Here is a 57671-nt window from a genome sequence, read left to right as displayed (position 1 = left end):
GCGATATCGAAGGCCGTCGCGATCTTGCCGGAGGCGCCAATCTTGATGCGGTCACGCGCGCCGATGCCGATCAGCGCATTGTGCACGAAGTTGACGCCCTCGCGCATCGGCATGCCCAGATGATCCATGAACTCCAGCGGCGCCGCGCCCGTGCCGCCTTCATTGCCATCGACCACAATGAAATCCGGATAGATGCCGGTCTGCAGCATCGCCTTGCAGATCGCGAGGAATTCCCAGGGATGGCCGATGCACAGCTTGAAGCCGGCGGGCTTACCGCCGGACAGACGGCGCATCTTGTCGATGAACTCCATCATCTCGATCGGTGTTGAAAACGCCTTGTGATAGGCCGGCGAGATGCAGTCCTCACCCATGGCGACGCCGCGGATGCGCGAGATCTCTTCCGACACTTTTGCCGCCGGCAACACGCCGCCGTGGCCCGGCTTTGCGCCCTGGCTGATCTTGAGCTCGACCATCTTGATCTGATCGTTGACGGCAAGCTTCGCGAAAGCGTCGGGATCGAAGTTGCCATCACGCGTGCGGCAACCAAAATAGCCGGAGCCGACCTCCCAGATCAGGTCGCCGCCGTTCTCCTGATGATACGGACTGACGCCGCCTTCTCCAGTGTCATGCGCGAATTCACCACGCTTGGCGCCAGCATTCAGCGCGCGGATCGCATTGGGGCTGAGTGCGCCAAAGCTCATAGCCGAGATGTTCAGTACCGAGGCCGAATAGGGCTTAAGGCAATCCGGACCGCCGATGGTGATGCGGAATTGCTCAGTCGCATGCGGCCGCGGCGCGACCGAATGGTGCATCCACTCATAGCCCTCTTCGTAGACGTTCTTCTGGGTACCGAAGGGACGCTTGTCGAGCACCATCTTGGCGCGCTGATAGACCACCGCGCGCGTGTCGCGGCTGAACGGCATGCCATCCTTTTCGCTCTCGAAGAAATACTGCCGCATCTCCGGACGGATTTCTTCGAGCAGGAAGCGGATATGCGCCGAGATCGGATAGTTGCGCAGAACCGCATGGTCCTTCTGGAGCACGTCGTGAATGCCAAGCACGGTCAGGCCGCCGAAGACGATGACCGGGATGACAACGAGAGGGATGACCTTGGGATCGTGAATGCCGATGCCGACCAGCAGCAAGGTGGCGGCGCCGCAGATCGTCAAAACGATGAAGCGCGGCGAGAGGGGAAGCATCAACGTTTCCATAAAATCCTGCCTGACATGAATGGCGCTAGCGTTACACAGACCCGATGACGCAAACATCACAGGCGCGTTGCCGCAGAGCATCGCGCCAGAGTGCCCAATCTATCGCGCCACGCTCAATGAATCGTTGCAAAAAGCGAGGGCCCCAGACGACAAAACCCGCGCCGGAGCGCGGGTTTTGAAGTGCAGTGAATTTTGATGGTCTCGGGCTGCCTTAGCGCTCGACGAACGCCTTCTCGATCACGAAGTGGCCCGGCTTTGAGCCGCTGCCTTCGATGAAATCGCGCTCTTCGAACATGATCTTGAGATCTTCGAGCATGCTCGGGCTGCCGCACAGCATGATGCGGTCGGTCTCGATCGAAAGCGGGCCCTGGCCGATGTCATTGAACAGCTGCGACGACGCGATCAGGTCCGTGATCCGGCCGCGGTTGCGGAACGGCTCGCGAGTGACCGTCGGGTAATAGGTGAACTTGTCCTTCATCAGTTCGCCGAACAGCTCGTCCTCGGCCAGCTTGGCGACCAGGCGCTCGCCATAAGCGAGTTCGGAAACCTGACGGCAGCCATGCACGAGCACCACATGCTCGTAGCGCTCATAGACGTCCGGGTCCTTGATCAGGCTGGCGAACGGCGCGAGGCCGGTGCCGGTGGAGAGCATCAGCAGGCGCTTGCCGGGCAAAAGATTGTCGGTGATCAGCGTGCCGACGGCCTTACGGCCGACCAGGATGGTGTCGCCTTCCTTGATCTTCTGCAGGCGCGAGGTCAGCGGACCATCCGGCACCTTGATGCTGAAGAATTCCAGCTCTTCTTCGTGGTTCGCGCTGGCCATCGAATAGGCGCGCAACAGCGGCTTGCCATCGACTTCCAGGCCGATCATGGCGAACTGGCCGTTCTGGAACCGGAACGAGGTGTCGCGGGTAGCTTTGAAGCTGAAAAGTGTATCGGTCCAATGCTGGACGGAAAGAACTTTCTCTCTGTGAAAGGCGCTCATGAGATCTGATTTTCCAGTGCGGGCTTTTTTAGAACAAGTCCATTGTTTGCCGCGTCACGATGCCGAGAAACCATTGCGGCTATTGGCTAATTTTGGTTCTCGCAGCTGCGAATGACAATTAGTCAAAGTAGCCATGAAGTGCAATTGCGGACTGAGGGAGGCGGACGATTAATTTCCAAAGCAGGTTACCCATGCAGCAGGAGCCCATCTGGCCGCGACATTAAATTACCCGATATGGGAGGTTTCGTTCAGTTTCTTGCCGGACACCGTTAATGGTATCCGGCTGGATCGCGTGATCCCGATCCGGTAGTTTCCGGCCACCTCGTTAAAGTCGTCGCAGGCGGCTTTTCGTTCAATCGTCGGCCTGGTCCTTGATGACATCCCTTCGCGACATCCGGGCTGGAAAGCCCCCATCCTATCCCGACCAGTCGATCTATGCCGAATACGCTTGCCGCCAGTTCGGGCTGGATTTCGCCGACGTCGATGGCGGAACGGGCCTGATCTTCACTGTCGGCCGCAACGGCAGAAGCGCATCCTTCGGCGCCGGACGCGGCTCGTTCTTTCCGCAGAACAATGCCACGGCTGCGACGCTGGCGAATGACAAGTATTTCGCCAATGTGCTGATGGAGCGTGCCGGCGTCCCGACTTTGGGCGGGAAATACTTCTTCCTGCATGAGCGTTATCGCGCCCATCGCCCGCCCGGTCACGAACATGCCGACGCCGTCTGGCATTTCGCCGAACTCGGCGACCGGGCCTTCATCAAACCGCTGATGGGATCGCGCGGCGACTTTGCGGAGATCGTCGTGGGCGGCGACGCGCTCATGGCTTATCTCAGGCAGGTCGCGCAGTATTATGACGCGATCCTGATGCAGCGCATCTATTCCGGCCAGGAATATCGCGTGTTCATCCTCGACGACGAGGTCGTGTATTGCGCGCAGAAGACGTCGCCCTTTGTGACCGGCGACGGCAAGGCGACGCTCAGGCAATTGATCGCCGCGGAGACGTCCGCGCTGGACCGCCACGGGATTTCGTCGGCCGCCACAGGCCTCGATGATACCTCCCTCGATCGCGTGCTGCCATACGGTGAGCGGCGCGCGATTCCCGGCCGGATGAATCGCAGCGCAGGCGGCAGCATGAGCTTTGCGGCGCCGGGCAACGAAACTGTTGCCTTTGCGATGGCGCTGCAGGCCGCCAAGGCGCTCGGCCTGCGCGCTGGCGCGGTCGACCTGTTTACGGATATTGACGGAGATGCTGCGGCCATGCGCGTGATCGAGGTCAATGCCAATCCCTCGATCCGCTTTCTCGAAGACAGCGGCCGCGAGGATCTGATCCTGCGCATCTGGCAGCATACATTCATGGCGATCGGCCTGCTCGATGTTTAACCTGCCCAAATATGGCGACGGCCTATGCCTCGCCCGGCTGTCCCTGCTGCTCGATGCGCTGTCGATCGACCGTGTCAGGCTGCGCAAACATTCCGTCGTTGTCACCGGCTCCAACGGCAAGGGCTCGACCGCGGCATTCTGCGCCAGCATCGGACGCGCTTTCGGCCTGCGGACAGGCTTGTTCACGTCACCGCACCTCTATCGCTTCAATGAGCGCTTCCAGATTGACGGCGTACCCGTCGATGACGAGTTGCTGGAAGCCGTCGTCCTGCGCGTGGCCACTGCCATCGCAGATCTCAAGCAGCACACGCTGCATGAGACTTTCGGTGCCTTCGAGGCTCAGTTCGCGCTGGCCTGCCTGTATTTCCAGGAGACCGAATGCGAATTCGCCGTGTTCGAGGCGGGCATCGGCGGACGCTACGATCCGGTTCGACTGGTCGGCGCCGACATCACCTGCGTCACCTCGGTCGATCTCGAACACGTCAACCTGCTCGGCAACTCGCTGGAGCTGATCGCCTGCGACAAGAGCGATGCATGTATCTCGGGCGGCACCGTCGTCTATGGCGAGAACTGCCTGCCCATGCGCGGCAATCTCGCCGAGTACAATCGCAACCGCAACGTCACCGGCCTGCATATCGGCGACGAGATCACGATCAGCAACGTCTTTGCATCATCCAAGGCCCAGGCCTTCAACTGCCGGCTGGGCGCATTCGATCTGCGCGCGCTCGAACTCATGCTGGCCGGCGAGTTCCAGCTCAACAATGCTGCCATTGCAGCTGCGCTGTTCATTCTCTGGATGCAGCGCATGCATCCGGATGCGACCACCAGCGCCATCGATCTCGCGGTCCGGACCGGGCTGCGCGATACCAGATGGCCAGGACGGCTCGAGATCGTTCAGCGCGATCCCCTGACCGTCATCGATGTCGGCCATACGCCCGATGGCGTGGCGCAGGCCCTGAAGAGCCTTCGCGCCATCCACGGCGACGACAACTGGTTGCTCGTGCTCGGCGTCTCCGGCGACAAGAATGTCGACGATATCGCCAAGCATCTCGCGCCCGTCTTCGATACGATCGTGTGCACCCGCGCCTATCACAAGGGCGCCGACGCGCGCGTGGTCGGCGCTGCAGCGCGCAAGGCTCATCCGGCGGCGCGCATTCATGTGGCCAATGCCATGGAAGACGCGGTGCGCCTCAGCCAGCAACTGGCTCGCGCCGTGCCGCGCAAGATCTATGTGGCGGGTGGACTGTTCGCGGCGATCGAATATGCCACGGTGCTGCGAGGCGGCAAGGCGCAGGATCTGGTGTTTTTTTGAGAGATTGAGCGGCCTCTCAGCCGTCGTCCCCGCGAAGGCGGGGACCCATACACGCCGATTAAAAGATTTGGCACGGTGGCTACGGCAGTTTCTAACCTCAGCCTCGGAGGTTATGGGTCCCCGCCTTCGCGGGGACGACATTTGATAGTACCGCGGACCTAATGAAGCACGCTAAGCCTCAATTCGTCCCGCCCGCTGAATCGTCCAGCACCTTGAAGCTCTCCTCCAACTGCGGCGAGATCGAAACGCCCATGCGCTCGCCGGTCGGCAAGCGCGCGACGAACCATTTGTTATAGAGCGGGATCAGATCGCGGTTTGAGCCGAGGCGCCGGAAGGTGCGCTCGACGACGTCACTCAACTGCTTCTCGCCCTTGCGGAACATGATGCCGTAGGGATCATAGGACAGGTAATCGCCGACCACGCGGAATTTGTCCTGCGACTTGTGCCGCGCGATCAGGCCCGACAGCAGGATATCGTCGGTCGCGAAGGCATCGGCCTTGCCGTCAACCAGCATCTGGTAGCTCTGCTCATGATCGGGCGAGACCACGATGTTGAGGCCGAGATTGAACTTCTTATCGACCGCATGCATCGCCTGTTCGTTGGTGGTGCCTTTGGTGACGACGATGGTCTTGCCCTTGAAGTCGGTCGGCGCGGTACCCGTGGTGGTTTTCGGCACCATCAGCTTGGTGCCGGCGACGAACATCAGCGGCGAGAACGCAACCTGCTTGCGCCGTTCGGCATTGGCCGTGGTCGAGCCGCATTCGAGATCGATCTTGCCGTCGACCACCGCGGGAATGCGATCGTCCGACGTCACTTTTACATATTCGATCTTGAGCTGGGGATCGTCGACCTCGATGCCGATATCCTCGACGATGGCCTCGCAGAGTTCGAGACTGTAGCCGATCGGCCGGCCGGCCTGGTCGAGAAACGAGAATGGCGGCGAGCTCTCGCGGTAGCCGAGCTTGACCACATGCGCCTTCTTGATCGCCGCCAGCGTCGGGCTAAGCCCTTCCGCAGGAGCTTGCGCCTGCGTAGTCGTCGCCAGCAGCAAAGCTGCCAGAAGCCCGGTGATCGAACCGGTCAGATAGTAGCGCATCACGCACCTCAACCATGTCCGAGGGCGGGGATTTCTCCGGGGATCATGTCGCCAGGCACCACATCGTCGGGGCCGAGCTCATGTTCGGGCGCGAGTTCGCCCTCCCATTTCGCGACCACCGCCGTGGCCAGCGAATTGCCGATCACATTGGTGGCGCTGCGGCCCATGTCCAAGAAAGTGTCGATGCCCATGATCATCAACAAGCCCGCTTCGGGAATGTTGAACTGGCTGAGCGTCGACGCGATCACCACCAGCGAGGCCCGCGGCACGCCGGCCACGCCCTTCGAGGTGATCATCAATGTCGCTAGCATCGCGAGCTGCGTGCCGAGCGACATTTCGATGTGATAGGTCTGCGCGATGAAGATACTGGCGAAGGTGCAGTACATCATCGTGCCGTCGAGATTGAACGAATAGCCCAGCGGCAGCACGAAACTGGAGATGCGCGACGAGGCACCGAAGCGGTTAAGACCTTCCAGCGTCTTCGGATAGGCAGCTTCCGAACTTGCCGTGGAAAACGCAATCATCAAGGGTTCGCGGATCAGCCGCAGCAGATGGCTGTAGCGCGGCCCGATGACGATGAAGCCGACCACCACGAGAATGCCCCACAGGATCGCCAGCGACAGATAGAAGCCGCCCATGAAGACGATCAGCTTCCACAACACACCGAGGCCATTCTTCGACACGGTCGCCATGATCGCCGCCCACACCGCGAGCGGCGCGAACAGCATCACATAGCCCGTCACTTTCAGCATGATGTGACCGAGATCATCGATCAGTTGCAGCATCGGCTTGGAGCGTTCCGGCATGGCGCCCATCGCAACTGCGAAGAACACGGCAAAGATGACGATCTGCAGGATTTCGTTCTGCGCCATCGCGTCTGCGATAGAGGTCGGGATCAAATGGGTGAGGAATTTTTCAATGGAGAAAGCCGACACCGGCAAGCCCGTCGATTGCCCCGCAGCCGGTAGCGTTCCCGGGAAATTCGCGCCGGGCTGCAACAGGTTGACCATCACGAGGCCGAGCAGCAGCGAGATGAAGGACGCGCTGACGAACCAGCCCATGGTCTTGGCGAAGATGCGGCCGAGCTTGGAGCCCGAGCCCATATGGGCGATGCCGCCGACCAGCGTGGCAAAGACCAGGGGCGCGATGATCATCTTGATCAGGCGCAAAAACAACATGGCGATCAGATTGACGTCGGCCGCGATCTCGCCGCGACTATCGGGCAAATAGTTGAAAACCAGCGAGCCCATCACGATGCCCAGCGCCATCGCGATCAGAATGTATTGCGTAAACCTGTTCGACATACCGACCCCCGTTACACATTCCCAACTGCGACAGTCTGTCATATTGATCAGAGCGCGCAACAAGCTTCGTCAGCCGCGTACCGTTTCGGTATCATCAGGCGGCAAATAGCCGTTGTGGAATGCCGCGCTGCCGCATAGCGTCATCGCCAACTACAAAAACTGTGCAGCCTGATTGTTTTGTACGCGGCGACTGCAACAAGTTTCGACAAAGGAAGAAACAGGGAGACAACGGCCATGACCGACACCGTCAATCATCAGGTGCTGCTCGTCGAAAAGCCCACAGGAAAATTGGGGCCCGAGCATTTCAAACTATCAAAGGGTCCGATTCCCGAGCCGAAGGACGGCGAGGCGCTGCTGCGCGTGCGATACATCTCGCTCGATGCGGCCAATCGCGCGTGGATGCACGGCGCGACCTATCGCGCTGCCGTCGAGGCCAATACGGTGATGGCGGGCGGCGGCATTGCCGAAGTCGTGTCGTCGAAGTCGCCTGCGCTGAAGCCGGGTGACATCGTGTTCGGCGACACCGGCTGGCAGAATTACGCGGCGGTGCCGGCCAAGCATCTCAACAAGATGCCATCAATGGAGCCGATGACGCATCTGCTCAGCGTCTATGGCATCGCCGGACTTACAGCCTATTTCGGCCTGCTGGACGTCGGCAAGCCCAAGGCGGGCGAGACCGTCGTCGTCTCGGCGGCGGCCGGTTCGGTCGGCTCCATCGTCGGCCAGATTGCCAAGATCAAGGGCTGCCGGGTGATCGGCATCGCCGGCGGCAAGGACAAATGCGACTGGCTGACCAAAGAACTCGGCTTCGATGCCGCGGTGGACTACAAGGACGGCGCGGTGTTCAAGGCGCTGAAGGCGGCTGCGCCGGGTGGCATCGACGTCTATTTCGACAATGTCGGCGGTGACATTCTCGAGGCTTGTCTCGCACAAATGAATCTCAACGGCCGCATCGCCTGCTGCGGCGCCATCTCGCAATATGACGGCGCGCCCTCGGCGACCGGCCCACGCGGCGTGCCCGGTCTGATCGTAGTGAAACGCCTGATCATGCAGGGCTTCATCGTGATGGACTATATGAACCAGCGCGAAAAGGCTTTGACCGATCTGCAGTCCTGGGTCGCCGCCGGCAAGCTCAAGGTGCAGGAAGACGTCATCGACGGGCTGGAGAACACGCCGCAGGCCCTGATCGGTTTGCTGGCCGGTGAGAACCGGGGCAAGCGGATGGTGAAGGTGTAGGACTTCCTTTCCCCTCCCCCGAGCGTAGCGAGCGGGGAGGGTGGCGCGTTTGAGAGCGAAGCGAACAAACGTGACGGGTGGGGTGCCCCACGTGAGGGCGTCGCTTGTGGCACCCCCACCCCGGCCTATCGGCCGACCCTCCCCGCAAAGGGAGAGGGATATTTCTGGCGCCGTCGCGCCATCGCAAACCCAGAATGTCAAACAGCCACTGCTCTTCAGACATGCGTCATCGCCCCCATTGTTTGCGGCGCGGGGGCGCCGTCGTCTCTTGCATTCCCCCCCTCTTGTGAGAGGGCGTGCGGAACGCCGGGTGCCCGTTGCACCCTTGGGCCTGATGCGAATGCGGTCTTCCGCAATTGAGAGTGCATCAGGACTTTCGGAGGCGCCGAGCGATTGCCCGACGTTCCGCATGCGGTGTTTTTTCGGTTGCTTGCACTTTGCCTCGACGAACGCTCCGATCGCGAATTAAAGTCCCAAGGCGATGGGAAGGGAGCCTCAAGCGACTAGGCCGAACGCGTTTTGACTTGGTCGTCCGTCACACTGTCCAGGATTCTTTCCATCCGAAGGCCGGCCGTCTCCTTGCCAGTGGCAGTGCTGGCGCAGATCCGTCCTGCCCGAAGACAGACGTTCCCCCATGAACCGCGTGACGCCGCATCTCCGGCGTCCACCGCATCCCACCCCGCGAACGTGACGATCGCGATCGCCCCTCTCGGTGGGGCAGGACGAAGGGGAATATAAACCTGGCTGGGATATTGTCAACAGAGTATAGGAAAAAATGTTTAGGCGCTGTCATGCCGCCCCAAGCTCGTCATTCCCCGGCAAACCAATTGGTTTGCCTGAGAGCGGGACCGGCGCCGGAGGCGACGGGACCGAACCCGGAAGCCCAGCATGGGAATCTCCAGACAGCGCAAAACACTCTGGGATTCCGGGTTCGCGTCCGGCAAGTGCCGGCCGGCCCCGGAATGACAATGGGGGAGGACAGCGCCCCGGAACAACGAGCGACGAGCCATGCAGATTGCGACGCGCGCCCTCGCCGCGACGTCCTATCCACCCGCTCCCCGCTTTTGTATGACCTAGCCCTCACTCCCTCCAGCCCACCGATATCTCGGAAGAAGGAAAATCCATGACTGATGTGGCGACTGACGCGGCCTATGCTGAACTCGAAGCGGCCGGCTGGAGCATCATGGACGATGACGGGTTCATCCATTTCGTCGGCCCGATGTGGCACCGGATCGTCGATGGCATCAATGAATTCGCCATTCTCGGCCAGGACAAGCACCGCAACCGCCGCGGCGTGGTTCAGGGCGGGGCGGTGATGACGCTGGCCGACCGGAGCTGCGGCATGGCGGCGCGCGAGGCTGCGGGGGTCGAGGCGCTCGCCACGGTCCAGATGGATACTTATTTCGTCGATGCCGCACGGATCGGCGACCTGATGATCTCCCGGCCGAAGGTCGTGCGTGCCACCAAGAGCCTGATCTTCATGAGCACCGAGGTCAGTGTGAACGATCACGTGGTCGCCACGGCACATGGTGTGTTCAAGACGGTCCGCGACCGCACCGACGCCGGGCGCAAGAACGACTGACCTGACGGCCGCCGCGGATTTTCGTCATCTTCACGGATTTTTTTTCGCACGCGGCGGAACGAAAGCGCGATCACCTCGCTTAGCAAAGACATGCGAACCAAAACAGTTTTTACGCGACCTATATTCGTATTCGATTGATCACGTTTAGACTGACCGATGCTTTCGACCCGAACCATCCCGGCCCTGTGGCCCATGGAACCGGCGATCAAGGTTCAAATCCCATGGCCCAAGACGCTGCCGTAAACGACACCGCCCTCCCCGCCACCGTCCTGGTCGTCGAGGACGATGTACTGCTGCGCATGTTTGCGGTCGAGATGATCGAGGACGCCGGTTTCCGGGTGATCGAGGCGCAGGATGCTGACGCTGCGATCCGCGTGCTCGAAGCGCGCAACGATATCCGCATCATCTTTACCGATATCGACATGCCCGGCTCGATGAACGGGCTCAAGCTCGCCCATGCGGTCGCCAATCGCTGGCCGCCCATTCGCATCATCGCAACATCAGGCCACTTCAGGATAGGCGAACGCGACCTGCCGGATGGCGGTCGCTTCATTCCCAAACCCTATCGGCAGCACCAGATCATCGGCGCCCTCACCGAATTCGCCAATCCTCGCAGCGCATTCGGCATCTGATAAGCCGCGTTCGCAATTGCGCTCACGCTTGACGCCTCCACACCGCCCGGTCACCCTCGGTTGCTAGATACCAGCTATCGGCGGGGGCAGGCGATGTGGGCATCACTCCAGAACTTTCTCGATAGTTCCATGTTTGCGCCGCACGGCATTTGTCTGCTGTGGGACCCCGGCCTGATCTGGCTTCATGTCGGCTCGGATGCGCTGATCGCCGCGGCCTATTTCTCGATCCCCGTCGTACTCACGATCTTCGTCTGGAAGCGCCGCGATGTGGAGTTCGGCTGGATCTTCTGGGCCTTCGCGCTCTTCATCATGGCCTGCGGCCTGACCCATGTGATGTCGATCTACACGCTGTGGGTTCCGGCCTATGGCGCCGAAGGAATCCTCAAGGCGATCACGGCCGTCGCTTCGGTCGTCACCGCAGCGATTCTCTGGCCACTGCTACCGCGGCTACTGGCGATCCCCTCGCCCGCACAGTTGCGCGAAACCGAACTGGCGCTGATCGAGGAGGGCCGGCACCGGCGCGAAGCCGAGGACATGCTGCGCCATACGCAGAAGATGGAAGCGATCGGCCATCTCACCGGCGGTGTCGCCCATGACTTCAACAATCTGCTGACCATCATCATCGGCAATCTCGAAATCGCCGAGCACAGCATCTCGACCTGGACGGAATCGTCACGTGATCGCCTCAGGCGCGTCATTGCCAGCGCGGCCGGCGGCGCGCAACGCGCCGTGGTGCTGACCCAGCGCCTGCTCGCCTTCGCACGCAAGCAGCCGCTCGACCCGAAGACCATCAATGTCAACGGATTGCTCCACGGCATGTCGGATTTCTTCCAGCGCACATTGAGCGAGAATATCGATCTCGAAATCGTCGGCGGCGCCGGGCTGTGGCAGGTCGAGGTCGATCCGAGCCAGATGGAAGCCGCCATCCTCAATCTCGTGGTCAATGCACGCGACGCCATGGCCGGCCAAGACCATCTGAAGATCGGCAAGCTGACGATCGAAACCAGCAACGCTTTCATCGACGAGATCTACGCCCTGCAGCATTCGGATGTCGTCATCGGGCAGTATGTCCTGATCTCGGTGACGGATACCGGACCGGGCATGCCCAAGGACGTGCAGGAGCGCGCGTTCGACCCGTTCTTCACCACCAAGGAGCCCGGACAGGGCACCGGCCTCGGCCTGAGCCAGGTCTACGGCTTCGTCAAGCAATCCGGCGGCCATGTGAAGATCTATAGCGAGGTCGGCGAAGGCACGACCATCAAGGTCTATCTGCCGCGCAGCAGGCAGCATACGGAGCAGGCAAGCGAGATCGAGAGGCGCATCGTCGGCAGCAAGGGCAACGAGACTGTGATGATCGTGGAGGACGATCCGGATGTGCGGTCCTACCTGGTCGAGACGCTGGAAGGTCTCAACTATCAGGTCCGCGAAGCCGGCAATGCCGACGCAGCGCTGGCCGACTTCACCGAAGATCCCGAACCGTTCGACCTGCTGCTGACCGATATCGTGATGCCCGGCATGAACGGGCGACTGCTGGCCGACGAGATGCAGAAGCGGCAGCCGAAGCTGAAAGTGCTGTTCATGACCGGCTATTCGCGCAACGCCATCGTGCATCAGGGCCGGCTCGATCCCGGCGTCTCCTTGCTGCAGAAGCCGATTACACAAGCGGCCCTCGGCAACAAGGTGCGCGAGATGCTCGACAAGAGATAGCGACTACGGGATCCGTCTGACGGACGGGACGACGCCCAGCGTCCGCTCCGGATGCGCCTGACGCCGCATCTCACTCAGGGCAATGGCGGCACGCGACGTTTCGTGACCAGCGAGCCAGAGTTCGAAATCCGGCACCGGCAGCGCAGGCGAATAGACGAAGCCCTGGATAACGTCGCAGCCGAGTTTGGTGAGAATCCGGCGCTGCCCGTCGGTCTCGACGCCTTCGGCGACCACGATCATGTCGAGGCTCTGGCCAACGCGTATGATGGCCCGCGTAATCGCCAGCGCGCTCGCCTCGCTTTCAAGGCCGCGCATGAAGCTGCGATCGATCTTCAATTCACGAATCGGCAGATGCGCGAGACGGCTGAGGCTGGAATAGCCGGTACCGAAATCATCCATCGACAGCTGCACGCCGGATTTGCGAATTTTCTCCATGGTCTCGACGGCGGTCGAATGCTCGCTCATCACCACGCCTTCGGTGACCTCCAGCATCAGCATGTCCGGCGACAGACCGTTTTCGGCGATCACTTCGCCGACCAGCGTGGCGAGATCGCCATTCTGGAAATTGATCGGCGACAGATTGACCGAGACGCTGGGCACGTCGACGCCATTTCTGCGCCAGGCCGCGACCTGCCGGCAGGCTTCGCGCAGCGACCATGTGCCGATCAGCTCGATCAGTCCGTATTCTTCCGCGAGCGGAATGAATTTCGATGGCGGCACTTCGCCGAGCACCGGATCTGACCAGCGAGCCAGCGCCTCGACACCGTAAAGGCGACCGTCAGCGCGAACCTGCGGCTGATAGTGAAGCCGCAGCGCATCCTGCACGATGGCATTGCGCAGCGCCGTACTGAAGGCGAGTCGCTCCTCGCTGACGCGGTTCATCTCCGCACTGAAGAAGCGATAGGTCGAGCGGCCGGCCTGCTTGGCCTGATACATCGCCGCATCGGCATGTTTGAGCAGACCATCGATATCGCCGGCATTGTCGGGATAGATGCTGACGCCGATGCTGGCCGATACCGGCACCAGCTTGGCGCCAAGCTGCATGGGCGGCAGCAGTGTCTCGAGCAGGCGGCTGGCGATCAAGGCGGCGCCTTCAACATCGCAATTCGGCAGCACAATGACGAATTCGTCGCCGCCCTGCCGGCTCAGCGTATCGGCCGGCCGGATTTGCCTGCACAGTCGTTGCGTGACCTTGACCAGCAACTCGTCGCCAATGGAATGACCGAGCGTGTCGTTGACGTCCTTGAAGTGATCGATATCGAGGAACATCACCGCAATGCGGTCCCTCGGCTTGCTCTTGTCGATCAGCCCCGTCAGGATCTGGCGCAGTTGCGCGCGGTTCGGCAGGCCGGTCAGCGCATCGAAATAGGCCAGACGCGCGATTTCGCTGCGGGCCTCGTGCCGTTCAATGGCCAGTGCGCACAGATGCACACAGGCATCGACGATGGTCTGGTGCCAGCGCGTCGGGCCCCGTGTCTCGCGGAAATAGAAGGCAAAGGCGCCGATGACGCGGCCGTCCCGCGCCTTGATCGGCGTCGACCAGCAGGCGCGCAGGCCGGCCTCCAACGGCAGGCTGCTATAAAGCTGCCACCGCGGATCGGTGGCGATATCGGTGGCCAGCACCGCGTGGCCGAGAAAGGCTGCCGCGCCGCAGGACCCGACATCGGGACCGATGGCAATACCGTCAATAATGGGCGCGAAGGCCGGCGGGAGACTGGGGCCGCCGAGTGGATGGAGCCGGCCGTCCGCGTCCACATGCAGAACCGACGGGACGATATCGGGCGCGATGGCTTCGACGCGGTGGCAGAGATCGCCGATCACATCCATGACCGGCATGTCATTGGCGAGATTTTCCAGCACATGATGCTGCAGCGAATGGATCTGCTTGCTCTCGGTGATGTCGTCGAGCACCGCGACCAGATGCTCGACCTCGCCGGCTTTGTTGCGGCCTGCGTTGACCGTGCTTGAGATCCAGATCTCGTGACCGTCCTTGTCATAGACAAGGATATCCTCTTGCCCGTGTCCTTCGGCATCGATCTGCGCGTGAAACCGCTCCAGCGTTTCGTTGTCGGTATATTCTCCGGTCAGCAAATCCCGCGGGTGTTTACCCATCGCTTCCGCAAGCGTGTATCCGAACAGCTCCGTGAAAGCGTCGTTGACATAGACGATGGTCATGTCGCGTTTGGAGACCATCACGACGCGGTCGGTCTTTTCGGCAACCAGTGCCATCAGCGCATTTTGTTCGCGGTCACGGACATCGTCCGTCACGTCGCGGATGAAGTTGATGTAGAGCGTCTTGCCGGCATAATCGACACGCGAGATCGAGAACGCGCCCCAGGCCTCGCTCCCGTCCTTGCGGCTGATCCTGAACTCGCGGCGGCCCTTGACCGCTACTTGCGGATCCATGGCAGACTTTGCCGCAATCACTCCATCGAGATGTTCGCGCACGTCGAGGGGAACGAGGAAGCTGACCTGCCGGCCGACAACTTCGTCGCGGTGATATCCCCACATCCGCTCGGCAGCAGCATTGAAATGCCTGATCTCGTTGTCGATCCCGGTGATCACGACAGCATCGACCGCCTGTTCGAATGCAGAGAACAGCGCCTTCGCCTCTTCGCTGGGCTGGCCGACAGGACTTGCAGACATGAAACGACCTTCGATCACAGGAGCCGCGGGAGCACGACGACAACTGTCTTCGTTACAGCGGCAATGTCATTCGCTGGTACGAGTGTATTCGAACTCCAGTAGCTAAGAAGTTCGTTCGATCTCATCTCGAAGGGCCGGAATACCGGATGTCGTTAACAACGCGTTAACGACGGTCGTCAATTTCTCGAGATTACATGGCCGCGAGCGCACCCGGCCACATTTCCTCTTGCGCAGCTTCGGCCCGGCGCTCGTCAACCAGCGCCGCCCAGCGTTCGGCATGGCGGGCCACCAGCCAGGCTTCGAGATCGAATGCGGACAGTGCAGGCGAATACAGGAACCCCTGAATGACGTCACAGCCCAGCCCGGCCAGAATCCTGCGCTGCTCTTCGGTCTCGACGCCTTCGGCCACGACCGTCATGTTGAGGCTCTGTCCGACGCACACGACGGCGGTGGCGATCGCCAGAGCACAGACCTCGGTCTCAATACCGCGCATGAAGCTGCGATCGATCTTCAGCTCGCGCACCGGCAAATGCGCCAGGCGACTCAAGCTCGAATAACCGGTGCCGAAATCATCCATCGATAATCCGATGCCCGCCGCGCGGATCTGCATCATGATCTCGATCGCGGTCGTGTGTTCGCTCATCACCGCGCCCTCGGTGACTTCGAGCATCAGCCTGTTAGGCGCCAGCCCGTTTTCCGCGATGATATCGGAGATCAATGCCGGCAATCCCGGATTCAGAAAATTGATCGGCGACAGGTTGACGGAGACGCAAGGCACATCGAGCCCTGCCTTTTGCCACGCCGCAATCTGCCTGCACGCCTCGCGCAGCGACCAGACACCAATCTGCTCGATGAGGCCGCATTCCTCCGCAAGTGGAATGAACTTCGCTGGTGACACATCGCCCAATACGGGATCATGCCAGCGCGCCAATGCCTCGACACCGTACAGATCGCCGCTGCCTGCGCGGATCTGCGGCTGGTAGTGCAACCGCAGGCCGCCTTGCGCAAGCGCGTGGCGCAAAGCGGTGCTGAGACGAAGGCGCTCCTCATTCACGCGGTCCATGTCGTTGCTGAAAAACCGATGCGTGGAGCGGCCGGCCTGCTTCGCCTTGTACATCGCCGCATCGGCATATTTCAGCAGACTATCGAGATCGCGGGCATTGTCCGGAAACATGCTGATGCCGGCGCTGGCAGAAATCGGCACCTGATGGCCGCCGAGCTGCAGCGGAACCGACAGCGCCTCGGTGAGACGGCCCGCGATGCGGGATGCATCTGCCGCGATACAGTTCGGCATCAGGATGATGAATTCATCGCCGCCCTGACGACTCAGGATATCGCCCGGTCGGATGTGCTGATGAAGCCGCTGTGTGACGGCGACCAGCAAGTCATCGCCGACAGCATGTCCCAGCGTATCGTTGACGTCCTTGAAGTGATCCAGGTCAAGAAATATCAGCGCCATCTGCGCATCTGCGGGGCATTCCGCGACGGCACGCTCCATCAACTGGCGCATATGGGTCCGGTTCGGCAGACCGGTGAGCGCATCGAAATAGGCAAGCCGCGAGATTTCGTTGCGCGCTTCTTCACGCTCGATGGCGACCGCGGCGAGATGAACACAGGCATCGACGATGCCGTGATGCAAGCGGCTGGGTCTGCGACATTCCCTGAAGTAGAATGCGAACGTGCCGATGACGCGCCCATCCCTGGTCTTGATCGGCATCGACCAACAGGCCTTCAGACCGGAAGCCAGCGGCGCGCTGTTGTATGGCAGCCAGAGAGGATCGTTTTCGATATCGGTGACCAGAACAGGCTCGCCGCGAAAGGCAGCGGTCCCGCAAGACCCGACATCCGGTCCGATGGCAATGCCGTCCAGCGCCTGCGCATAACCTGCGGGGAGGCTTGGCCCTCCCAAAGGATGCAGCAATCCCGCGGAATCGACATGTAGCACCGAACAGACGACATCGGGCGCGATCTGCTCCACCTTCCGGCAAAGATTGTCCATCACATCGAGCAGCGGCTGCTCATCGGCCAGCGCTTCGAGGATGTGATGCTGCAGCGACTGAAGCTGCTTGCTCTCGGTGATATCGGTCATCAATGCGACGAGGTGCTGGATTTTTCCATCCGCGCCATGAATCGCATTCAAGGCAACCGAGACCCAGACCTCGTTGCCGGCTTTGTCGTAAAGGAGAATTTCGTCTTCAGCAGAACCTTCCGTTCTGATCTGCTGGTCCAGATATGCGAGCGTCGCCTGGCTGGTATATGCGCCGACGAGGAATTCCTCCGGGATGAGTCCCGTCGCCTCATCCAGCGCGTAGCCGAACATGCCGGTGAAGGCGCCGTTGACATAGCAGATCCGTGCATCGCGACCCGCGATGTAGATAGCGCGTTTCGTCTTGTCGACCACGAGAGCCAGCGGGATAATTTCTTCCCTGCGCTTCACCTCCTCCGTCACATCGCGGACGAAGCCCATATAGGTGATCTCGCCATTCACCTCGACCCGCGACATCGACAACGATCCCCAGATCTCGCTGCCGTCCTTGCGTTCGATTTTCACCTCGCGGCTGTGACCGACAATGCGATTGACGCCGGTCGCGCGGTTCGCGGCGATATATCCGTCATGCTGCGACCTGATGGCCATCGGCACCAGAAAGCTGATATTTCGCCCGAGCACTTCATCGCGCTCATAGCCCCACAACCGTTCGGCGGCGGCGTTGAAATGGGTCACGCTATTCTTGCTGTCGATCATCACGACAGCATCGATCGCCTGCTCCAGCCCGGCGAGGAGCGTCCTGGCAGCATCACTCTGGTCGACATGCACCAACGTCATAAACGCAACTCGCAATTACTTTGCTCAAACCATCGGACCGTCGTTGAAATGACCCGATCACCGGCTTTCAGCCGCGGTGGTGCAATCGTATGTGCGAGACGTCGCCAAACTGTTTTGCGCGGCGCCCGAGTTCCAGGCGACCGCGAACGTACTTAAGGTCCGGCTAAAACCACGCAGCCAGAGCAGGACACGCAAGCACCGACGCAACCTTCGATAGTTGGCGCGTCGCTCAAGCGGTATCCTGACGCCGCTGATGCGGCCTGAGAATCTCAGTGGGCCTCAGCCGCGAGCACGGCCTCGACACGGATTTCTTCCGTGAGCCGCGCCTTGAGATCGGAAAAAGCCGGGCTGGTCTTGATTGTGTAGTGCCGCGGATGCGGTAGATCGACCGCGATATCGGCCTTGATGCGACCGGGACGCGCCGACATCACCACGGTGCGCGACGCGAGGAACACCGCTTCCTCGATATCGTGGGTGACGAAGATCACCGTCTTGCGCTCGCGCTCCCAGATGCCGAGCAGCAATTCCTGCATCAAGGCGCGGGTCTGGTTGTCGAGCGCGCCGAACGGCTCGTCGAGCAGCAGGATCTTCGGATCATTGGCGAGCGCACGCGCAATCGCGGTGCGCTGCTGCATGCCGCCCGAGAGCTGCTTCGGAAAATGATTGGCGAAGCTGGTGAGGCCCACCTTCTCCAGCCACTGTTTGGCGATGTCGTTGCGCTCACGCTCGGAAACACCGCGCTCGCGCAGACCGAAGGAAATATTCTCCGACACCGTGAGCCAGGGAAACAGCGTGTAGGACTGGAACACCATGCCACGATCGGCGCCGGGACCGGTGATCGCCTTGCCGTCGAGCAGGATGCGGCCCGTGGTCGGTGTGTCCAGCCCAGCGACCATGCGCAGCAGCGTGGACTTGCCGCAGCCGGATGGGCCTAGGATGGTGACGAAGTCGTTGTCCGCGACCGAAAGATTGGTCGGCTCCAGCGCACGCGTCGGCGTGCCACTGCGCACGGCAGGAAAAATCCGCGAGACGTTGTCGATGACGAGCTTGCTCAAATGATGCTCCACGGAAACAAGCGCCGGTTCGCAGCCTTGAACGCATAGTCCGAAATCAAACCGATGATTCCGATGACGATGATGCCGAAGATGATCTGGCCGGTGGCCAGCAGCGCCTGGCTGTCGATGATCATGTGGCCGATGCCCGAGGACGAGCCGATCAGTTCGGCGACGATGACATAGGTCCAGGCCCAGCCGAGCACGAGACGGAGAATTTCCGCGATCTCCGGCGCGGCGGATGGAATCAGCACGCGCTTGAGCACGCCGGCGTCGCGCGCGCCAAGCGTGAGCGATGCCTCGACGAGATCGCGGCGCACGCTGCCGACACTGACAGCGACCATCAAAATGAGCTGGAACACCGAGCCGATGAAGATCACCAGCAGCTTCTGCAATTCGCCGATGCCCGCCCACAGGATCAGCAGCGGGATGAAGGCGGAGGCGGGAAGATAGCGCGCAAAGGACACGAAGGGTTCGAGAAAGGCTTCGATCGGCTTGTAGGCGCCCATCAGGATGCCGATCGGCACCGCGAACAGCGCCGCCAGCACGAAGCCGCCGATCACGCGCCAGATGGTCATGCCGATGTCATGCAGGAAGCCCTGCTTCACCAGCAGAAACCAGCCGTCCTGCAGCATGGTCCATGGATTGGCGAGGAAGGTCTTGGAGACGAAGCCGCCAAAGGTCGCATAGGACCACGCGGCAACGAACAGAACGAAGAACGATATGCCGAGCACGACGCGCGCGGTGGATGAAATGGGGGCGAGTGGCTTCATGCTGCGTATTCGATGCTCATGATCGTCATTGCGAGGAGCTCTTGCGACGAAGCAATCCAGTCTTCCTTAAGTAAGAGCTGGATTGCCGCGTCGCTTCGCTCCTCGCAATGACGGAAGCGATGGTGGAGATTTACTGAATGAAGCGCGGATCGGCGAGCTTCGTCAGATCCGGGATTTCCTTGATCACGCCGATTTCGAGCAGCAGCTCGGCAGCTTCCTTCGAAAACGCCTGGTGCTCGCCAGCGAAGAACTTCTTGTTCGCCTCCTGATCCTGCCAGCGCAGATACTGCGCGGAGGCGCCGAACTTCTCGCCGGTCTGCTTCACGTCGGCGCCCATGATCTCATAGGACTTGTCTTTCTCAGCGCCGATCATCGCAACGGCCTCGAAATAGCTCTTGGCCAGCGCCTTCACGGCACCTTCGTTATCGGCGATGAATTTCGGCGTGCAGCCGAAGGTGTCCATGATCATCGGATAGTCGAGCGTGGTGGCGATGATCTTGCCGGCTTCCGGCTTCTCGCGCACGGCCGAGAGATATGGCTCATAGGTCATGGCCGCATCGTTCTGGCCGGCGATGAAGGCCTGCGCTGCCGGACCCGGCTCCATATTGACGACGGAGACGTCCTTCACGCTGAGGCCGTTCTTCTTCAGGAACCAGGCGAGCGTGAAATAGGGCGCAGTGCCCGGCGCCGATGCGGCGACGGTCTTGCCCTTCAGGTCCTTGATCGATGCGGTGCCGGCGCGCACGGCCATGCCGTCAGCGCCATAGGACTTATCGAGCTGGAACAGCTGCGTGGTGGCGACGCCATTGGCATTCCACACCACCCAGGTCTCGACCGTGGTGGCGGCGCATTGCACGTCGCCCGAGGCGATGGCGAGATGGCGGCTGGCTTGCGGCACCTTCTTGATGGTGACGTCGAGTCCGTTCTTCGCGAAGATGCCGGCTTCCTTCGCCAGCGTCAGCGGCGCAAAACCCGTCCAGCCGGAAATGGCGATGGTGACCTTGGTCTGCGCCGCAGCCGGGGTCGCAACGAGAGCCGCGAGCATGGCGGCGACGGAAACTCCAATCAACTTCATAACGCACTCTCCTCAGCCAGATTTAGAATGATACTGCATGGCAACATGGCGGATTGCCAGAGTCAATTTCCGCAGACGGCCTGCGACAGATGATTCATATCGTCCTCATGATCGCAGCCCCGTCGGCGTGAAGCGCGCGGTGAGCTGATACAGATCGTTCGGATAGGTGACGCGCACCGATGTGATGATCTTGTTCTTGCGCCACGTGCGGCGCTCGACAACGAGACAGGCGGCCGGCTTCTTCAGCGTCAATGCTTTCAGCGCTATATCGTCTGCCAGTGATGCCGTAATCCGGTGCTCAGCCTCATTCCACGGCACGTGACCAAGCAGCCAGGTACCGGGCGGCACGCGCGTGAAATCGATTTCAGACGCGGGCGGCACCACGTCGAGATTGATCAGGCGCTCTTCCAGCGCGAACGGCCTGCCCTTGGCGATGTGTCGGCAGCTCAGCACCAGCACGTCGCAGCTCTTGTCGATGCCGAGACGTTCGAGATCGTCCTTGGTTGCCTTGCGTCGTTTGCGCGTGAGCAACTCATAGGCATAGGCCTCGCCGCGCTTGGCGATCTCGGCCTGGATATCCGGAATATGCAGCACTGCGGACTGCACCAGCGGCTTGGCGACGAAGCTCCCGACGCGGCGCTTGCGTTCGATGACACCAGCGGCTGCGAGACCCGACAGCACCTTGTTCACGGTCATCCGCGAGCAATTATAGCTCTCGACCAGCTCATGCTCGAACGGAATGCGATAGCCGGGCGGCCAGCGGCCGGAGAGGATCTTCTCCTCTAGATCGGCGCGGATGCGCTGATACAGCGCCTGCGGCGCGGCCTGCGCTTTTCCGTTTGCCAGTTTTGACACGCGCGCTGCCGCCATCAGAGTGTCGCCAGCCGCTGCACGACGCGCCGATAGCGCTCGGTGATGGATGCGCGCTTGATGTGGCGACCGCCGTTGACGGCCTGCTTGCCGCCGACGAAGACGTCGGAGATCGCCGACTTGCCGGCAACAAAGGTCATGGCATCGAGCCAGCGGTCACCGGTGACGGCACAGAGATCGGGATGCGCGGTATCCAACACGACGATATCCGCACGCTTGCCGACCGCAAGTGCACCGGTATTGCGGCCTGACGCCTGCGCACCGCCGACCAGCGCATGTTCATAGAGAGCACGGCCGGTGGATTCACCTTCATGGCGCGCCACGGCATTGCGGACGCGATAGGCCAGACGCTGGCTGTATTCGAGCTGCTTGAGTTCGCCCGGCGCCGTAATCTCGATATTGGAATCGGAGCCGACGCCGAACACGCCGCCGGCATCGATGAAGCGCGGGCCGTCGAAAATGCCATCGCCGAGGCTCGCTTCGGTGAGCGGGCACAGGCCGATGACGGCACCTGTCTTCGCGACACCGGCGATTTCCTCATCGGTCATATGGGTCGCGTGGATCGGCACCCAGCGCCTGTCGACCGGCATATGATCCAGCAACCACGCCACCGGGCGCTGACCGGACCAGGCGATGCAGTCGTCGACCTCTTTAGTCTGCTCGGCCACGTGGATATGGATCGGACCATCTGGCACCGCGCTGAGGACGTCATTCAACGTCTCCGGCGTGATCGCGCGCAGGGAATGCGGCGCGATGCCGATGGCGGCGTCATCGACCGACTTGATCGCTTCACGCGACTTCTCCAGCAGCGCCAGAAAGCGCGCGGGATCATTGACGAAACGGCGCTGACCGTGAATTGACGGCGCGCCGCCGAAGCCACTGAAGTTATAAAAAGACGGCAGCAGCGTCAGACCGATGCCGGTCTCGCCGGCCGCCGCCGCGATGCGTCCAGCCATTTCGGCGAGGTCGCCATAGGGCGCGCCATTCTCGTCGTGATGCAAATAATGAAATTCGGCCACCGAGGTGAAGCCGCCTTCCAGCATCTCGGCATAGGCGAAAGCCGCGATGGCCTCGACGTCATCCGGCGTCAGCGTATCGATGAAGCGATACATCAACTGCCGCCAGGTCCAGAAACTGTCCTGCGTGGCGCCGCGGATTTCGGTGAGGCCGGCCATGCCGCGCTGAAACGCATGGCTGTGCAAATTGGGCAATCCGGGCAGCGCCACGCCGCTGATGATTTCAGCGTCAGCGCTGCTCGAATTCGCGGCAACGGCCGTGATGGCGCCATTCTCGATTGAGACAACGACGTCGCGCGCCCAGCCTGACGGCAGCAGCGCGTGCGCGAAGAACAGCCTTTTTGCAGCACGTTGCGTGCCCATAGCGATTGCCTGTTGCATTCAAAAGACGCTCGACAATAAGCGAGGCCGCTGATTATGTATAGACATACGACGTCCCGAATTTACGGCAGTCCGTCATGACCTTCGATACCATCTGGACCAATGCACGCCTCGCGACCATGGCGCCCGGCCAGCCCGGCCTCGGCATCGTGAAGAATGGCTGCATCGCAGCAAAGGACGGCCGGATCGCTTTTGTCGGTCCAGCGTCAGAACTGCCGGCCGGCACCGACGCCAAGACTCGCATCGATTGCGAGGGCCGCTGGATCACGCCGGGGTTGGTCGATTGCCACACCCATCTGATCTATGGCGGCAACCGCGCCACGGAATTCGCGATGCGGCTCGAGGGCGCGAGCTATGAGGACATCTCGCGCGCCGGCGGCGGCATCGCTTCGAGCATGAAGGCGACGCGTGCGGCCAGCGAGGCGCAGCTCGTCGCCAGCGGATTGAAGCGGCTCGATCATCTGCTCGCCGAAGGCGTCACCACCATCGAGATCAAGTCGGGCTATGGGCTCGACAAGGAGACCGAGATCCGCTGCCTCAAGGCCGCCCTGCAGCTCGGCCGCGAGCGCAACGTATCAGTGGTGACATCGTTTCTCGGCGCGCATGCGATGCCGCCGGAAGCAAATGGCGACAAGGACGCCTATATCGACACGGTCATCGCCGAAATGCTGCCGGCGATTGCCGAACTGAAACTCGCCGACGCCGTCGACGCGTTCTGCGAGGGCATCGCATTTTCGCCGGAGCAAACGGCGCGGGTGTTCGACGCCGCCAAGAAACTCGGCCTGCCGGTCAAGCTGCATGCGGACCAGCTGTCCAACCTGCACGGTGCTAAACTTGCCGCCGACCACAGCGCGCTGTCTGCGGATCATCTCGAACATACGGACGAAGACGGCGTCATCGCACTGACCAAGGCCGGCACCGTCGCCGTAGTATTGCCGGGTGCTTACTACACCCTGCGCGAGACCCAGGCTCCGCCGATCGCGCTGTTCCGCAAGCATGGCACCCATCTGGCACTGGCCACCGACAGCAATCCCGGCACCTCGCCGCTGACCTCGCTGCTGCTGACCATGAATATGGGCGCGACACTGTTCCGCATGACCGTGGATGAATGCCTGCTCGGCGTCACGCGCGAAGGCGCGCGGGCGCTCGGCAAACTGAACGAGATCGGCACGCTGGAAATTGGCAAGGTCTGCGATCTCGCGATCTGGGACATCGAACACCCCGCCGAGCTGGTTTACCGCGTCGGCTTCAATCCGCTTCACGCCCGCGTCTGGCACGGCCGGACCTCCGCGACATCCAACTAAGGACACCATCATGGATCGCAGCAAGAACAGCCGCATCGTCCGCAGCCCGCGCGGCACTGAACTCTCCGCCAAGGACTGGCTCACCGAAGCGCCGCTGCGCATGCTGATGAACAATCTCGATCCGGAAGTGGCCGAGAACCCGAACGAACTGGTGGTCTATGGCGGCATCGGCCGCGCGGCGCGCAATTGGGAAGCCTTCGACCAGATCGCCAAGTCGCTGCGCGAGCTCAATACTGACGAGACGCTGCTGGTGCAGTCCGGCAAGCCGGTCGGCGTATTCAAGACGCACGCCGACGCGCCGCGCGTGCTGATCGCCAATTCCAATCTCGTACCGCGCTGGGCCACCTGGGAGCACTTCAACGAGCTCGATCGCAAGGGGCTGATGATGTACGGCCAGATGACGGCCGGCTCGTGGATCTATATCGGCTCGCAGGGCATCGTGCAGGGCACCTATGAGACCTTCGTCGAGGCCGGACGTCAGCACTATAACGGTGACCTCTCCGGCAAATGGATTCTCACGGCAGGCTTGGGCGGCATGGGCGGCGCGCAGACGCTGGCTGCCACCATGGCCGGCGCGTCGTGCCTCGCGGTCGAGTGCCAGCCGAGCCGCATCGAGATGCGCTTGAAGAGCCGTTATCTCGACGTGCAGGCAAAGGATCTCGACGACGCATTGGCGATCATCGAGAAGGCCAACAAGGAGAAGAAGCCGATCTCCGTCGGCGTGCTCGGCAATGCCGCCGACATCTTCCCTGAACTGGTCCGCCGCGGCGTCAGGCCGGATATCGTCACCGACCAGACCTCGGCGCATGATCCGGTCAATGGCTATCTGCCGAAGGGCTGGACGCTTTCCGAATGGGAAGCCAAGCGCGCCAGCGATCCGCAGGCCGTCGAGAAGGCCTCGCGCAAATCCATGAGCGAGCATGTCCGCGCTATGCTCGACTTCCACAAGATGGGCGTGCCGACGGTCGACTATGGCAACAACATCCGCCAGATGGCGAAGGAAGAAGGCGTCGACAACGCGTTCGACTTCCCCGGCTTCGTGCCAGCCTATATTCGCCCGCTGTTCTGCCGCGGCATCGGCCCGTTCCGCTGGGCTGCTCTCTCAGGCGATCCCGAGGACATCTACAAGACCGACGCCAAGGTGAAGGAGATCCTCGGACACAACAAAGCGCTGGTGAACTGGCTCGACATGGCGCGCGAGCGCATCCAGTTTCAGGGCCTGCCGGCGCGGATCTGCTGGGTTGGGCTCGGCGATCGCCATCGCCTCGGCCTCGCCTTCAACGAGATGGTGGCCTCGGGCGAATTGAAGGCGCCGATCGTGATCGGCAGGGATCATCTCGACTCCGGTTCGGTGGCAAGCCCGAACCGCGAGACCGAGGCGATGAAGGACGGTTCCGACGCCGTCTCCGACTGGCCGCTGCTCAATGCGCTGCTCAACTGCGCATCTGGCGCAACATGGGTGTCGCTACATCACGGCGGCGGCGTCGGCATGGGCTTCTCGCAGCATTCCGGCATGGTTATCGTCGCCGACGGCACGCCGGAAGCAGCCAAGCGCCTCGAACGGGTGTTGTGGAACGATCCGGCCACCGGCGTGATGCGTCACGCCGATGCGGGCTATGAGGAAGCCATCGCCTGCGCAGAGGAACATCACCTCAATCTGCCATCGCTGCACGCCAAGGGCTGAGTGCGGCGCATGCAGATCCTGCGCGCCGCGAACTACAAGGTGATGCCCTGGAAGAACGGGCTTGGATCGACCACGGAGATCGCGATCTTCCCGGCGGATGCAAAGCTGGACGATTTCGACTGGCGCGTCAGTATGGCGCAGGTAACGAGCGACGGACCGTTCTCGTCATTTCCCGGGATTGATCGTACACTTCTGGTCATCGATGGCGCCGGCATCGACCTCAATGTCCACGGCAGCGCATCTGTGCGCATTGATCGCAGCGCGATCCATTCCTTTCCGGGCGATCAGCAAACGTCAGCGTTACTGATCGACGGCCCCATTACAGATTTGAATGTGATGAGCAGGCGCGGGATCGTCTCACAGCATGTGAGACGCATCAACGTCATGAAACGTCAGGATTTTATAGTTTCTGCACAAGCGTTTCTGTTCGTTGAGCATGGCACTGCGACCGTACGGTCGGCATCGACCGTCGACAGCCTGTCGGCGCATGATGGGCTGCTTGTGGAACAAGGATCAGCACCTGTCGCGATTGAGTCCGATGCGACGGCGCGTGTAGTCATCATCGAATTCGGTAGATAGCCGCCACACACTGATTTTGATGACGCCATAAGTTCCCGAAATGCCATCCAAATCAAATATATAACCAAGAGTGATTACGCCTATATGATTGGTAGAGAATCGCGACACCACTTGGTCCGACTCATGGCGCAATTGCGAGGCTGGATATTCAAATGCACAAGCGGCATCTCAATATTCCGATTGAAATTGTTCGTACCGTCGTTGCCATTTCAGAAACAGGTAGCTTGACCAAGGCTGCGGAGCAATTGGGGTTGAGTCAGCCCGCGGTGAGTTCGCAGATCAAGCGCCTCGAACAACTTGTTGGCGGTTCGCTGTTCAGCAAGACGCCGAACGGAAGTTGTCCGACCGATCTCGGCAAGCTGGTGCTTGCGCAGGCGCGCAAGATCATCGAGGCCAACGATCAGGTGCTTGCGCTCGGCGGAGCCGATAATCATGTCGACCGGCTTCGTTTGGGCCTGAGCGTTGTCCTCGCGCAGCGCTTCGTCGCCGAGCAGAGCCTGAGCAACCTCAATGACATCCATATCCATGCCGGAATGTCCACCGAGATTGCGACAGCATTGATCGACGGCCATATCGACGTCGGGTGTTTTTTCCAGCGGGGAGAAATCAGTGCCGATCTGGCTCCACTCATTGTCGATGAATCCGAGGATCGGCTGGCATGGGTTCGCTCGAAATCATTCGTGCTCAGCCCCGGCGCACCGATCCCAATCGTCACCTGGACCAATGACGACTGGATGATTCATACACTCACGCGGCATGGCCTTTCCTATCGGATTGCCTTCAGCAGTCAGGACTACAGCGCGAAGAAAGCCGCCGTCGAAGCCGGCATCGGACTGACGGCTGTTCCCAGCCGGATCATTCCGCCGGGACTGGTCTGGGCCAGGGACTATTACTTACCGGAGCTTCCGACCATCAAAGCGCTGCTCTGTATTCGCCCGGGTATGACATCGCCGCGTGTCCTGGAAATCAAGGATCAGCTCTCGGCGATGTTCCTGCGCCCCGCACTGCCCATGGAAAACGACAAAGTTGCCTAGCGAAGCCGCATATTTCAGAGAGCAGGCCGAGCGCTGCGAAAAGCTGGCGCGGGAGATTGATGACCCCGTGGTTCGCGAACGACTGCTGAACCTGGCCACGGAATATGCTCGCCGCGCGGAAAGGAAACCTGTGCAGCCCCGAGCCCGGCAATCGCCGCGGCCGGATCGGCGCTGAGCGACAACGCGCTACTGCCGGATGCCGTGTTTTTCCAGGTCCGCCTGCACCGCCTCGTCGGAGAGGTCGAGCTTGCGCGAATGTTTCCAGTCGTGATGTGAGGTCTCGACGAGACGCTTCACAACATGGTGCGCGTCGGTCTCAATGGCCAGTTCGCGGCGATCGTCAAAACTGCCCGGCGTGAGATTGATCGAACCGACGATAGCGCGTTCCTCGTCGGCCAACAGCATCTTGCCGTGCAGCTTCATGTCATTGAGCCGGTGCACCTTGGCGCCGACGTCATGCATGATGCGCAAACCGCCGATCCCCTCGATCAGCTTGTTCTTCTTCAGCTTGTGCGGCTGCCGCGCGATGATGTGGACCTGAACGCCGCGCAACACTGCGCGAACCAGCCGCTCGATGATGTCCGTGTCCTGATAACGCTCGTTCTGGATCCACAGCGTGTCCCGCGCGGAATCGATGAAAGCGCCGATCCGCTCGCGGCCGTTGTTTGGACACCAGATCAGTTGCGAGTCCGGGTTCGGCACGAAATCCTGCTTCGCCCAGTCGGCCTCGAAGCAATCCACCATCTCGGAAATCTCGAGCTTCTTGGTCGTGGTCACCGCGTAGTCGCGCGTTTCGGTGAGATCGCGGGTCTCCCAGTTCAGCGACTCCACAAATCCCCACTCATGATCGATCACCATCGATTTCTGATGGGTCAGCGCGAAGGCCGGATTGCTGTCACGGACCTCGACCCCGGCCGCAGCCAGTGCCGCGGCGGTTTCGTCATTCTCGCTCTCGCCATTTCGCCGGGCCGGATTGAGCATGACGCGCACTTTCACGCCGCGCCGCTTCGCCGCGATCACCTCATGCAGCAGCGTCGGATCGGTGAACAGGAACATCCGGATGTTCAGGCTGCGCTTTGCCGCCCTGATCGGATCGATGATGCACTGCGCGGTGTCATCCGGAAACACGAGCAGGTTATGCGTCATGATTGACCTCTCGCGAGAAATAAAGGTGCCCGCAAACGGCTGTTGGTTCTGCAAAACAGCGTCATGGCCTGGAACTACGTCTCCGACTCTATACTTGAATGCGGCGCGGCAGAAAATGGGGCCCGCGCCAGCGCCGAACGGCGGTGATGAATGAGGTTATCGAGGCGCTGTGCCGAAGAGACCAGCGTCGCCATTTCAAGTGCATCGTCATCATTGCGCATGGTCTTCGCCAATTGCGCGCTGAGAAGATCGTCGACCTCCTGCTCGATCGCGCACAGTTCCGCATCGTCCGCCGCCGCCCGGATCCGGCGCGGCAATGCATAAAGTGCATTGAGTGTCGCCTCACGGTGGTCGGGCGGGCGGATGCCGAGGAATTTCCAGGCGGCAGCCAGCACAGAGGCAAGGGCGCCAAGGATCATGGGGGCGAGATAGATGTCGTCGCCGTATTTGTCCATGAAGCTCTGCTCGGTACCGTTGTAGTAGGCAGCAGCGCCGGGATGAATGGGGATAAAGGCATCGGGATCGGTGTCGGCAGCGGCGATACCGGCCAGTTGCGGTTGCCCGGCGATCAGATCGCGGCGCGCCGCGATCACCATTTCGGTCAGACGCGCGATCAGGCTGGAATGGAGCTTCTTGTTCGCGACCAGATAGTAACTGACCCGAAGCGTTGTCACGTCATCGTCCGGGACGGGCGGCGCGCCGCGGAGCGACCCTTTCGGAATGTCGAAGCTCTCATAGGCGCCATTGGCATCGGCAATGGCGCCGGCGGCATCGATCGGGATCAGCACGGGCGCGCCGGTTTTGAACAGACCGCGCACCAGGGACAAATACTTCTCGGTCAGCGGGATCACCACCAGCAGCGCGCCCACTTCCTTGGCTTCCACCGCGCGCCGGGTATCGCTGACCTCAAGATTCTTGAATGTGACCCTCGCGCTCGTCAGGTCGTATTGCTTGGTGAGCGCATCGACCAGCTTGCGATTGACCTCGCCGCCCACCACACCGACGGTGCGGCCTCGCAGACCTTCGACGCTGGTGATTTTCGAGCCGGGAGGCGCGATCAGCATGACGACCGCCTTGGCCATGACGGCAACGGCGCGCGCCTCGGAGAGATCGCCGACATCGGCCCGGACGACAGCGAGATCGACCTTGCCGGAGGAGAATGCCTTGCCGGCATCGACGGCATTGCCAAAGGTCTCGAAATCCAGCCGGATCGGCGACTTCCTGGTGGCGAAATGGCTGGCGATGATCGAGGCCGTCTTGCCGGCTTCGCCATCGATCGATCCGACCGCCAGCTTGAGCACGGTCGGACGCTCGATATAGCGCCAGGTCAGAAGGCCGCCGCCCACCACCAGACCGAGGATGCCGGCCAGCAGAAGCACCCTGCCCCAGAACGGGAAAGCAACGGATCGCACGTTCATGTTCGGTCCTGCGCAGCCCTGCCAAATTAACTGACGCTCCTGCCCGCATGCCACAATGCGCGGGCTGTCAGCAAAAATCCATCTGTACCCGACTACAGTTAAGACCCGCTAACCGACGGCGGCTATATACTGCGACCGCCCGGACTGCTCATGATTCCCGGCCTGGCCGTGTTGCTGGAGACAATGTTCGATGACTCGTCTGGTACTCGAGATGCTCCGGCCCTATCGTGGCTGGCTGATCATCGTCTTCCTCGCCATGCTGGTCGAGATCGCCATGAGCCTGGCCGCGCCCTGGCCGCTGAAACTGGTGCTCGATGACGCGCTGGGCAGCCATCACCTGCCCGCCTGGCTGGACTGGGCCCATGACTACGGCATCGGCCGCCACACGCTCGGTGTCGCATTGTTCGCCGGCATCGCCACGCTGGTGATCGCCGTGATCGGTGCGATCGCCACCTACATCGACAACTACTATTCGACATCGGTCGGCCAGTGGGTGGCCAACGACCTGCGCATCCGCATCTATGCGCATCTGCATCGGTTGTCGCTACGCTATTATGACAAGGCCAAGACCGGCGCGCTGATGTCCACGATCACCACAGACGTCACAACGCTGCAAAACTTCGCTTCATCATCGACGCTGGATATCCTGCTCGATCTCATCACCATCGTCTTCATGATCGGGCTGATGTTCTGGCTCGACTGGGATTTTACACTGATCGCGCTCGGTATCACGCCGTTCCTGATCGTCTTCGTGTTCCATTTCAAGCGCGCCGTGAAGGACGTGACGCGCACGGTGCGGCAACGGCAGAGCGAGATCGTCGCCGTGGTCCAGCAGGGCCTCGGCCAGGTCCGCGCAGTCACGGCCTTCGGCAGGCAGGATCTCGAACTGGCGCGGCTGGAGGCCGCCAGCCATGCAACGGTCGAGGCGGCCATGAAGGCGCGTCAGGTGAAGTCGCTGCTCTCGCCTGTGGTCAGCATCGTGGTGGCGTTCTGCACCGCCATCGTGCTGTGGAAGGGGACCTCGCTGATTGTCGCCGGCACCATGACGGCTGGCGCGCTCACCGTGTACCTCGCTTATCTCGCGCAGTTCTTCAAACCGGTGAAGGACCTCGCCAGCATGACCAGCGCGATCGCGCAAACCACCGTGGCGCTGGAGCGGATCCAGAACATCCTGGCCGCCGACGATGTCATCGTGGAAAAACCGGGTGCGGTCGATCCCGGTCGCGCCAAGGGAGCCATCACCTTCGAGAACGTCGCCTTCGCCTATAGCGAGGAGGCCAGCGTGCTCCGCGACGTCTCGCTGCATATCGAACCCGGCCAGATCGTCGGCGTGGTCGGGCCGACCGGCTCCGGCAAATCCACGGTGCTGAGTCTGATCCCGCGCTTCTACGATGCGACATCGGGGCGCGTGCTGATCGATGGCGTCGATGTCACCGACTACAAACTTTCGGCGCTGCGCGCTCAGGTCGGCTTCGTGCTGCAGGAGACGGTGCTGTTCCGCGGCACCATCCGCGAGAACATCGCCTATGGCCGCCCTGGTGCAACTGACGAGGAGATCGTTGCCGCCGCCAAGATCGCCAATGCCGACGAGTTCATCAGCCGCATGCCACATGGCTATGACTCCATGGTGGGCGAACGCGGCGACACGCTGTCCGGCGGCCAGCGCCAGCGCATCGGCATCGCGCGTGCGGTGGTGCGCAACAGCCCGATCATGATCCTGGACGAGCCGACGGCAGCGCTTGATCCGGAATCCGAGGCGCTGGTGATCGAGGCGCTGCGCCGGCTGATGCAGGGGCGCACCGTCATCATGATCGCGCATCGGCTCTCGACCATTCGCGACGCCGACAAGATCATCGTGCTGAAAGAAGGCGTCGTCGCCGAGCAGGGCTCCAACGACGAACTGATCGCCCAAGGCGGCATCTATGCAGAACTGGTGAAGATCCAGCAGCGGGTGGTGAACGAGCAGTCTGCGGGCGCATCGTAAGCGGTGCCGGAACGCCTCTTTATAATCATTCTAATAACATACGTGCGTTTGTCTTGACCTTGTCAGGACGCTGCTCGACAAGGTCGGGCATGACCGTCCACCAGACTGCATCCGAAACATCCATACACGAATTGCGCCTCGGCAATGCGCCACGCGGATTCATCGGAACCATCGTGGCGTTGCAGCCCGATATTGCAGGCGCCGCCGAGAGCGGCCACGAGCTCGAACGGCATCTGCTGGAAATGGGCTTCACCGAAGGCGCGCGCGTCGAGATCCTGCATCAGGGTGCCATCCAGCGCGATCCGATCGCGGTGCGCGTCGACAATATTACGATCGCCGTTCGCCGGCGCGAAGCCATGGCAGTTGTTGTGAAATGACCCATACAGACGTGACCACCGAGCGCTTTCATCTCGCGCTGGTGGGAGCCCCCAATAGCGGCAAGACATCGCTGTTCAACGCACTCACCGGCAGCCGCCAGAAGGTGGCCAACTATGCGGGCGTCACCGTCGAGCGCAAGGCAGGCGCCTTTGTAACACCGGCCGGCCGTCAGGTGACGCTGCTCGACCTGCCCGGCACCTATTCGCTGCGCGGCCGCAGCCCGGACGAAGAGATCACCAGGGACGTCGTGCTCGGCAAGCGTCCCGGCGAAGCCGCGCCCGATCTGGTCCTGTGCATTGCCGACGCCACCAATCTGCGCCTCACGCTGCGGCTGATCCTGGAACTCAAGCGTACCGGCCGTCCGCTGCTGGTGGTGCTCAACATGTTCGACATCGCGCAGCGCCGCGGCGTCAGCATCGATGTCGATGCGATGTCAGCGGCACTCGGCGTGCCGGTCATCACCTCGATCGCGGTGAAGAAGGCCGGCGTGGAGGAATTACGCAAGCGCACCGACGAATTCGCCGCCAATATGCCGGCGGCCGGCGACGGCGACGGCTGGAAGCCGCTCGGCCTGTCCGAGATGAAGGCGCTGCAGCGCGAGGCTGACCGCATCATCCGCGACACCGTGACGATGCCGAGCAAGCCGGACACGCTGACCACGCGCGTCGATGCCGTGGTGCTGCATCCCGTCGCCGGTCTCGCGATTCTCGCGCTCATTCTGTTCGTGATGTTCCAGGCGGTGTTCTCCTGGGCGCAGCCGCTGATGGAGCTGCTGTCGGATTCATTCGGCGCGCTGGGCACGGTGGTAGCGCAGGTGCTGCCCGAAGGCATCTTGCAGAGCTTCCTGCAGAACGGTTTGATCGCCGGCGTCGGCAGCGTGCTCGTGTTCCTCCCGCAGATCATCATCATCTTCCTGTTCATCCTGCTGCTGGAAGATTTCGGCTACATGGCACGCGCCGCGTTCCTGATGGACCGCATCATGGGCGGCGCCGGTCTGCATGGCCGCGCCTTCATCCCGCTGCTGTCGAGCTTTGCCTGCGCCATCCCCGGCATCATGGCGACGCGGGTGATTGATAATCGCCGCGACCGCCTGACCACCATCCTGATCGCGCCACTGATGACCTGCTCGGCACGCATCCCGGTCTATACGCTGATCATCTCGGCCTTCATCCCAGCGGAAAACGTCTGGGGCTGGGTCAACCTGCAGGGGCTGGTGATGTTCGGGCTCTATGTTGCCGGCATCGGCAGCGCGCTGGCGGCATCCTTCGTCATCAAGTTCTTCATGTGGCGCGACTACCAGCCCGCGCCATTCATGCTGGAATTGCCGGACTACAAGCTGCCACGCCTCAAGAGCATCGCCATCGGCGTCTATACCCGCGCCAAGATGTTCCTGCAGCGCGCCGGCACAACGATCCTGTCGATGATGATCCTGATCTGGTTCCTCGCCTCGTTCCCGCAGGCACCGGCCGGCGCCGAAGGGCCGGCGATCAATTACAGCCTGGCTGCGATGATCGGAAAATTCCTGGAGCCGTTCTTCGCACCGCTCGGCTTCAACTGGCAGATCGCGGTGGCGCTGATCCCCGGCATGGCGGCGCGCGAAGTCGCGGTCGGCGCGCTCGGCACCGTCTATGCGATCGAAGGTGGCAAGGAAGCAGCGGACGCCATCGGCCAGGCGCTGGCCAGCAAATGGAGCCTTGCCACCGCACTATCGTTCCTGGCCTGGTTCATCTTCGCCCCGCAATGCGCCTCGACACTGGCCGTGATCCGCCGCGAGACCGGCAGCACCAAGTGGATGGTGGTGACGTTCCTCTACATGTTCGCGCTGGCCTATGTGGCGAGCCTGATCACCTACACCGTCGCGAAGGCGGCCGGGCTGGGGTAGCCCGGCCAGCGTGGCATCCTTCGCACCGACACTGTGATTTGAAGTTCATCCTGTGCCGCTGCATCACCATCGGTAACGCAGCGTCGCGATCACATCGCGCCGCATGCCATAATAGCAGCCGGAATCCTGACACAGCCGCACATAGGTCTTGTCGAACAGGTTGCTGGCATTGAGCTGGAACTTGAAGCCCTTGAACTGCGGTCCAAGTCCGGCAAGATCATAGTGAAGCGCCGCATCGAACAGCGTGACGCCGGGAACGTTATAGGTGTTCATGCTGTCGCCCGCTGTTTCCCCGAAATAGCGGACGCCGGCCGCCAGACCGAAACCATCGAGGACGCCGCTGCGGAAGGTGTAATCGGCCCATAGCGATGCCGCATTGCGCGGGACACCGATTGGCCGTTTACCGAGCGTATCAGGCTCCGAATTCGTATTGACTAGGTCGAGATAAGTGTAGGCGCCAAGCAATGTCAGGCTGCGATCGACCTGTACCTTGCCCTCGATCTCGATCCCGCGCGACCGGATCTCACCGGCCTGGACCCGGTTTCTGATATCGTTCGGATCCTGCATCACCACGTTCTGCTGCTTCAGGTCGAAAGCTGCGAAAGTCAGGAGCATCTTTTCGTCTGGTTGATACTTAACGCCGAACTCCTTCTGCTGACCGGTCGTCGGCTTGAACGGATTCAGGGTCCTGTTCGACGCCCCAACGATCGGCTGGAACGACTCCGTGTATTGAATGTATGGCGCCAAGCCGTTGTCGAACTTGTACAGCAAGGCGCCGCGCTTGGTGGTCGCTTCATCCGATGTCGCGGTGGTGCCGAAGGTCGTGCCGTCGAAGGTCGAGACCGTACGCGACTCGGCTCGATCATGCCGGACTCCCAATAGCGCAACCCAGCGGTCGAACTTGATCTGATCCTGCAGATAAACACCGACCTGATCGAAGGTCTGCCTGCTGGCGCCATCGAAATCCAGCGCTGGAACAGTTATGCCATAGACAGGATTCAGCGCGTTGATCGCTCCAACATCGGCGAGATAGCCGTTGGAGGCCCGATCGGTGCCGGTCTGGTAGTCCACCCCGAACAACGTCATGTGCTGGAACGGTCCGGTCGCGAACTTCGCTTCGGCCTGATTGTCGATTGCAAAGGTACGCAGTGTTTCCGCCGCAGAAAACGCATCGCGGCCTATGCTGGTAATGTTCGTCTGGTTGGACTGGGGATAGACCGCCTGTGTATAGGTGCTGTTGTCGGTATAGCGGAGATTTTGCCGCACCGTCCAAACGTTATCGAAGCGATGTTCGAACAGATAGCCAATCGAACCATATTCGCGCTTGAATATATTATAGTTGGGGTCGCCCAGGTAGAAGCTGGTTGGAATCCGGCCATTGACGGTCGAGAACAACGTTCCCACGCCATTCGGCAGTAGCTGATTGTAGAAGCCCGCTTTCGGGTCCCTTTGATAGGTCCCCTGGAAGGTGATCGTGGTATCGTTTGTCGGCCGCCACGTCAGCGACGGCGCGATCGAGACGCGCTGATAGTCGCCGTGGTCGACCTGGCTGCCGACGTCGTAGCCGGAAGCGGTGAGGCGATAGAGAAATTCCTTGTTTTTATCGAGTGGCCCGCTGACATCGATGCCGCTCTGGACGCGGCCGTAACTGCCGGTCGAAACGAACATCTCCTGATACGGCTCTGTGGTCGGCCGCTTGCTGACCATATTGACCACACCGCCCGGCGAGGCCTGACCGTAGAGCACCGACGCAGGCCCGTGCAGCACCTCCAACCGCTCAAGATTGAAAGGATCGACTAGCGTATAGGCGAAGGTGCCCGACGCCACCCGCAACGAGTCCAGATACTGATCGGCGAGAAAGCCCCTGACATAAACCTGATCGAAGCGGCCGTCGGCACCGTTCCGCTCGCCGACCACCCCGGACGTATAGCGCGTGGCCTGCGACACGCTCCGTGCGGCCTGCGCCTGAATCTGATCCTGCGTGACGACGGAAATTGCCTGCGGCGTTTCGATCAACGGCGTGTCGGTTTTTGTGCCCGTCCCGCTACGGGTCGCGACGTAGCCGTCCACGTGCCCCCAAGCGGTTTCGGGCCTCGGATTGACCGGACCTGGCGCAACGGCTTGCTGCGATCGGCGGGCAGCAACGCGACGGTCGCCCCGCGCGCCTGATGTGCTGCGTTTGACTTGAGAGCGCCGTGTCGCTTGCTGTTGTGGTGCGTCGACCGTCACTGCGGGAAGTGTCGACTGCGCACGAACAGCAGTCGTAAAATCGAGCGACATGACAAACGCACTCGCCGCACCGAGCCATGCGGCACGCTTCCAGTTCTTTGATTTTATGATCACGAATTGCCCCAGCTATTCAGCAAGCCTAAGCAGCCCGCTTTACAGCTTCTTCGTGATCCAAAGAGAGAATGGCAACAGGTCAACTGCTAGAATAGGTCAAAGTCGGCGCCGGATGCGATCGGCCTGGCGTTGGCAAATGGAGCCTGGCCATCGCACTGTCGTTCCTATGTGGCGAGCCCGATCACCTACACCGTCGCGAAGGCGGTCGGGCTGGGAAAGATCTGTAGCCCGGATGAGCGCAGCGATATCCGGGAGTGTCACGCCTGTTGAAACGCCGGCCCCGGATGTCGCTTCGCTCATCCGGGCTGCGAGATCGACTCAAAATCCCGCCGCGAGCCCATCCTTGCGCGGGTCGGAGCCGGCGACATAGCCGCCATCGATTTTACGCACGAGCTGCGCACCGCCGAAGCCGAAGGCGGAATCCGGCGGTTCGCGCTCGATGACATGACCGCGGCTGGCGAGATTTGCCGCGACATTGTCCGGCACCGCGGTCTCGATCGCCACTTTCAACCCGGCGACATAGCGCCAGCGCGGTGCATCCGCTGCCGTCTGCGGATCCTGTCCCCAGAGCTGCATGCGCAACATCATCTGCAGATGGCCCTGTGCCTGCATCGGGCCGCCCATCAGACCGAAGGCCATCAGCGGCTCCCGGCCCTGCATGACGAAGCCGGGAATAATGGTCTGGAACGGCCGCTTGCGCGGACCGACCTGATTGGGATGACCCTCAGTCAGGACGAAACCGAAGCCACGATTCTGCAGGCTGATGCCGGTGCCGGGCACGACCACGCCGGAGCCGAAGCCCGAATAGTTCGACTGGATATAGGACACCATCATGCCGGAAGCGTCGCCGGTGGACAGGCACACCGTGCCGCCGGTCTTGGGCGCACCGGCGCCGAAATCCTGCGCACGGCTGCGATCGATCAGCTTTGCGCGCGAGGCCAGATAGGCCGGATTGAGCAGATGCGCGACGGTGACGTCGCGCATGTAATCGAGATCGGCCGCATAGGCGTAAACGTCGGCGAAAGCGAGTTTTGTGGCTTCGATCTGCAGATGGAAGGCATCGCCGCTGTCGAGCACAAGACCGTCGGTGCCGTAGGCCCGCATGATTCCCAGCGCCATCAGCGCCGCGATGCCCTGCCCGTTCGGCGGGATCTCATGCAGCGAGGCATCGCCGAAATCCTGATGGATGGTGCCGCACCAGTCATTGCGATGCGCGGCCATGTCGGCCTCGTCGAGCACAGCGCCATGTTCGCGCGCAAAGGCAGCGATACGCTGCGCGAGTTCGCCGCGATAGAAGGCTTCGCCTTTGGTCGATGCGATCAGCTTGAGCGAATAGGCGTGACCGGGTGCGCGAAACAATTCGCCCGCCGCAGGCGCCCGCCCGCCCGGCATGAAGGCCTCGGCAAAGCCGGGCTGGTTCTTCAACTCCTCCGCGCCGCGGCGCCAGAGTTCGGCGATCACAGGCGAGACGTGGAAGCCGTTTTCCGCATAGGAGATCGCGGGCTCGAACAGCTCCGCGAAGGGCAGCTTGCCGAAGCGTTCGGACAGGTCGACCCAGGCCGAGACGGCGCCGGGCACGGTGACGCTCTCCCACCCGCGATGCGGGAATGTCTTGTGATTTGCAAATCGCTCCGGCTTCCATCCCGCCGGCGACCGGCCGGATGCGTTGAGGCCATGCAGCTCCTTGCCGTCCCACAGGATGCAATAGGCGTCCGATCCGATGCCGTTGCCGGTCGGCTCGACCACGGTCAGCGTGATCGCTGCCGCGAGCGCCGCATCCAGCGCATTGCCGCCGCGCTCCAGCATGCGCAACCCGGCCTGCGTTGCCAGCGGCTGCGACGCCGCCACCACATTGCGCGCCATGACCGGCGAACGGCGGGAAGCGTAAAGGCCATCATGTCTGTATTGCATCAGTTCAGGCTCTCTTCAGGACTTTGCAGATCAACGCGTCTTCTTATCGTCATTTGCACGAGCCGAACAGACGGGTTGCACCTGCCAAATAGACAGGCGGATCTGCTCACCTCTCGATCTTGCACCGGCTAGTCGCTTGCGCTTACGGTTCCTCGCCTTCCATCAAGAGGATCAGTATGGCCATCACCGTCATCCGCAACGCGGACTATGTCGTCGCCTGGGACGCCGCAAAAAACAGCCACACCTATGTCACCGGCGGCGATGTCGCTTTCGACGGCGGCCAGATCGTGTTTGCCGGCCGCGGCTATCAGGGCGAAGCGGTCGAGACCATCGACGGACGCGGGTTCATGGTGATGCCGGGCCTCGTCGATATCCATTCGCATCCGTCCAGCGAACCGCTCAATAAGGGCTTTCTCGACGAGATCGGCTCGCCCGGCCTGTATAATTCGTCGCTTTACGAATACATGCCGATCCTGCGGTCCGATCCGGAAGGCGTGCCGGACTGCGTGCGCGTTGCGTATTCGGAATTGCTGCTGTCCGGCGTCACCACGGTGGTTGATCTTTCGATGCCTCATCCGCAATGGCTCGATCTCGCCGGACAAAGCGGCCTGCGCGTCTATATCGCTCCGGGGTTCCGCTCGGCGCGCTGGTTCACGCCGAACGGCACGCTCGTCGATTACGAATGGAACGAGAAGGCCGGCGAAGACGGCATGCTGCAGGCCTTCGCGCTCATCGATGCCGCCGAGAGCCATCCGTCCGGCCGTCTGTCCGGCATGATGTATCCGGCGCAGATCGACACCTGCACGCCGCAACTGATGAAAGACAGTTACGCCGAAGCGAAACGCCGCGGCATTCCGTGGCAGACTCATGCCGCACAGTCGGTGTCGGAATTCCACGAGATCGTCCGCCGCCATGGCGTGACGCCGATCCAGTGGCTCGGCGAACTCGGCGTGCTCGGCCCGACCTCGCTGGTCGGTCACTCCATCTTCGTCGACGACCATCCGCTGACGCCGTGGCACACGAAGCGCGATCTCGCGCTGCTCGCCGAAACCGGAACGACGGTGGCGCATTGTCCCACCGTGTTCATGCGCCGCGGCATCGCGCTACGCGATGTCGGCCGCTATCGCGCGGCCGGCATTTCAGTGGCGATCGGCACCGACACCTATCCGCACAACATGATCGAGGAGATGCGCAACGTGACGATGACCTCGCGGCTGATGGCCGGGCATCCGCGCGGCCTGAACTCGACCATGCTGTTCGAGGCCGCCACCACCGTCGGCGCCAAGGCGCTCGGCCGCAACGACATCGGCAGGCTCGAGGCTGGCTGCAAGGCCGATTTCGTGATGGTCGACGTCACCCATCCGATGATGCAGCCGCATCGCGATCCGATCCGCAGCATGATCTATGCGGCGGCGGAACGCGCGGTGCGTCACGTCTATGTCGATGGCCGGCAGGTGGTGAAGGACGGCGTGGTGCAGACGTTCGACTATCCCGCCGCGGCGCTGCGCGTGCATGAAGCGCAGATCCGCGCCGAGGAGCGCACGCCCGGTCTCGACTGGGCCGGCCGCAAGCTGACGGAAATCTCGCCGCTGTCGTTCCCGATGGCGTGGCCGTCGAACGAATGAGCCGGTACTTGCGGCATTCGGACTTTACCACGTGCGCCGGCGCGCTCCCTCTCCCCGCCCTTTTGCGGGGAGAGGGTTGGGGTGAGGGGCGAGGCACGGCGAATCATCACGCACGGATTCTCGGATCGAAGAATTCTCGACCCGAGAGCGCGAGTATGCGGCAGTTCCAGTGAGGGCCCCTCACCCGCCGCGAAGACGCGGCGACCTCTCCCCGCGCAGAGCGGGGAGAGGTTAAGGCGGGAGAGTTTAGAGCTTACATGCGCTCGATGATGATCGCTGGTGCCATGCCGCCGGCGGCGCACATGGTGACCAGGCCGCGCTTCAGGTTGCGGCGCTCAAGTTCGTCGAGGATCGTGCCGATCAGGATCGCGCCGGTGGCGCCGATCGGATGACCGAGCGCGATCGAGCCGCCATTGACGTTGACCTTGCTGCGATCGAGATCGAGATCGCGGATGAACTTCTCGGCGACCACGGCGAAGGCTTCATTGATCTCCCACAGATCGATGTCTTCCTTCTTGAGACCGGCCTTTGCCAGCACCTTCTTCGCAGCCGGCACCGGCGCATTCAGCATCAGGGTCGGATCGTCGCCGATATTGGCCATGGCCACGATACGCGCGCGCGGCTTCAGGCCATGCTTGTCGGCATAGGACTTCGAGGTCAGCAGCAAGGCTGCGGCACCATCGACCACGCCCGATGAATTGCCGGCGTGGTGGAAATGCTCGATCTTGAGATCCGGATATTTCTGGTTGATCTGCTTGCGGAAGGTCATGCCGCTTTCATCCAGCGGATGATCGGCCATCGCAGCGAAAGCCGGCTTCAGACCGGCGAGACCTTCGGCAGTGGTTTCCGGACGTGGATATTCGTCCCTGGCGAGCACGATATTGCCCTCGTCATCCTTGACCGGGACGATGCTCTTGTCGAAACGGCCTTCCTTGATGGCGACGGCTGCGCGGCGCTGGCTTTCCAGCCCGAGCGCATCGAGCGCCTCGCGGCTGATGCCCTCCATCGAAGCAATCGCGTCGCCGCAGATGCCCTGATGCGACTGCGGATGCACCTTGGCGAGCCGCTTGTTGCCCGAGCCCATGCCGAGCGGCGCCTTACCCGCGGCCATATCCTCGGCGGCCATCGCACCGGTCAGCGACATCATCTCGGTGCCGCCGGCGATGACGACGTCTTCCATGCCCGACATGATCTGGGCTGCCGCGAAGTTCACAGCGGTGATGCCACCGCCGCAGAAACGGTCCAGCGTGGTGCCGGACGCCTTGATGTCATAGCCGGCATCGAGCGCGGCCATGCGGCCGAGATCGCCGCCCTGCTTGCCGCGCTGGGTCGAGGTCGACCAGATCACGTCGTCGACGTCTGCGGTGTTGAGTTTGTTGCGCTCGGCAATCGCCTTGAGCACGGTGGCGGCGAGATGCTGCGGATGCTGTTCGGCGAGCTTGCCCTTGCCCACTTTGCCGATGCCACGGGGCGTGCGGACTGCGTCGATAATATAGGCGTCGGCCATGATCTTCTCCCAAGAGTTTTGAAGTGTTTTTCTGACCGCGAGATTGGCCAAGCGACCCGTGAAGTCAAGGTGCGCAGGCGGCATGCTCGTCTGCCAAAATTGGCGGGCATCCGGCGCAATTTCGTCCACTACCAGAAAATTGGCACAACCCAAGCACGATATTATAACCATACCGGCGCTATGAGACGGAGGCGGCCGCGCCGCTGCACGCTCATTGCGCTCAACAGCCAGAAATCCAGGAACCTATCTTCATGGATCAGCCTGATGTCCCCCGCCGACGCTCGCGCGTATTTGCGCCTGGGCTCGCCGTCGCCGCTCTGCTGCTGCTCCTCCCGGTCGCCGTGTGGCTGGATCTGACCAATCTGGTTGACGCCGCCTTGCGCCGGCAGGCCAACGACCTGAACTCCGTGATCACGAGCGTGCGAGGTTATTACGCAACCAATGTGGTCGGGCGCGTGCTGGCCCATCAGGGCACCACGCAGGTGGTTCACAATTATGAAAGCGTGCCCGGCGCGATCCCGATTCCGGCGACGCTCTCCCTCGAACTCGGCCGCGTCATCGGCGCTCAGCAGGAGAACATCAACTACCGCTTCGTGTCGGACTACCCGTTCCAGAACCGCGCGCCGCACCAGCTCGATAATTTCGAAAAGACCGCGCTGCGCAGCCTGCGCGACAATTCCGAACAGAAGATCATCGACACCAGGGCGTCGCTGTTCAGCGACACGGTCCGCATCGTCGCGCCCGTGCTGATGGGCCCGGCCTGTGTCAGTTGCCACAACAGCCATCCGGAAAGCCCAAAGAAGGACTGGAAGGTCGGCGATGTCCGCGGAATCCAGGAAGTCATCATTACCCAGCCGATTGCGGCCAACCTGTTCTCGTTCAAGTTCCTGCTGGCCTATTTTGCGCTGGCCGCCGTCAGCGGCGTCTCGTTCCTGGCTTTGCAGCGGCGCCAGTCGCAGCGCATTGCCGGCATGAACCATGAACTGGAAGCCAACAACGATTTCCTCGCCGCGCTCTCCATGAAGATCTCTCGCTACATCTCGCCGCAGGTCTACAAGAGCATCTTCAGCGGTCAGAAGGACGTCACCATCCATACCGAGCGCAAGAAGCTGACGATCTTCTTCTCCGACATCCAGAATTTCACGGCCACGACTGAGCGGCTGCAGCCGGAGCTGATCACCCATCTGCTCAACGAATATTTCACGGAGATGTCGGCGATCGCCCACGAATATGGCGGCACCATCGATAAATTCATCGGCGATGCGATGCTGATCTTCTTCGGCGATCCGGAGACCAAGGGCGACCGTCAGGATGCGCAGGACTGCCTGCGCATGGCGTGGCGGATGCAGCGCAGGCTGATCGAGTTGAATGCGAAGTGGCGCACCGAAGGCATCGAGGAGCCGTTCAAGGCTCGTATCGGCATCAATTCCGGCTATTGCAATGTCGGCAATTTCGGCAGCGCCGATCGTATGGACTATACGATCATCGGCGCGGAAGCGAACCTCGCCGCACGCCTGCAGTCGATCGCAGAACCTGGCGGCATCGCCATCAGCTATGAAACCTTCGCACTGGTGAGCGACATCATCACCTCGCATCCGCTGCCGCCGATCACCATGAAGGGCATCAGCCGCGAGGTCGTGCCCTATGCGGTCGACAGCATCATCGACGACAGGCCGGTGCAAACCGATATCGTCGTCGAACGCATGCCGGGGCTGGATTTCTATCTGGACCCCTCCGCCGTGCGGCCCGACGACACCGAACGCCTGCGTTCCGTGCTGAACGAGGCGCTGGCCTCGCTGGATCGCAAGGTATAATCGACCGCAAAAATGGCGGCCTGAGCGCCACACAGCTGTGTCTATCGCCGGCGGGCAGGTTGCCCCGATTCAGCGAACACCATAGTCATTGCTGAACGACGCTGCGCCTGAAGAACTGCCCGGAATCAGATGCTCCAAGACGATCTTAGCCTGCAGGACGATCCCGGCCTTGCCGCCATGGCGGACACGCTCGCCAGATCGACCGATTACCGAGTCCTCCGCCGGCTGATCCCGCGCACCGAATTCGCGCCGGCCAACGGCCAGCCGACCCGCTCCGGAATCCTCCTCGACGTCGAGACCACGGGCCTCGATCAGGTGCGCGACGAAGTCATCGAACTTGCCATGATCAAGTTCGACTATCTGCCGGACGGCAGCATTACGCGCGTGGCGGATGTCTTCACCGCATTCAACGAGCCGTCGCGGCCGATCCCGCCGGAGATCACCGAGCTGACGGGCATCACGGACGAGATCGTCGCGGGACATCGCATCGATCCCGATGCCGTCGCCGCTTTCGCCGACGACGCCGTCATCGTCATCGCGCACAATGCGGGCTTCGACCGCAAGTTTTCCGAGCGCTATTGGCCGGTGTTCCAGCACAAGGCCTGGGGCTGTTCAGCCACGGAAGTGGACTGGCGCAAACACGGCTTCGACGGATCGCGCCTAGGCTATCTGCTCGCCGGCGCAGGGTTCTTTCATCAGGCGCACCGGGCGATCGACGACTGTCATGCGCTGCTCGAGATTCTCGCGTTCGAATTGCCCGATCTCGGTGCGCCGGCACTGGCGGTTCTTCTGGAACGCGCCCGCAAGAAAACGATGCGGGTCTGGGCAGAGCAGTCGCCTTTCGATCTCAAGGACGAGCTGAAGCGACGCGGCTATCGCTGGAGCGACGGCTCCGACGGCCGGCCGAAGTCCTGGTATATCGACGTCGAGGAAAGCAAAGAGGCGAGTGAGATCGAATTCCTGCGCAAGACGATCTACATGCGCGACGTCGAGCCGCGCGTGCAAGCCCTCAGCGCGATGAGCCGGTTTTCGGTACGAGCGTAGAACATCTAAAGAAAAGGCTAGATATTCGCGCCGTCATTGCGAGGAGCTCTTGCGACGAAGCAATCCAGTCTTTTTCTTCTTGAAGACAAGAACTGGATTGCCGCGTCGCTTCGCTCCTCGCAATGACGAACGTTAATTCAATCCAGCCGGCGGTCAGACCGGCTGCAAACCGAGCGCCTGTGCCGCCTCGATCCAGACCGGCAACTCCTTTTGATACAGCGCATTGGTCTCCTTGAAGCCGAGCGCCGGTTCGAGCACGAAGGTCTTCAGCACTTCCTTCACTTTCGGATCGCTGTTGGCCGCGACGCAAAGCTGCGACAGCCGATCGACGATCGGCTGCGGCGTCGCCTTGGGCACGGCCCAACCCGTGAAGCCGCTGACCGTGAAGAATTTCGACGTCGCGCCCTGCTCGGGCAGCGTTTTCACATTCGGGATGGCGTCGACCTTCTTCGAATGCACGGCGAATGGCACGCCGCGGTCGCTCTGCAGCACACTTTGTGACGCAGTGTAGCTGCCCATCGCAAAATCGATCGAGCCTTCCGCCAGTCCCGTCCACATCGGCGCTTCGCCGCGATAATGGATCGGCTCGATCTTGAGGCCATACTGCTTGTTGAGTTCGTTGATCGTCATATGCGGCGCCGAACCGACGCTATAGGTGCCGAAATTCACCTTGTCGTTCTTGCGCGCGAAGGCGACGAAGTCCTCCAGCGTCTTGACGCCGGATTTCGGACTGGCGACCAGTGGCAATCCGGCGCCGGGAATGACGCTGACCAGCGTCAGATCCTTGTCCATGTCGTAGCCGGGCGTCTTGAGCATCACCCGGTTCATTACATAGGTGGTCGAGATCGAGCAGAGAATCGTGTGACCGTCTGGCTCGGCGCGCGCGACTTCCGCTGTGCCAATGGCGCCGGATGCGCCGGCCTTGTTTTCGATGACGACAGTCTGTCCGACCTGTTTGGAAATGTATTCGCCGAAGGCGCGCGCGAGCAGATCGGTCTGCCCGCCGGCTGGATAGCTACAAATCATGCGGATCTGCCGCGACGGCCACGCGGCTTGCGCCGAAGCATCGCGCGCGACGAACGGCATGGCGGCGGCTGCCGACCCGGCAGCCATGAAGTGACGACGATTGATGATCGCAGACATGTTTCCCTCCGTTGTTTTTTATGACGGTACCCGATCGCTCCCACATTCGCCACGACGATAGGCGGGACAGATTGGCGCATTGGAAAAGCAAATCGCTTCCAGCTCTGCATGTAACAGCTCACGCCATCTGGATCGCAGCGCGGCAGTGCAGTAGTGTCCGCGTCAACTAAAAATGCCGGACCGTTCGGATCTGGCGCACACATCACGTGAGGGACGAAACACCATGGCGCGGAATATTCTGATTCTCGGAGCTTCCTACGGCTCGTTGCTGGCTACGAAGCTCTTGATGGCCGGTCATAACGTGACCCTCGTGTGCCGGAAGAAGACCGCCGAACTCATCAATCGCGATGGTACTGAAGTGCGCATCAAACTGCGCGACGAACCGAACCACCGCGCCATCTTCTCACGCGACCTGCCAGGCAAACTGGATGCGACGTCACCGGATCAGGTCGAGCTGTCGCGCTACGACCTGGTCGGTCTTGCGATGCAGGAGCCGCAATATACCAACCACACGATCCGCGTTCTGATGATCAAGATCGCCGGGGCGAAGCTGCCTTGTCTGTCGATCATGAACATGCCGCCGCTACCCTATCTCAAGCGCATTCCGGGGCTGGCCGACATGAAACTCGAAGAGGCCTATACCAATGCCCAGGTGTGGGAACGCTTCGACCCGGGACTGGTGACGCTGTGCTCGCCCGATCCGCAGGCCTTTCGGCCACCGGAAGAAGCGGCGAATGTCCTTCACGTCGGCCTGCCGACGAATTTCAAGGCATCGGCCTTTGCCGATCCGGCTCACAACAAGCTGCTGCGCGAACTCGAAGCCGACATCGACGCTGTGAAGCTCGACGGCCAGGACGTGCCGGTGAAACTGAAAGTATTCGACTCGCTGTTCGTGCCGCTGGCGAAGTGGTCGATGCTACTCACGGGCAACTATCGCTGCATCACGCCCGAAGAGCCGCAGTCGATCCGCGAGGCCGTTCACGGCGACCTGAAAGTGTCGCAGTCGATCTACGAGCATGTCGATGCCGTTGCACGGCGTCTCGGCGCTGATCCCGAGGATCAGGTGCCGTTCGCCAAATACGCCAAGGCAGCAGAGAGCCTGCTCAAGCCGTCATCGGCCGCCCGTGCAGTCGCTGCCGGAGCGCCGTTTATCGAGCGGGTCGATCTTCTGGTGAAGCTGATTTCGCATCAGCTCGGGATGACCAATGCAAATATCGACCGCACGGTCGAAGTCGTCGATCAGAAGCTCAACGAGCGGCTGGAGTCCAGCGCGGGAATCTGACGCGCTGGCGTGACGGTGCTGCGATTGAATACCGGCTTCGCGACTGACATCAGACGCGAAGCCACACCGCCGCGACGGCGTCCTCTATTCGATCGATATGATTTCGAGTTCCTGAGGGCCTGCGCCGACGATGTCACCGACGGCCTTGCCCATCAGCGATTTCGCCACCGGGGACACGAAGGAAATCGAACCGGCCTTGGGATCCGCTTCGTCCTCGCCCACGATCCGATAGGTCTGCACACGCCCGTCATTGCGGCTGAAAGTCACCGTGCTCCCAAAGGCTACCGCGTCGGTCGATGTCGGAGCTGGAACGAGCTGGGCCGTGCGAACGCGGGCCGTGAAATAGCGCATGTCCCGCAACGGGATTGCCGCCTGCCGCCGCCGTTCGTTCACGTCGTCGATCGCGCTCGCGGCGTCATGCGCCTCGCGGGCCTGCTGGAGCTGCATCTCCAGCGCCTGCAAACCGGCTTCGGTCACGAGGTTCGGATGAGGCGAGATCGGGCGGTCGGGCAGCAGAGTTTCCGCAGCCGTTTCGGCACTTTCTTCCTTGGTGAAGGCAACGCTCAATCTCGAACTCCGTATCGACGCGATCCGCGGTGACGGCGCAGGAAGCGATTACCCCATTGGTTTGTCAAAACCATGCAGAAATAGCCTGATCGCGTAAATGGCACCCGGAATTTTGCTGCTTTGCGGCACCGGACGGCGACAAGGCAGCCCTGTTCCAGTGGAGGGGCAATCCGATTGTGTTTGCGATCTTCGGGGGTTATGCACTGGCTAGACCGATCCTAAATTGGATCGTGGACGGACCCTGCCCTGACCGCAGGGTCTGACATGCGCCAATGCCGAGCGCCGGCGGCGGTGCATTCAAGCCTCGCAGATCAAGAACGCCGTCAGGAAGGAATTCGTCGTGTCCAAGTCGCCCGTCGTCACCATCGACAACCATCCCGGCCGCTCCGCGCAGACCATCGGCATTGCGCGCATACTCGGCACGGACGAGACGCTCATTCATGAGCCGTCGGTGGGCGTGGTGGGCACCAAGGGCGACAGCCAGTGCTATATGGGCGTGATGTCCAAGGTGGACGCGATCCATGAGAGCCTGAAGAAGCGCATCGGTCGCGGCGCAGGCCAGTTGCCCTATCGCCTGGTGCAGCCGGAATACACCATTGCGACCTCGGACGGCATCCGCAACGGCACCCGCGAGATGCGCTATTCGCTGATCGGCCGCGAAGTCACCAACGATTCCATGAGCGAGCATCTGAGCGCCACGGGCCTGCTCGGTACTATCGCCGTGGTTGCCTGCGACAAGCCGCCAGTCGGCACGCTGGCCGCGCTGCTCGAACACAACGAGCCGTCGATCATCATGTCGGACGGTTCGATCCATCCCGGCACCGATCCCGACAATGGCGAGAAGCTGGACATCGTCAGTGCCTATCAGGTCGCCGGCAGTCCGGACCCCGAATATCGCCACCACATCGCCTGCCACGCATGCCCCGGTATCGGCAGCTGCGGCGGCATCTTCACCTACAACACCATGCAGACCTTCATCGGCGTGGTCGGCATGCAGCCACTGCACATGGTGGCACCGCCATCCGACGATCCGCGCCGCCTGAAGGAATTCCCGGAGCAGCTCGTCAGCTATCTCGCCAACATGATCGCCAAGGGTATCAAGCCGCGCGACATCGTGAGTCGTGACTCGATCCGCAACGCCGTCATCGTCGCGATGGCGATCGGCGGCTCGACGAACGTGACGCTGCATGCGCCGGAAATCGCGCGCGCCGCAGGCTTCGCCGACTTCTGGAAGGAAGTCATGACGCCGGCAGAGTTCAACTATCTGTCGCAATATCTCGTGCCGGTGCTCACCGACGCCCGCCCCTATGGCAAGTATTCGATGGTCGACATCGACAATGTCGGTGGCGTGCAGGTGATCGTGCGCGAACTGATGGAAGCCGGCCTGATCAATGGCGACGTGCTGACCTGCACCGGCGAGACGCTGGCCGAGCAGATCAAGCGCCTGGAGACCAAGCCAGCCGACGGCAAGGTGGTCTACACCGTTGCCAAGCCCTACAAGCCGACCGGCGGGTTGCGCGTGCTCGGCGGCAACCTGTCGCCGGAATTCTCCGCCATTCTCAAGCTCGCCGGTGTCGAGGGCGGCCTCGAGGACAATCTGTTCCGCGGCACTGCGCGCGTGTTCGAAGGCGAGCGCGGCCTGCTGCAGGCGCTCGATCAGCATCCGGAAAAATTCCAGAACCACGACATGGTCATCGTGCGCTACGACGGCCCCGTGGGTGCGCCCGGCATGCCGGAAATGCTCGATCCGACCTCGCGCATCACCACGCTCTGCCGCGAGCGCAACATCGTCGTGGGTCTCATGACCGATGCGCGCTTCTCCGGCGGCTCGGTGGGTCTGGTCATCGGCCATGTCGGCCCGGAAGCCGCACTCGGTGGTGCCATCGGACTGATCGAGGACGGCGACGAGATCATCGCCGACCTCAATGTCAACGAACTCAACTGCACGCAGCTGCAGGATCCGGCCATCTATGCCAAGCGCAAGGCGGCATGGGAAAAGGTGGTTGCGGACAATGGCGGCATCCATCCGAGCTGCGGCGAGGCTGATACGCGCTTGCTGCATCGCGCCCGCACCAGCGCCGTGCCCGCCACCCGCGGCGCCGGCCTGCATCCGAACCGCGAGGTCTGGGTGCGCAACCAGCGCGAAGCCACACGCTCCGGTTTCGTGCCGAAAAATACGCATCGTCCGGAAGCCAACAAGGCTTTCTAGACCTGAGGACTGGCAGTTAGGGCCGGGTTTGCTGCAAAGCTCCCGGCCCGAGCCATTTCCCTTCATCTTCCATCAGCTCTTCCCAAAACGGCCGGAGCATTTTCTTTATTGGAAGCACGATCTCTCGACAAACGAACTCGTTTGTCGGCGAAAACCGCATCCACTTTTCGGGGTCATGCCCTAACCGTCTCCTGCTTCAAGCATTTTGAGCGCCTCGCGGTTATCGGCGGCGCGCGCATCGTCGATGTAAGCGACGAGCAACCGGTTGATGGCGACCGAATCAAGCAGCCTGAATTCGCGGGGCCTGATCCAGCCATCGAAATAGCGGTCGATATAACCGATGGCGCTATCGCGCTCCTCCACCCAGTTCGGCCCGATCAGGCCTTGGGGGTGCGGTTCCCAGTAGCAGGAAATGAGGTGGCCGCCTTGGGCACCACCTTGGGCAGAGTGGCCAAGGATTCGCTGACCGTCGCGTGGCGCTTCACTCATCGGCCGAAGGAAGTGGCCGTATTCACGTAAAATCCGCTCAACCTGCATGCAACGCGATTCCATTCCCGGAGGCGCCGACCGACACCACGCAAACATCTAACGGATCGCGCGTTTTTTGTTTCCCATGACAGACCGGTCGGTGTCATCACGCAGCCGGCATTCGCACAGCGGTTTGAGACGTTCCAAACGTGATGCGGGGTTGCAGCCGATGCAGATAAAGCGCTGCGGTTTTGCCGATCACAATAAATCGATCTAGAGCAAAACCAAACTGCTGCGGGTTAGCGCGAGCAGGTAAGCTGGTCCGCCAAACCTCTGTAAATTAAGGCATCTTTCAGCTTTTATTAAGGCGTCGATAAGCATGCCGTTGCGCCAATCCAGATCGTGTCGGGTTGTCGATTGCTGTGGCGAATGGGTGACAGCATTTTACGCAAAAGCTGTCTAAGTCCACGCCATAGACGGAGCGAACGCGCTCTCGCTCTAAAATGGTTTTCTGGAGAAGAAGAAAATGAAGAACTTCCTGATGGGCACCGTCGCCCTGATCGCCCTGGGCGCCTCGGTTCCGGCAATGGCCGCTGATCTGGCTGCTCGTCCCTACACCAAGGCTCCGGCTTACGTTGCCGCTCCGATCTACAACTGGACCGGTTTCTACATCGGCGGTCACGTCGGCGGCGCGTTCAACGGTTCGAACGGCTTCGGCGGCACCTCCGACAATTCGGACGGCCGTTTCCTCGGCGGTCTGCAGATCGGCGCTGACTACCAGTTCGCTCCGAACTGGGTCGTTGGTATCGAAGGTCAGTACAGCTGGGTTGGTTCGAACAACACCAACGTGCTGTTCGCCGGCACCGGCCTCACCTACAACCTGAACCAGAAGGGCCTCGGCTCGGTCACCGGTCGCATCGGTTACACTTGGGGTCCGGCACTGCTCTACGTGAAGGGCGGCTACGCTTACTCGGACTACAGCGAATCCCTGGTCAACGTTGCTGGCGCACCGGTTGCTTTCGCAGCTGGCACCAAGCATGACGGTTACACCGTCGGCGCCGGCCTCGAATACCTGTTCACCCAGAATTGGTCGGGCAAGGTCGAGTACCAGTACTACGACTTCGGCAAGACCCAGTTCTCGGCTCCGACCGCTCTGGTTGCTTTCGGTTCTTCCAAGAACGACGAGCACACCGTCAAGGCCGGCCTGAACTACCGCTTCAACTGGGGTGGCCCGGTTGTTGCGAAGTACTGAGCTTCGCGCCTGATTTCAGGCTCTTAACTACGGAAAGGCCGGCGGAAACGCCGGCCTTTTTCGTTTTACCCTTTGGTAACCTCGCAAGCCCCGCGACAGCCAAAGGTTGCCGATTTACCCGAATATTAACCCGGTACCTACATACTCTCTACGCGATCCGCCACCAGGACGGTGGACGCGGGGGGAATCAATGGCACTGACGTCATTCATCGGAAAATTCGGACGGTTTCGTTTCTCGCGGCCCCGTTGGGGCATTCGCGGCAGCCTGTTCGCCGCCTTCGCTGTTATCGCGGGCATGGCGATCCTGATCAGTGCCGGTGCCGGCATGATTCTCGGTCAGCTCGGCGGCATGATGACGGACCTGAACGGCCGGGACATTCCGAAACTGACCGCCAGCCTTCAACTGGCCACCGCCAGCGAGAGCCTTGCCAGCCAGGGCCCGATGCTGCTGGCATCGAGCAGCCCCGACGTTCTGAAGGAACGCTCGCAGCGCATGCGGGATACGCACAAGATTGCAGTCGAGAAGCTCGACACCATCGCCAAGCTCGGCGCCGACAAGGCCGTGGTCGCCGCCCTGGCCGATACCGTCAAGAACATCGAAGACACGATTCGCAGCCTTGGCGCTGCCACCCAGGAACGCCTCGACGCCGTCGCCCAGCATCAGAAGCAATACGACTCCCTGCGCGCCGCTGCAGCAAACTTCGTCAAGATGTCGGAGCCAGCCGCCACCGACGCCCAGAACGTGATGAACGACACGCTGCGGGCAACAGTCTTCTCGGCCGAAGATTCGGGCGAAGCCGCGCGAGTCATCGTGCAGGTCGGCGAGGTCGTCGCCAGCACCAACCTGATCTCGTCCGATCTGATGGCCGCACTGTCGGCCGGCTCGTCCGAAGCGCTCTCTCCGATCGAAGACAACTTCAAGGCCGCACAAGCTCGCGTCAAATCGAATCTCGATGCCCTCGTCGGCATCAAAGGGACCAAAGAACTCAAGGAAGCCGCCCTGCAGCTGCTGGCGATCGGCGACGGCAAAAACAGCGTCTTCAAGGTGCGCCAGAAAGAGATGGACACCGTCGAATATGGCGAACTCATTCTCGACGAGACGCGCAAGCTCAATGTCGGCCTCGGCATGAGCGTCAAGCAACTGGTCGACAAGGTACGCAGCGAAACCGATGCCGCCACGACACAGGCACAGACGACAATCACGCTGGCGACGCAGGTGATGCTCGGCCTCGGCGCGCTGACGCTGATCGGATCGGCATTGTTCGTCTGGCTCTATGTCGGCCGCAGCATCCTGCGCCGGCTCGCGCAATTGCAGCGCGCGATGCAGCGGCTGTCCAGCGGAGATCTCGACACCGAGATCGCCCGCAGCCGCCAGCAGGACGAAATCGCGGCGATGGCAGGCACGCTCGAAGTGTTCCGCGACAGCATGATCAACGCCCGCACGCTCAGCGCGGAGCAGGATCGGGACCGCATCGCCAAGGGCGAACGCACGTCGCGCATCGAAGCCCGCATCGTCGACTTCGAGAGCAAGGTGCGCACCGCTTTGGAGAAGCTGCAGAGCTCGGCCGATTCCATGCAATCGACCGCACAGAGCATGACGGCTACGGCCGATCGTTCCAGCGCGCTGGTCAGCGCCGTCGCGTCGGCCGCAGAGGAAACCTCGGTGAACGTCCAGACGGTGTCGGCCGGGACCGAGCAACTGTCGTCATCGATCAACGAGATCAGCCGACAGGTCGTCACGTCAACCGAAATCGCCGCAAAGGCCGTCAACGAGGCCGGCGAAACCGATGTAACGATGCAGGGCTTGGCCGACAACGCCAATCGCATCAGTGTGGTGATCGATCTGATCCAGACCATCGCGTCGCAGACCAACCTCCTGGCGCTCAACGCGACCATCGAGGCGGCACGCGCGGGCGACGCAGGCCGGGGCTTCGCCGTGGTGGCTTCGGAAGTGAAGAGCCTTGCCGATCAGACCGCAAAGGCCACCGACGAGATTCGCACGCAGATCGTCTCGATGCAGCAGGTCACGTCCACCGCCGTCGGAGCGATCCGCAACATCGGGCAGACCATCGCCGAGATCAATCATGTGAGTGCCGCCATCGCCACCGCCGTCGAACAGCAAGGTGCGGCAACACGCGAGATCGCGCGCAACATCCAGCATGCCGCGGGCGGCACCAGCGAAGTGTCGAGCAACATCGTCGGTGTCAGCGATGCATCGACGCAGGCCGGCACGGCTGCCAACGACGTGCTCGGCGCCTCGGGTGAACTGCGCCGCGAGGCCGACGTTCTTCGTGGTGAAATCGACGAATTCCTGTCGAGTATCCGCGCGGCCTAAGGCGACAATCCAGCGCATGGCTGCACCCGGCCAGCGTCATTGCTCCAACCCTCAAAATCATGGACTGCTTTCACAGCAGCCCATGATCGGTGGCTGCGCAGAATGTAAGGATTGCGTGAATGCCCCCAACTCCCTCTGCATGGACATCGACCGAACTGCGCCACGACTGGCAACGCCATGAAGCCCAGGCACTCTATGATTTGCCGTTTGCAGACCTGATTTTTCAGGCGCAGAGCACCCACCGCAGCAATTTCGATCCGAATCACGTCGAGACCGCGAGCCTGCTCAGCATCAAGACCGGCGGCTGCGCGGAAGATTGCGGTTATTGCTCGCAAAGCGCGCACTACAACACTGACGTCAAGGCGACCAAGCTAATGGACCGCGACGCCGTGGTTGCCACGGCGCAGCGCGCAAAGGATGCCGGTGCGAGCCGCTTCTGCATGGCCGCAGCCTGGCGCAATCCCAAGGACAAGGATCTCGACCGCGTCTGCGACATGGTCAGTGCGGTGAAGGATCTCGGCCTCGAGACCTGCGCGACGCTGGGCATGCTCACGGAAGATCAGGCCAAGCGCCTGCAGGACGCCGGGCTCGACTTCTACAATCACAATGTCGATACCTCGCCAGAATTCTACGGCAAGATCATCACCACGCGCACGATGGAAGATCGCATCGAGACATTGGCGCGGGCGCGCCATGCGGGCCTCAAGGTCTGCTGCGGCGGTATCATCGGCATGGGCGAGCAGGTCGAGGATCGTCTGGGCATGCTGATGCTGCTGGCGAACCTGCCGCATCATCCGGACAGCGTGCCGATCAATATGTGGAACGAGGTGAAGGGTGTGCCGGTCAACGACACCGCCGAACGCCCGGATCCGATCGCGCTGGTCCGCATGATTGCCGTGGCGCGTATCATGATGCCGAAGAGCGTGGTGCGGCTTTCCGCCGGACGGCAATATATGACCGATGAATTGCAGGCACTGTGCTTCGTCGCCGGCGCCAATTCCATCTTCATCGGCGACGTGCTGCTGACCACGAAGAACCCCCAGACCGACCGCGACGCCAACCTGCTGGACCGGCTGGGCATGACCTCGCGGCTCGACGACGTGAGCGGAAAGAGCACGCCGACTCCGCCGGTTACCGCTTCAGCACAGGCCGATATGCGCGCCAGCGCATAAACCCATGCCCTGCGCCAGCCGAATTTGTGCTGGCGCAGGGGTCCTTGGCCCGCTAAGCCGGATGAAAAGGACATTGTGACAGAACCGATGCATTCGAAAACAGACGCCAGCACAAAGCCAGCCGATGACCTCCGCTATCCCTGGGAGAACCATCCCGGGACCGATCAGGTGGTCGAAATTGCTCCGGGCGTTCTCTGGATCCGGCTCGACCTGCCGTTTCGCCTCAACCATGTGAACATCTATCTGCTCGCCGACGGCGACGGCTGGGCCATGGTGGATACCGGCATCGGCAATGACGCCACCATCGCTGCATGGACGAAACTGTTCGAAGGTCCGCTGAAGGGCAAGCCGATCAGCAAGGTGATTGTCACCCACGCGCATCCCGATCATGTCGGCCAGGCCGGCTGGATGGTGCAGCGGTTCAACTGCCCGTTCTATATGTCGCAAGTCGAATATCTGCAGGGCGTCTATCACCAGCACCGCCGCACCGAAGAGCGCATCGTCAATATGCGGCAGTTCTTCCATCGCCACGGCATGGATGCAGATATCACCGAGCAATTGCTCGGCCGCGGCCAGGAGTATCTGAAGAAGACGGTGCCGCTGCCGGCGGCCTATCGCCGGCTGTCCGATGGCGACGATCTCGTGATCGGCACGCGCACCTTCCGCGTGCTCACCGGCGCCGGCCATTCGCCGGATCAGGTGATGCTGTATTGCGAGGCCGACAAACTGTTCCTGTCGGCTGATCAGGTGCTCAGCAAGATCTCGCCCAATGTCAGCGTCTGGGCGCATGAGCCCGACGAGAATTCGCTCGGCTCCTATCTGCATTCGCTGAAGCGCCTCGCCGATACGCTGCCCGATGACGTGCTCGTGCTCCCGGGTCACGGCGTGCCGTTTCATGGCCTCAAGATTCGCATCGAGCAGCTCGCAGACCATCACGAAGAGCGCTGCCAGATGATCGCCGCCGCATGCAAGGATACCGGCAAGACCTCGGCCGAACTGGTGCCGGTGGTGTTTCACAAGCACAAGCTGGATGCCCACCAGACCGGATTTGCCGCCGGCGAATTGATCGCCCACGTCAATCACATGCTGGCGCAGAAGCGGCTGACCTCGACAATGGGCGCCGATGGCATGCTGCGGTTCAAATCGGCGTAACCTGCAGCGCAGCAAAAATTCGTGAACGACCTCAGGCTCTTGATGCACATCAAAAGCTGCGGCGCTTGGTCAAATTGACCAATTGCGCCTCGACAGCCAAGCTGGAAAAGCTCTAAAACGCACCTGACGCTGGGTTCGGGTTTCGTTTTTGGGTCTTTTGCGATGGATTACAGCAAGTTCTTCAGTGACGCGCTCAATCGTTTGCATGACGAGCGCCGCTATCGTGTCTTCGCCGACCTCGAGCGCATTGCCGGTCGGTTCCCGCATGCGGTCTGGCACACGCCGCAAGGTCCGCGGAATGTCGTGATCTGGTGCTCCAACGATTATCTCGGCATGGGCCAGCACCCCAAAGTGGTTGGCGCCATGGTCGAGACCGCGACCCGCGTCGGCACCGGTGCCGGCGGGACCCGCAATATCGCAGGCACCCATCATCCGCTGGTGCAGCTCGAGGAAGAACTCGCGGACCTCCACGGCAAGCAGGCCGCACTGCTGTTCACCTCTGGCTATGTCTCGAACCAGACCGGCATTTCCACGCTCGCCAAGCTGATGCCGAATTGCCTGATCCTGTCCGACGCACTGAATCATAACTCGATGATCGAAGGCATCCGGCAGGCCGGCTGCGACCGCGTCGTGTTCCGTCACAACGACGTCGCGCATCTCGAGGAACTGCTAAAGGCTGCAGATCCCGCGCGTCCGAAGCTGATCGCCTGCGAGAGTCTGTATTCGATGGATGGCGACGTCGCGCCGCTGGCTGCGATCTGCGATCTCGCCGAACGTTACGGCGCGATGACCTATGTCGATGAAGTCCATGCGGTCGGCATGTATGGCCCACGCGGCGGCGGCATCGCCGAGCGCGACGGCGTGATGCACCGCATCGACGTACTGGAAGGCACGCTGGCCAAGGCCTATGGCTGCCTCGGCGGCTATATCGCAGCAAACAAGGACATTGTGGATGCCGTGCGCTCCTATGCGCCGGGCTTTATCTTCACCACCGCGCTCCCGCCGGCGATCTGCTCGGCCGCGACCGCAGCGATCAAACACCTGAAGAGCTCAAGCTGGGAGCGTGAGCGTCATCAGGACCGCGCCGCGCGGGTCAAGGCGATCCTCACCGCGGCCGGCATTCCGGTGATGTCCACCGACACCCATATCGTGCCGGTGTTCGTCGGCGATGCCGAACTTTGCAAGAAGGCCTGCGATCTGCTGCTCGAAGATCACGGCATCTACATCCAGCCTATCAACTACCCGACCGTCGCCAAGGGCGCCGAGCGCCTCCGCATCACGCCGTCGCCCTATCACGACGACGTGCTGATCGATCACCTCGCGGAATCGCTGCTGCAGGTGTGGGATGAACTCG

General features: G+C 61.6%; 42 protein-coding genes (2 of these 42 running past the window's edge). 23 read left to right on the top strand and 19 right to left on the bottom strand.

What is annotated here, in order from left to right:
* A protein-coding gene (locus AB8B02_RS27585) for an FMN-binding glutamate synthase family protein (RefSeq protein ID WP_439065714.1) crosses the window boundary here: on the bottom strand, positions 1-1211 show its 5' portion. It extends 430 nt beyond the left edge of the window; the window shows 1211 of its 1641 coding nt (coding positions 1-1211); it begins with the start codon at positions 1209-1211; its stop codon lies beyond the left edge, outside the window.
* Between the two features lie 211 nt (positions 1212-1422).
* Positions 1423-2196, bottom strand: a complete 774-nt coding sequence (locus AB8B02_RS27580) for a ferredoxin--NADP reductase (protein ID WP_089266309.1) — start codon at positions 2194-2196, stop codon at positions 1423-1425.
* A gap of 374 nt (positions 2197-2570) precedes the next feature.
* Between AB8B02_RS27580 and AB8B02_RS27575 the strand changes: the two genes are divergently transcribed.
* Both AB8B02_RS27575 and AB8B02_RS27570 read left to right on the top strand, forming a co-directional pair.
* Positions 2571-3578, top strand: coding sequence for a hypothetical protein (locus AB8B02_RS27575; RefSeq protein WP_439065713.1), 1008 nt, complete (start codon positions 2571-2573; stop codon positions 3576-3578).
* A complete protein-coding gene (locus AB8B02_RS27570) occupies positions 3571-4890 on the top strand; it encodes a bifunctional folylpolyglutamate synthase/dihydrofolate synthase (RefSeq protein ID WP_439065712.1) in 1320 nt (439 codons plus the stop codon). The genes AB8B02_RS27575 and AB8B02_RS27570 overlap by 8 nt, the downstream gene beginning before the upstream one ends.
* 178 nt (positions 4891-5068) lie before the next feature.
* Here the strand turns inward: AB8B02_RS27570 and AB8B02_RS27565 are convergent, their stop codons facing one another.
* The gene (locus AB8B02_RS27565; protein WP_439065711.1) at positions 5069-5986 is read right to left on the bottom strand and encodes an amino acid ABC transporter substrate-binding protein; all 918 of its coding nucleotides are present in this window, start codon (positions 5984-5986) and stop codon (positions 5069-5071) included.
* Between the two features lie 8 nt (positions 5987-5994).
* The gene (locus tag AB8B02_RS27560) at positions 5995-7290 is read right to left on the bottom strand and encodes a dicarboxylate/amino acid:cation symporter (protein ID WP_089266305.1); all 1296 of its coding nucleotides are present in this window, start codon (positions 7288-7290) and stop codon (positions 5995-5997) included.
* A gap of 234 nt (positions 7291-7524) precedes the next feature.
* Here AB8B02_RS27560 and AB8B02_RS27555 point away from each other — a divergent pair, with 234 nt between their 5' ends.
* From AB8B02_RS27555 to AB8B02_RS27540, 4 genes are all read left to right on the top strand, one after another.
* On the top strand, positions 7525-8526 hold the full coding sequence (locus tag AB8B02_RS27555) for an NADP-dependent oxidoreductase (RefSeq protein WP_093759920.1): 1002 nt from the start codon (positions 7525-7527) through the stop codon (positions 8524-8526).
* Between the two features lie 1123 nt (positions 8527-9649).
* Positions 9650-10108, top strand: a complete 459-nt coding sequence (locus AB8B02_RS27550) for a PaaI family thioesterase (RefSeq protein WP_439065710.1) — start codon at positions 9650-9652, stop codon at positions 10106-10108.
* A gap of 221 nt (positions 10109-10329) precedes the next feature.
* Positions 10330-10740 carry a response regulator gene (locus AB8B02_RS27545; protein ID WP_439065709.1) on the top strand — a complete coding sequence of 137 codons (411 nt, stop codon included), beginning with the start codon at positions 10330-10332 and terminating at the stop codon, positions 10738-10740.
* A gap of 93 nt (positions 10741-10833) precedes the next feature.
* Entirely contained in the window at positions 10834-12447 is a 1614-nt protein-coding gene (locus AB8B02_RS27540; RefSeq protein ID WP_439065708.1) for an ATP-binding protein, read from the top strand.
* A 3-nt stretch (positions 12448-12450) separates the two neighbouring features.
* Here AB8B02_RS27540 and AB8B02_RS27535 read toward each other — a convergent pair whose 3' ends face one another.
* The 7 genes from AB8B02_RS27535 to AB8B02_RS27505 all read right to left on the bottom strand — a co-directional run bounded on the left by AB8B02_RS27535 (position 12451) and on the right by AB8B02_RS27505 (position 23066).
* Positions 12451-15093, bottom strand: a complete 2643-nt coding sequence (locus AB8B02_RS27535) for an EAL domain-containing protein (RefSeq protein ID WP_439065707.1) — start codon at positions 15091-15093, stop codon at positions 12451-12453.
* Between the two features lie 190 nt (positions 15094-15283).
* Positions 15284-17917 carry an EAL domain-containing protein gene (locus AB8B02_RS27530; protein WP_439065706.1) on the bottom strand — a complete coding sequence of 878 codons (2634 nt, stop codon included), beginning with the start codon at positions 17915-17917 and terminating at the stop codon, positions 15284-15286.
* Positions 17918-18186: 269 nt separating this feature from the next.
* The gene (locus AB8B02_RS27525) at positions 18187-18972 is read right to left on the bottom strand and encodes an ABC transporter ATP-binding protein (RefSeq protein WP_439065705.1); all 786 of its coding nucleotides are present in this window, start codon (positions 18970-18972) and stop codon (positions 18187-18189) included.
* The gene (locus AB8B02_RS27520) at positions 18969-19742 is read right to left on the bottom strand and encodes an ABC transporter permease (protein ID WP_093761596.1); all 774 of its coding nucleotides are present in this window, start codon (positions 19740-19742) and stop codon (positions 18969-18971) included. The genes AB8B02_RS27525 and AB8B02_RS27520 overlap by 4 nt, the downstream gene beginning before the upstream one ends.
* 130 nt (positions 19743-19872) lie before the next feature.
* Positions 19873-20817 (bottom strand): ABC transporter substrate-binding protein, encoded by a 945-nt coding sequence (locus AB8B02_RS27515; protein WP_089266870.1) that lies wholly within the window; start codon positions 20815-20817, stop codon positions 19873-19875.
* 105 nt (positions 20818-20922) lie between these two features.
* Positions 20923-21663, bottom strand: coding sequence for a histidine utilization repressor (gene hutC / locus AB8B02_RS27510; RefSeq protein WP_439065950.1), 741 nt, complete (start codon positions 21661-21663; stop codon positions 20923-20925).
* A 23-nt stretch (positions 21664-21686) separates the two neighbouring features.
* Positions 21687-23066, bottom strand: coding sequence for a formimidoylglutamate deiminase (locus AB8B02_RS27505; RefSeq protein ID WP_439065704.1), 1380 nt, complete (start codon positions 23064-23066; stop codon positions 21687-21689).
* A gap of 95 nt (positions 23067-23161) precedes the next feature.
* Here AB8B02_RS27505 and hutI point away from each other — a divergent pair, with 95 nt between their 5' ends.
* From hutI to AB8B02_RS27485, 4 genes are all read left to right on the top strand, one after another.
* Positions 23162-24388, top strand: a complete 1227-nt coding sequence (gene hutI, locus AB8B02_RS27500) for an imidazolonepropionase (protein WP_120288194.1) — start codon at positions 23162-23164, stop codon at positions 24386-24388.
* Between the two features lie 10 nt (positions 24389-24398).
* The gene (hutU, locus tag AB8B02_RS27495; RefSeq protein WP_439065703.1) at positions 24399-26072 is read left to right on the top strand and encodes a urocanate hydratase; all 1674 of its coding nucleotides are present in this window, start codon (positions 24399-24401) and stop codon (positions 26070-26072) included.
* A 9-nt stretch (positions 26073-26081) separates the two neighbouring features.
* The gene (locus AB8B02_RS27490; RefSeq protein ID WP_439065702.1) at positions 26082-26651 is read left to right on the top strand and encodes a HutD/Ves family protein; all 570 of its coding nucleotides are present in this window, start codon (positions 26082-26084) and stop codon (positions 26649-26651) included.
* A gap of 152 nt (positions 26652-26803) precedes the next feature.
* Positions 26804-27685 (top strand): LysR family transcriptional regulator, encoded by an 882-nt coding sequence (locus tag AB8B02_RS27485; protein WP_175365957.1) that lies wholly within the window; start codon positions 26804-26806, stop codon positions 27683-27685.
* A 186-nt stretch (positions 27686-27871) separates the two neighbouring features.
* Here AB8B02_RS27485 and AB8B02_RS27480 read toward each other — a convergent pair whose 3' ends face one another.
* Together AB8B02_RS27480 and AB8B02_RS27475 are read right to left on the bottom strand one after the other, a co-directional pair.
* Positions 27872-28831 (bottom strand): phospholipase D-like domain-containing protein, encoded by a 960-nt coding sequence (locus tag AB8B02_RS27480; RefSeq protein ID WP_439065701.1) that lies wholly within the window; start codon positions 28829-28831, stop codon positions 27872-27874.
* 74 nt (positions 28832-28905) lie between these two features.
* A complete protein-coding gene (locus tag AB8B02_RS27475) occupies positions 28906-30249 on the bottom strand; it encodes a TAXI family TRAP transporter solute-binding subunit (protein ID WP_231078336.1) in 1344 nt (447 codons plus the stop codon).
* A gap of 190 nt (positions 30250-30439) precedes the next feature.
* Between AB8B02_RS27475 and AB8B02_RS27470 the strand changes: the two genes are divergently transcribed.
* From AB8B02_RS27470 to feoB, 3 genes are all read left to right on the top strand, one after another.
* Positions 30440-32233, top strand: a complete 1794-nt coding sequence (locus AB8B02_RS27470; RefSeq protein ID WP_439065700.1) for an ABC transporter ATP-binding protein — start codon at positions 30440-30442, stop codon at positions 32231-32233.
* Positions 32234-32322: 89 nt separating this feature from the next.
* Entirely contained in the window at positions 32323-32610 is a 288-nt protein-coding gene (locus tag AB8B02_RS27465) for a FeoA family protein (RefSeq protein ID WP_175365953.1), read from the top strand.
* Positions 32607-34493, top strand: coding sequence for a ferrous iron transporter B (gene feoB / locus AB8B02_RS27460; protein WP_439065699.1), 1887 nt, complete (start codon positions 32607-32609; stop codon positions 34491-34493). The genes AB8B02_RS27465 and feoB overlap by 4 nt, the downstream gene beginning before the upstream one ends.
* Before the next feature lie 63 nt (positions 34494-34556).
* Here the strand turns inward: feoB and AB8B02_RS27455 are convergent, their stop codons facing one another.
* Entirely contained in the window at positions 34557-36563 is a 2007-nt protein-coding gene (locus tag AB8B02_RS27455) for a TonB-dependent siderophore receptor (RefSeq protein ID WP_439065698.1), read from the bottom strand.
* Positions 36564-37154: 591 nt separating this feature from the next.
* Entirely contained in the window at positions 37155-38747 is a 1593-nt protein-coding gene (locus AB8B02_RS27450; protein WP_439065697.1) for a gamma-glutamyltransferase family protein, read from the bottom strand.
* Positions 38748-38923: 176 nt separating this feature from the next.
* Between AB8B02_RS27450 and AB8B02_RS27445 the strand changes: the two genes are divergently transcribed.
* Positions 38924-40372 (top strand): amidohydrolase family protein, encoded by a 1449-nt coding sequence (locus tag AB8B02_RS27445; protein ID WP_439065696.1) that lies wholly within the window; start codon positions 38924-38926, stop codon positions 40370-40372.
* Positions 40373-40625: 253 nt separating this feature from the next.
* On the opposite strand, the gene AB8B02_RS27440 is transcribed toward AB8B02_RS27445, so the two are convergent.
* A complete protein-coding gene (locus AB8B02_RS27440; protein ID WP_439065695.1) occupies positions 40626-41879 on the bottom strand; it encodes an acetyl-CoA C-acetyltransferase in 1254 nt (417 codons plus the stop codon).
* Between the two features lie 251 nt (positions 41880-42130).
* Here AB8B02_RS27440 and AB8B02_RS27435 point away from each other — a divergent pair, with 251 nt between their 5' ends.
* Together AB8B02_RS27435 and AB8B02_RS27430 are read left to right on the top strand one after the other, a co-directional pair.
* Positions 42131-43693: an adenylate/guanylate cyclase domain-containing protein gene (locus tag AB8B02_RS27435; protein ID WP_439065694.1), complete on the top strand. Its 1563-nt coding sequence runs from the start codon at positions 42131-42133 to the stop codon at positions 43691-43693.
* A 129-nt stretch (positions 43694-43822) separates the two neighbouring features.
* The gene (locus tag AB8B02_RS27430; protein WP_439065693.1) at positions 43823-44737 is read left to right on the top strand and encodes a 3'-5' exonuclease; all 915 of its coding nucleotides are present in this window, start codon (positions 43823-43825) and stop codon (positions 44735-44737) included.
* A 153-nt stretch (positions 44738-44890) separates the two neighbouring features.
* Here AB8B02_RS27430 and AB8B02_RS27425 read toward each other — a convergent pair whose 3' ends face one another.
* Entirely contained in the window at positions 44891-45880 is a 990-nt protein-coding gene (locus tag AB8B02_RS27425; RefSeq protein ID WP_439065692.1) for a Bug family tripartite tricarboxylate transporter substrate binding protein, read from the bottom strand.
* Positions 45881-46103: 223 nt separating this feature from the next.
* Here AB8B02_RS27425 and AB8B02_RS27420 point away from each other — a divergent pair, with 223 nt between their 5' ends.
* Positions 46104-47162, top strand: coding sequence for a ketopantoate reductase family protein (locus AB8B02_RS27420; protein ID WP_439065691.1), 1059 nt, complete (start codon positions 46104-46106; stop codon positions 47160-47162).
* An 84-nt stretch (positions 47163-47246) separates the two neighbouring features.
* Here the strand turns inward: AB8B02_RS27420 and greA are convergent, their stop codons facing one another.
* Positions 47247-47729, bottom strand: coding sequence for a transcription elongation factor GreA (gene greA / locus AB8B02_RS27415; protein ID WP_439065690.1), 483 nt, complete (start codon positions 47727-47729; stop codon positions 47247-47249).
* 340 nt (positions 47730-48069) lie between these two features.
* Between greA and AB8B02_RS27410 the strand changes: the two genes are divergently transcribed.
* Positions 48070-49938: a dihydroxy-acid dehydratase domain-containing protein gene (locus AB8B02_RS27410; RefSeq protein WP_439065689.1), complete on the top strand. Its 1869-nt coding sequence runs from the start codon at positions 48070-48072 to the stop codon at positions 49936-49938.
* A gap of 180 nt (positions 49939-50118) precedes the next feature.
* Here the strand turns inward: AB8B02_RS27410 and AB8B02_RS27405 are convergent, their stop codons facing one another.
* A complete protein-coding gene (locus AB8B02_RS27405; protein WP_141137156.1) occupies positions 50119-50475 on the bottom strand; it encodes a hypothetical protein in 357 nt (118 codons plus the stop codon).
* A 457-nt stretch (positions 50476-50932) separates the two neighbouring features.
* On the opposite strand from AB8B02_RS27405, the gene AB8B02_RS27400 reads away from it, so the two are divergent.
* The 5 genes from AB8B02_RS27400 to hemA form a co-directional block, all read left to right on the top strand.
* Entirely contained in the window at positions 50933-51658 is a 726-nt protein-coding gene (locus AB8B02_RS27400; protein WP_320446438.1) for an outer membrane protein, read from the top strand.
* Between the two features lie 190 nt (positions 51659-51848).
* On the top strand, positions 51849-53993 hold the full coding sequence (locus AB8B02_RS27395) for a methyl-accepting chemotaxis protein (RefSeq protein ID WP_439056962.1): 2145 nt from the start codon (positions 51849-51851) through the stop codon (positions 53991-53993).
* Between the two features lie 119 nt (positions 53994-54112).
* Positions 54113-55165 (top strand): biotin synthase BioB, encoded by a 1053-nt coding sequence (gene bioB / locus AB8B02_RS27390; protein ID WP_439056961.1) that lies wholly within the window; start codon positions 54113-54115, stop codon positions 55163-55165.
* 87 nt (positions 55166-55252) lie between these two features.
* Complete coding sequence (locus tag AB8B02_RS27385) at positions 55253-56317, top strand: MBL fold metallo-hydrolase (RefSeq protein WP_439065688.1); 1065 nt, start codon at positions 55253-55255, stop codon at positions 56315-56317.
* Positions 56318-56479: 162 nt separating this feature from the next.
* Positions 56480-57671, top strand: the 5' portion of a protein-coding gene (gene hemA, locus AB8B02_RS27380; RefSeq protein ID WP_089266846.1) for a 5-aminolevulinate synthase. It continues 38 nt past the right edge of the window; the window shows 1192 of its 1230 coding nt (coding positions 1-1192); it begins with the start codon at positions 56480-56482; its stop codon lies off the right edge, out of view.

The organism is Tardiphaga sp. 862_B3_N4_1, from assembly GCF_051811085.1.
Lineage (GTDB): Bacteria > Pseudomonadota > Alphaproteobacteria > Rhizobiales > Xanthobacteraceae > Tardiphaga > Tardiphaga robiniae.
This window is presented reverse-complemented; position numbering and strand designations above follow the sequence as displayed.

Excerpts from the sequence above, each read along its gene's own strand:
- AB8B02_RS27530 (WP_439065706.1), bottom strand. The coding sequence starts at position 17,917 with ATGACGTTGGTGCATGTCGACCAGAGTGATGCTGCCAGGACGCTCCTC.
- AB8B02_RS27570 (WP_439065712.1), top strand. The coding sequence starts at position 3,571 with ATGTTTAACCTGCCCAAATATGGCGACGGCCTATGCCTCGCCCGGCTG.
- AB8B02_RS27515 (WP_089266870.1), bottom strand. The coding sequence starts at position 20,817 with ATGAAGTTGATTGGAGTTTCCGTCGCCGCCATGCTCGCGGCTCTCGTT.
- AB8B02_RS27545 (WP_439065709.1), top strand. The coding sequence starts at position 10,330 with ATGGCCCAAGACGCTGCCGTAAACGACACCGCCCTCCCCGCCACCGTC.
- AB8B02_RS27550 (WP_439065710.1), top strand. The coding sequence starts at position 9,650 with ATGACTGATGTGGCGACTGACGCGGCCTATGCTGAACTCGAAGCGGCC.
- AB8B02_RS27555 (WP_093759920.1), top strand. The coding sequence starts at position 7,525 with ATGACCGACACCGTCAATCATCAGGTGCTGCTCGTCGAAAAGCCCACA.
- AB8B02_RS27420 (WP_439065691.1), top strand. The coding sequence starts at position 46,104 with ATGGCGCGGAATATTCTGATTCTCGGAGCTTCCTACGGCTCGTTGCTG.
- AB8B02_RS27425 (WP_439065692.1), bottom strand. The coding sequence starts at position 45,880 with ATGTCTGCGATCATCAATCGTCGTCACTTCATGGCTGCCGGGTCGGCA.
- AB8B02_RS27485 (WP_175365957.1), top strand. The coding sequence starts at position 26,804 with ATGCACAAGCGGCATCTCAATATTCCGATTGAAATTGTTCGTACCGTC.
- AB8B02_RS27395 (WP_439056962.1), top strand. The coding sequence starts at position 51,849 with ATGGCACTGACGTCATTCATCGGAAAATTCGGACGGTTTCGTTTCTCG.
- AB8B02_RS27575 (WP_439065713.1), top strand. The coding sequence starts at position 2,571 with ATGACATCCCTTCGCGACATCCGGGCTGGAAAGCCCCCATCCTATCCC.
- AB8B02_RS27580 (WP_089266309.1), bottom strand. The coding sequence starts at position 2,196 with ATGAGCGCCTTTCACAGAGAGAAAGTTCTTTCCGTCCAGCATTGGACC.
- hutU (WP_439065703.1), top strand. The coding sequence starts at position 24,399 with ATGGATCGCAGCAAGAACAGCCGCATCGTCCGCAGCCCGCGCGGCACT.
- bioB (WP_439056961.1), top strand. The coding sequence starts at position 54,113 with ATGCCCCCAACTCCCTCTGCATGGACATCGACCGAACTGCGCCACGAC.
- AB8B02_RS27560 (WP_089266305.1), bottom strand. The coding sequence starts at position 7,290 with ATGTCGAACAGGTTTACGCAATACATTCTGATCGCGATGGCGCTGGGC.
- AB8B02_RS27535 (WP_439065707.1), bottom strand. The coding sequence starts at position 15,093 with ATGTCTGCAAGTCCTGTCGGCCAGCCCAGCGAAGAGGCGAAGGCGCTG.
- AB8B02_RS27480 (WP_439065701.1), bottom strand. The coding sequence starts at position 28,831 with ATGACGCATAACCTGCTCGTGTTTCCGGATGACACCGCGCAGTGCATC.
- AB8B02_RS27470 (WP_439065700.1), top strand. The coding sequence starts at position 30,440 with ATGACTCGTCTGGTACTCGAGATGCTCCGGCCCTATCGTGGCTGGCTG.
- AB8B02_RS27385 (WP_439065688.1), top strand. The coding sequence starts at position 55,253 with ATGCATTCGAAAACAGACGCCAGCACAAAGCCAGCCGATGACCTCCGC.
- AB8B02_RS27520 (WP_093761596.1), bottom strand. The coding sequence starts at position 19,742 with ATGAAGCCACTCGCCCCCATTTCATCCACCGCGCGCGTCGTGCTCGGC.
- AB8B02_RS27435 (WP_439065694.1), top strand. The coding sequence starts at position 42,131 with ATGGATCAGCCTGATGTCCCCCGCCGACGCTCGCGCGTATTTGCGCCT.
- AB8B02_RS27450 (WP_439065697.1), bottom strand. The coding sequence starts at position 38,747 with ATGCAATACAGACATGATGGCCTTTACGCTTCCCGCCGTTCGCCGGTC.
- AB8B02_RS27400 (WP_320446438.1), top strand. The coding sequence starts at position 50,933 with ATGAAGAACTTCCTGATGGGCACCGTCGCCCTGATCGCCCTGGGCGCC.
- AB8B02_RS27440 (WP_439065695.1), bottom strand. The coding sequence starts at position 41,879 with ATGGCCGACGCCTATATTATCGACGCAGTCCGCACGCCCCGTGGCATC.
- AB8B02_RS27405 (WP_141137156.1), bottom strand. The coding sequence starts at position 50,475 with ATGCAGGTTGAGCGGATTTTACGTGAATACGGCCACTTCCTTCGGCCG.
- AB8B02_RS27565 (WP_439065711.1), bottom strand. The coding sequence starts at position 5,986 with ATGCGCTACTATCTGACCGGTTCGATCACCGGGCTTCTGGCAGCTTTG.
- AB8B02_RS27430 (WP_439065693.1), top strand. The coding sequence starts at position 43,823 with ATGCTCCAAGACGATCTTAGCCTGCAGGACGATCCCGGCCTTGCCGCC.
- hutI (WP_120288194.1), top strand. The coding sequence starts at position 23,162 with ATGACCTTCGATACCATCTGGACCAATGCACGCCTCGCGACCATGGCG.
- AB8B02_RS27465 (WP_175365953.1), top strand. The coding sequence starts at position 32,323 with ATGACCGTCCACCAGACTGCATCCGAAACATCCATACACGAATTGCGC.
- AB8B02_RS27490 (WP_439065702.1), top strand. The coding sequence starts at position 26,082 with ATGCAGATCCTGCGCGCCGCGAACTACAAGGTGATGCCCTGGAAGAAC.
- AB8B02_RS27475 (WP_231078336.1), bottom strand. The coding sequence starts at position 30,249 with ATGAACGTGCGATCCGTTGCTTTCCCGTTCTGGGGCAGGGTGCTTCTG.
- AB8B02_RS27540 (WP_439065708.1), top strand. The coding sequence starts at position 10,834 with ATGTGGGCATCACTCCAGAACTTTCTCGATAGTTCCATGTTTGCGCCG.
- AB8B02_RS27505 (WP_439065704.1), bottom strand. The coding sequence starts at position 23,066 with ATGGGCACGCAACGTGCTGCAAAAAGGCTGTTCTTCGCGCACGCGCTG.
- feoB (WP_439065699.1), top strand. The coding sequence starts at position 32,607 with ATGACCCATACAGACGTGACCACCGAGCGCTTTCATCTCGCGCTGGTG.
- AB8B02_RS27445 (WP_439065696.1), top strand. The coding sequence starts at position 38,924 with ATGGCCATCACCGTCATCCGCAACGCGGACTATGTCGTCGCCTGGGAC.